This window comes from Bradyrhizobium brasilense (assembly GCF_029714345.1).
Taxonomy (GTDB): Bacteria; Pseudomonadota; Alphaproteobacteria; order Rhizobiales; family Xanthobacteraceae; genus Bradyrhizobium; species Bradyrhizobium australafricanum.
Window position 1 is genome coordinate 6,333,565 of record NZ_CP121669.1, and the last position, 57,671, is coordinate 6,391,235.

Sequence of the window (57,671 nt, forward strand, 5' to 3'; positions counted from 1 at the left end):
GCCGGGCGCGCGGACCATCTCGACCTTGATCTCGGGAAAGCGCTTGTTGAAGGCCTTGATGACCTGCTGCTCGATCTCGGCGAAGTTCGCGGTGTAGTAGACGAGCTTGCCCTCGGACTTGGCCGCCGCGATCAACTCCGCCGAGCCGAACTCCTGCGCCTGTGCCGCAGGCGCCAATGCAAGCGTCGCCACGCTTGCCAAGGCCAGTGTGGTGAAGGTCCGTCTATCCATCGCAATCCTCCCCTTATTCGTTGTTATCCGGTCCGCGCCACGTTGCCCTGGGCTGATCCGCGCGACAGCCAGTTGGCGCCACCGATCAGGACGCCGAGCAGCACGGTCTGCACCAGGCTGAAGGCCGCGGTCTTGCCGATATTGCCGCCCTCGTAATAGTCGAGCAGCAGCACCGACATCACCATGGTGTTGCTGGTGTACAGGAACAACGACGAGCCGAGCTCGCGGATCGCCAGCACGAACAGCAGCGTCATCGACGCCAGCACGCCCGGCCGCGCCAGCGGCAACACGATCGTCCTGATGGTGCCGAGCATGCCCTTGCCGCAAACCCAGGCGGCCTCCTCGAGCTCGCGGTGGATTTGCAGGAACGAGGTCGACAGCGCTTTCACGGTGTCCGGCATGAAGCGCGCAATGAAGGCCAGCGCGAGAATCCAGATCGTGCCGTAGAGCCCACCCGGCACGCCGATCCAGGCCCAGAGATAGGCGACGCCGACCACCAGCCCGGGGATCGCGACCGGCAGGGTCGAGATCAGGTCGATGGCGCCGCGTCCGCTGACGCGGGTGCGATGGATGGTGTAGCCGATCGCAAAGGCGAGCGCGCCGCCGACAACGGCCGTGATGACGCCGACCTCGACCGCATTGTAGATCGAGCGCATCGTCAACGGATTGTCGAAGATGCTCTCGAAATGCGTCAGCGAATATTGCCGCATGTCGAACAGGCTCGCGACGTCGCGGATGAACATGAACTTGCGGAACGCCGCGACGATCAGCGCCAGCGACGGCAGCACCACGACGATGAGGAGGTAGACGATCCCGATCGCGAAGGTGAGCCAGCGCCATGGGCCGAGATCGAGGCTGCGCGGCCGGAACGCCTTGCCCGCGACGGTGGTATAGCTGCGCCCGCTCAGCAATTTCTGCTGCAGATAGACCAGGAGCCCCGTGACCACCATCAGTATGATCGCGACCGCAGCCGCGGTGTTGTAGAGCGGCGGCGACCAGTTGGTGAGCTTGAAGATGTAAGTGGTGAGCACGTTCAGGTTGGTCGGCGCACCGAGCACGGCGGGGATGCCGTAGATGCCGAGCATCACGATGAAGGACAGCAGCATGCCCGAGACGATCGCCGGCATGATCAGCGGGAACGTCACCGTGAACAGGGTCGCGACCGGGCTCGCGCCGGAGATTTCCGCGGCCTCCTCCAGGCTCGGGTCCATGTTGCGCAGCGCCGACGAGGTGAACATGTAGACATAGGGCGCGTAGTAGATGCCGAACACGAACACCAGGCCCCACATCGAATAGAGATCGACGCGCAGGTCGGAGCCCATCCACTTGAACATCGTGTTGATCAAGCCGGTCTTCGGCGAACCGAGAATGGCCCAGGCCACCCCCGCGACCAGCGGCGGCGCGAACAGCGGCAGGATGCTGGCCGCGGCGATGAAGCCCTTGAACGGCGTGTTGGTGCGCACCACGATCCAGGAGAACAGGAGCCCGATCGCGACCGCGATCACCGTGCCGCCACCGCAGGCGATCAGCGTGTTGAGCAGCGCTTCGGCGACGTTCGGATTGGCCAGCACGGCGAGGAAATTGGCGATCGACAAATGGCTCAGGCTGAGACGGATGCCGTCGACCACCGGATTGGTGTCGGTGAGCGCGCCGAGCAGCAGCATGAAGACGGGATAGATGACCAGGAAGGTCAGGATCGTCAGCAATGCCGCGACCCAGAGGCCGGTGAACGCGCGGCGGCGAGTTCCCTCGCTGGCGCTTCGCATGGCTTCGCTGCGCCGGTCGGCCTGTCCGTGCAATGCGCGTTCCCTCTTGCGGCCCGATCTGACGCCGGGCCTGCTTGTATACCAAGGTAGTCGATCGCGACTGTGACGCAAGCTATCCGAAAGTCGCTTCGGCGCGTTTCTGTGACGCACCATGGGAACACGAAATCGATTGATCGCGTTCGCACGCTGCATCCACCGCCGTCGTCCCGGCGAAGGCCGGGACCCATACTCCGCGGCGGATGTCTTGAACGGGACTCGTCGTTCCAACACGCCCGACAAGCAGCATCGGTGGTTATGGGTCCCGGCCTGCGCCGGGACGACGATGCGGGTGGGGCGGAATTCGAGATGTCAAGACAGCCACTCGGTGTCATCACCCGCGCAAGCGAAAGCGGGTGATCCATCACTGACACCTCACTCCAAGGCATGGACGGCCTCCCGAATCGGACCAATCCAGCCAATGTTGATGTGTCAGCTATGTCTCCGAACACCCGTCAGTGATCTGTCCGGGCTGAACATCGAGCCGGGCGATGACAGATCTGGATGGGACGCAGTTGCGTCGCCACAGGCTGCCGGGACGCCGGCCCGGAACGATCCGGGCCGGCGTCGGCATTCTAGGCAAGGTAATTGCCCTCGAGCGCCGGCATGATGTCGAGCACTTCGAAGTAATGGTCCCAGAACTTCGTCTCGCGCAGGTGGTCGCAGAACCACGCCCAGGCCGAGAGGTCATCGGTCTCGCAGATCATGACGTCGGTCGCCCTGGTCGAGAAGGCCTCCGGCTCGAACCAGCGCACCTGCAGCTCCGGACGGCGCCGGAGCAAGGGAATGACCTCCTCGTGCAGGAAGGCGAGGCGCTGCTCGGTCTTCAGATCGAGCCAGTGCCGCGTGGTCTTGACCATGACGAAGATATGAAACCTGTGCGGATCGTCCTCGTGCTCGGGAAGCACGGGAGACGAGGTCGTTTGCAGTGTCACCATTGATCGGTTCTCCTTTCACGGCCATAATGTGAGTAATTGCTCATATTCCACAACTCGCGTTTTGGGAGATGCCCGCCATGCCGCCGAAGCGGCGCATAAAGGCCCGGAAACAGCCGCTTCAGCAGCGTTCGCGGGAAACCGTGGCGGTGATTCTGGAAGCGGCGGCTCGCGTTTTGGAAGCGGGCGGGCTCGAGGGCTACAGCACCAACGCGGTGGCCGAGCGCGGCGGGATCAGCGTCGGCTCGGTGTACCAGTACTTCCCCAACAAGGACGCGCTGACGCTGGCTTTGATCACGAGGTTCGAGGACGCGCTGCTGGCGAAAGTGCGGGATGCAGTCGCGGCATCCGAGGGCAAGAGCCTGACGGCATCGCTCAACCTGATCGTTCGGGCCCAGCTCGAGGCGCATGGCGAGCGGGCCGGGCTCAATCGCATTCTGGAGGCCGAGGAGGATCGCCTGCGCCCGGCGTCATCGGGCACGTCAGCGGCCGGCGAATTGAAGGAGCTGGTCGCCGCCCTGCTGGCTCGGCATCGTCGTGAGATCGCAAGGCCCGTCGACGATGACGCCGTCGAGGATCTGATCGTGATCAGCCGCGCCATGGTCGACCACGCGCTTCAAAACGACCTATCAGAGGCCGCGGCCAGCCGTCGGGTGCTGCGCGCCATCGAAGGATATCTGTTCGGTCCGCGGCGGGACTTCTGACGCTTCCGGCAAGGCCGCTTCGCATACGCATCATGCAATGGCGCGGCTGGGGAACGGGATGCCGGCGTAGTACATGGCGGCCCCGGAGACATTTCAGGCATGCTCGAGAAGACCCCGACCACCGCGGCAACGGCGCCGATCACCGATGGGTTGCCTTGGGAACGCCGCCGCTGGGCGGTGGCCGCGATCTTCACGGCGCTGGCGATGGCCTCGCTCGATACCGCGATCGCCAATATCGCGCTGCCGGCGATCGCGAGCGATCTGCATGTCAGCCCTGCGGAAGTGGTCTGGGTCGTCAACGTCTATCAGATCGCGCTGGTCGCGACGCTGCTGCCGCTCGGCGCGCTCGGCGAGATCATCGGCCACCAGCGAATCTATCTCGGCGGCCTTCTGCTGTTCACATTGGCGTCACTCGGCTGTGCCCTGGCGTGGTCGCTGCCGAGTCTGCTGGTTGCGCGCACCTTGCAGGGGCTCGGCGCCAGCGGCCTGATGAGCGTCAACACCGCGCTGGTGCGCTTCGTCTATCCGAGCCGGATGCACGGCCGCGGCTTCGGCCACAATGCGCTCGTGGTCGCGACCGCCTTTACGCTGGGGCCGACCATCGCCTCCGGAATCCTCGCGCTCGGCCCATGGCCCTGGCTGTTCGCCGTCAACATTCCCTTCGGCGTCGTCGCGTTGCTGATCGGCATGAAGACGCTGCCGACGACGCCGCGCGCCACCCACGCCTTCGATTTCGCCGGCGCGGCGCTGGCCTGCGCCTGTCTCGGCCTCTTCATCATCGGCATCGGCAGCGCCGCGCACAAGGCCGCGCCGGCGCTTGTCATCGCCGAGCTTGTCGGCGCCGTCCTGTTCGGATGGATCCTGACCCGGCGGCATGCCGACCATCCGGCGCCGATGCTGCCGATCGACCTGTTCCGGCGGCCGATCTTCGCGCTGTCGGCCGCGACCGCCGTCTGCTCATTCGCTGTGCAGGGCCTCGCCTTCGTATCGCTGCCGTTCTACTTCGAGGACATATTGCACCGCTCGCAGGTCGAGACCGGCTTCTTCATGACGCCCTGGCCGCTGGTGGTCGCCTTCATGGCGCCGATCGGCGGCCGGCTGTCGGACCGCTATCCGGCCGGCATCCTCGGCGGCATCGGCATGCTGCTGCTCGGGCTTGGCATGGTGCTGCTCGCGACCCTGCCGACCGAGCCCAGCGTCGCCAACATCGTCTGGCGCACGATGATCTGCGGCATCGGCTTCGGCTTCTTCCAGACCCCCAACATGAAGGCGATCATGTCGAGCGCGCCGTCGCATCGCAGTGGCAGCGCCAGCGGCATCGTTGCGACCGCGCGGCTGACCGGGCAGACCACCGGCGCCGCCCTCGCCGCGCTCTGCTTCGCGCTGGCCGACCGCGAGGGCGCCACCGTGGCGCTGGCGCTGGGTGCCGGATTTGCCGCGCTCGGTAGCGTCATGAGCTTCCTGCGTTTGGCGGTCGCTTCACCGCAAAAGTCATGACAGGTATGCGGCGCGCACAGTCCGCGGCCAAACACCACAGCATCAACTTTCTTTCGCGCTGCGAGCGCATTTTCTTGATTTGAACCGTTCCAGTTTCAAGGCCAACATCGCGCTGCAGTCCGGTCGGAGGATCGGACCCTTCAGGGGATCGCGATGGCAAACCTCAAAATTAACGGCAAGACAATCACTGTAGACGTCGAGGACGATACGCCACTGTTGTGGGCTATCAGAGAGAACGTCGGACTGACGGGGACCAAATACGGTTGCGGCATTGCCCAATGCGGCGCCTGCACCGTGCATATCGACGGCGTCGCGATGCGCTCCTGCGGCGTCACGGTGAGCGAAGCGGCCGGCAAGGAGATCACCACGATCGAGGGTCTCGCGGCGGGCGGCGTGATGCACAAGGTGCAGCTCGCCTGGATCGCCGGCGACGTGCCGCAATGCGGCTATTGCCAGAGCGGCATGATCATGGCCGTCGCGGCGCTCTTGAAGGACAATCCGAAGCCGACCGACGACGACATCAACGACGCCATCACCAATATCTGCCGCTGCGGCACCTTCCAGCAGGTGCGCGAGGCGATCCATGCTGCCGCGAACGCATAAGGACGCAGCGATGAACCAGCACGTCATGCCAAAGCTCAATCGCCGCGCCTTCGTGATCGGCACCGCAACCGCCGGCGCCGGCCTCGCGCTCGGCCTTGACCTGCCGTTCGGCGGCCCTGCCGTGGTGCGCGCAGCCGACGGCGCGCCCGAGGTCAATGCCTGGGTCGTGATCCGGCCCGACGACACCGTGGTGATCCGCATCGCCCGCTCCGAGATGGGCCAGGGCACGCTCACCGGCCTCGCCCAGCTCGTCGCCGAAGAACTGGAATGCGACTGGTCGAAGGTCACGACAGAATATCCGACGCCCGGCCAGAGCGTCGCCCGCAAGCGCGCCTGGGGCGACTTCTCGACCGGTGGCAGCCGCGGCATCCGCACCTCGCAGGACTATGTCCGCAAGGGCGGCGCCACCGCGCGCGTGATGCTGATCCAGGCCGCAGCCAACGAGTGGAAGGTGCCGGCCTCGGAGTGCAAGGTCTCTAACGGAGTCATCACCCACACGCCCTCGGGCAAGACGACGACCTACGGCAAGGTCGCGGAAGCCGCGGCCAAGCTCGAGCCGCCGGCCGACGTCAAGCTGAAGGACCCGAAGGACTGGACCATCGCCGGCAAGGGCCTGAAGCGGCTCGACACATCAGACAAGACCACCGGCAAGATGGTCTACGGCATCGACGTCAAGCTGCCGGGCATGCTGAACGCCGCGATCAAGGATTGCCCGGTGTTCGGCGGCAAGGTGAAGAGCTTTGACGAGGCCAAGGTCGCTGGCATGAGGGGCGTCAAGAAGGTGGTGCAGGTCGGCGACAGCGCCGTTGCCGTCGTCGCCGACACCTGGTGGCACGCCAAGACCGCGCTGGATGCGTTGCCGATTGTCTGGGACGAAGGCCCCAACGCCAAGGTCTCCAGCGAGACGATCGCGACATGGCTCGCCGAAGGTCTCGACAATGCGCAGCCGGCCTATGTCGGCAACCAGAATGGCGACGCCAAGGCGGCGATCGCCAGCGCTGCCAAGAAGGTCGAGGCGGTCTACAGCTATCCCTACCAGAACCACGCCACGATGGAGCCGATGAACGCCACCGTGCTCTACACGCCTGACAAATGCGAGGTGTGGTGCGGCACGCAGAATGGCGAGGCGGCCTTCGCCGCGGCGCTCGAGGCCTCCGGCCTGCCGGCGGAGAAGGTCGACGTGCACAAGCTGATGCTCGGCGGCGGCTTCGGCCGGCGCGGCATGACCGACTATGTGCGGCAGGCGGTGGCGATCGCCAAGCAGATGCCGGGCACGCCGATCAAGCTGTTGTGGTCGCGCGAAGAGGACATGCAGCACGGCAAGTATCACCCGATCACGCAGTGCAAGCTGACCGGCGCGTTCGATGCCGACAACAAACTGGTCGCGCTGCATTACCGGCTGTCGGGTCAATCCATCCTGTTCTCGGTGCGCCCGGAAGCATTGCAGAACGGCATGGATCCCGCCGCATTCCAGGGCGTCGCGCAAGCCGGCGAGGCCGCGATCGGCTATTCGGTGCCGAACCTGCTGGTCGAGCATTCGATGCGCAACCCGCACGTTCCACCGGGCTTCTGGCGCGGCGTCAACGTCAATCACAACGCGATCTACATGGAATGCTTCATGGACGAGCTGGCGCTGGCGGTCGGCCAGGACCCGCTCGAATTTCGCCGCAAGCTGATGGGCAAGCACCCCAAGCATCTCGCCGTGCTCAACGCCGTGGCCGAGAAGATCGGCTGGGGCACGCCGGCGCCGCAGGGCGTCTATCGCGGCATCGCGCAGGTGATGGGCTATGGCAGCTATGTTGCCGGTGCCGCCGAGATCTCGGTGACCGACGGCAGCAAGATCAAGGTGCATCGCATCGTCGCCTCCACCGATCCCGGCTATGTCGTCAACCCGGCGCAGGTCGAACGGCAGATCGCGGGCTCCTTCGTCTACGGCCTCAGCGCGCTGTTCTACGGCGGCTGCACCGTGAAGGACGGCCGCATCGAGCAGACCAATTTCGACACCTACAACTCCATGCGCATCAACGAGATGCCGAAGGTGGAGTCGGTGATGGTGCCGAGCGGGGGATTCTGGGGCGGCGTCGGCGAGCCGACCATCGGCGTTGCGGCGCCGGCGGTGCTGAACGCCTATTTCGCCGCGACGGGAAAGCGCATCCGCAGCTTCCCGCTGCGCAACCAGAACATCAGCTTCGCCTGATCAAACCGGAAGCGGCGGCCCGACCGGCCGCCGCCTCCCTTTTTCGGATTCTCATGCATGGCGGTCACGCGTCATCAGACGCGCAGGGATGTGATCCGTGGCGCCGCTGCCGTCGCAGCGGCCGCCCTGGCGCGTCCGGCGCTGGCGCAGGCAGCGCCGCGCATCGCGGTGATCGGCGGCGGCTTCGGCGGCGCGGCCTGCGCGCGGGCGCTGCGGCGGCTCGACACCAAGCTTCAGGTCACGCTGATCGAGCCGAACAGGACTTTCACCGCCTGCCCGTTCAGCAACGAGGTGATCGCAGGTCTGCGCGAGCTTGCCGCACAGCAATTCAGCTACGACAAGGTTGCGGCCGACGGCATCACGATTGCCGCACAGGCGGCGACGAAGGTCGACGCGCAGGCGCGCAGCATCGCGCTCGCTGATGGGACAACGCTGTCCTATGACCGGCTGGTGCTGGCCCCCGGCATCGACATGCGCTTCGACGCCCTCTCCGGCTATGACGAGGCAGCGGCCGAGAAGATGCCGCACGCCTGGAAGGCCGGCGAGCAAACCATGCTGCTGCGCAAGCAGCTTGAAGCCATGGACGATGGCGGCCTCGTCGTGATCGCGGTGCCGGCTGCGCCGCTGCGCTGTCCGCCCGCCCCTTACGAGCGCGCCAGCCTGATCGCGCATTATCTGAAGACGAACAAGCCGAAGTCGAAGATCCTGGTGCTCGACGCCAAGGACAATTACTCGCAGCAGAAGCTGTTCGAGAAGGCCTGGACGGAGCTCTATCCCGGCATGATCGAACGGATCGCGCTGTCGCAGGGCGGACGGGTGACGTCGGTCGATCCGGCGACGAATGAGATCGTCACCGACTTCGGCAACTATACCGCCGCGGTCGCCAATGTGATCCCGCCGCAAAGGGCCGGCCGCATTGCCGCGATCGCGGGCGCCGCGGACCACACAGGCTGGTGCCCGATCGATCCCGTCAGCTTTGCTTCAAAGCTCGTTCCCAACATCCACGTCATCGGTGATGCCGCGATCGCCGGCGGCATTCCGAAATCCGCCTCCGCGGCGACAGCGCAAGGCCGCGCCTGCGCGGCCGCGATCGTGAGCGCGCTTGCCGGCAAGGCGCCGGAGACGCCGCGGCTGGATGGTGCCTGCTACAACACGGTCGCGCCGGGCTACGCCTTCTCGCTGAAGGGCATCTATCAGCCGAAGGAAGATCAGTACGCCGAGGCGGAGATCACCACGAGCCCGGTCGATGCGCCGCACGAGGTGCGCCAGCGCGAGGCAAATCAGGCGCTCGACTGGTTCAAGAGGATCACGGGAGATGCCTTTGGCTAGGCTCGCCCTCACAATGCTTCTCGCCGCGGGACTGCTCGCGGCCTGCCGGCCCGTCGGCGCCGAGGAGCTGCGATCCTACACCGTCGTGGGCGATGCGATTCCGGCCTCGCTGACGGGAACCAGGGGCGATGTCGCGCGCGGCCGCGCGCTGATCGTCGAGCGTTCCTCCACTTGCATCCTCTGCCACAGCGGCCCATTTCCCGAGCAGGCGTTCCAGGGCGACCTCGCGCCGAACCTTGCCGGAAGCGGCAGCCGCTGGTCGGAAGGACAGTTGCGGCTCCGCCTGGTCGATGCGTCGCATCTCAATGCGGCGACGATCATGCCGTCCTACTATCGCGTCGAAGGGCTCGTGCGGGTCGGCACCTCGTGGCGCGGCAAGCCGATCCTGTCGGCGGAGCAGATCGAGGATCTCGTGGCTTACTTGACGACACTGCGGAACTAGGACCAATCAATCGATGGCGAATTCGGACCACACCACACGCCGGACGTTTCTGAGCCTGACTGGCGGCGCCGCCGCGCTGGTGATCGTGCGCCCCGTGGACGCGACGCCGGCAATGCTGTCGGCCGCGATCCGCAAGGTCATCGGCGAGGCCGATGTGCACACGGGCAAGGTCAAGCTCGACATTCCGCCGCTGGTCGAGAATGGCAACACGGTGCCGATGACGGTCAGCGTCACCAGCCCGATGACGGCGGTCGAGTATGTGAAGAGCATCCACATCTTCAACGAGAAGAATCCGCAGCCGAACATCGGCAATTTCTATCTCGGGCCGCGCGCCGGACGCGCCCAGGTGTCGACCCGCATCCGCCTCGCCGACAGCCAGAAGGTCACCGCCATCGCGCGGCTGTCCGACGACACGTTCTGGTCTGCAACCGCCGACGTCGTGGTGACGCTCGCTGCCTGCACCGAGGAGGCGATCTGATGCCGTCGGCCCTGATCAATGTCCCGGCCAAGGCCAAGCGCGGCAGCGTCATCGAGATCAAGACGCTGATGTCGCACATCATGGAGACCGGCTACCGCCACACCGCCTCGGGCAGCGTGGTGCCGCGCGACATCATCACGAGCTTCACTTGCCGCTTCAACGGCGAGGAGGTGTTCCGCGCCGATCTTTATCCTGCGATCGCGGCCAATCCGTTCATCACCTTCTTCACGACTGTGACCGAGAGCGGCAAGTTCGAGTTCGAGTGGATCGGCGACAAGGGATTTTCGGAGACCGCGCAGGCTTCGATCACGGTCGAATGAGGATTGCGGTCTGCATCGCGCTGCTGACGGCGATGGCGGGCGCCGCGCTCGCCGACGAGATCCCGCAAGGCGAACGCCGCTCCGGCTATAGTTTCATGAGTCCGGACACCAAGGCGATGCAGGACGAGGACACCGCCAATCCCGGCATGCTGTCCGTGCTCGACGGCGAGGCCTTGTGGACGCGCAAGGCCGGCACCGCCAACAAGGCCTGCGCCGACTGCCACAACGACGCGCGCGTCAGCATGAAGGGCGTCGCGGCGCACTATCCGGCCTTCGACAAGACGCTAGGCAAGCCGGTCGACCTCGAGGGACGGATCAACCTCTGCCGGACCAACCACCAGCAGGCCTCGCCCTTCGCCTATGAAAGCCGTGAGCTGCTGGCGCTGACCGCCTATGTCGCACGGCAATCGCGCGGCATGCCGATTACGGCCGGCGACGATCCGGAGCTCGCGCCGTTCGTCGAACAGGGCCACGCGCTGTTCATGCAGCGGCAGGGTCAGCTCAATCTCGGTTGCACCAACTGCCACGATGATAACTGGGACAAGAAGCTCGCGGGCAGCACGATCACGCAAGGGCAGCCGACCGGCTATCCGCTATACCGGCTGGAATGGCAGGCGCTCGGATCGTTGCAGCGGCGGCTGCGCGCCTGCATCACCGGCATCCGCGCGCAGGCCTATGACTATGGCTCGCCGGAGCTGGTCGAGCTCGAGCTCTATCTGATGACGCGGGCGCGTGGCATGCCGGTCGAGACGCCGGCGGTCAGGCCTTGACTACACAGCTCCATCCGCGTCATTGCGAGGAGCGGAGCGACGAAGCAATCCATCCCTCCGCGCGCTGGGTAGCAATGGATTGCTTCGCTTCGCTCGCAATGACGGCGAAATGTGCGGGCTTCAGCGCTCGGCGAACGCCTTTTCCACCACGAACTGCGCGGGCTCGCCGTGATTGCCTTCGACGAAGCCGCGGCCGTTCAGCAGCGTGCGGGTGTCGGCGACCAGCGCCGGCGAGCCGCAGATCATGACGCGGTCATGGGCGGCATCGAGCGCCGGCAGGCCGATGTCGGTGAACAGCTTGCCCGAGGTGATGAGGTCGGTGATGCGGCCGCGGTTGCGGAACGGATCGCGCGTCACGGTCGGGTAGTAGATCAGCTGGTCGCGCACCAATTCGCCGATCAGTTCGTCCTGCGGCAGCTTCTCGGTGATCATCTCGCCATAGGCGAGTTCCTTGACGCGGCGGCAACCGTGCAGCAGCACGACCTTCTCGAACCGGTCATAGGTCTCGGGATCCTTGATCACGCTGAGGAACGGCGCGAGGCCGGTGCCGGTGCCGACCAGATAGAGGTTGCGGCCGTCCTCGAGGTTGTCGATGACCAGCGTGCCGGTGGCCTTGCGGCTGACGATGATCTCGTCGCCTTCCTTGAGGTGCTGGAGGCGCGAGGTCAGCGGGCCGTCCGGAACCTTGATCGAGAAGAACTCCAGCGTGTCCTCGTAATTCGCGCTGGCGACGCTGTAGGCTCGCAGCAGCGGCTTCTCGCCGATCTTGAGCCCGATCATGGTGAACTCGCCGTTGCGGAAGCGGAACGACGGATTGCGCGTGGTTTTGAAGGAGAACAGCGTGTCGGTCCAGTGGTGAACGCTGAGGACGCTTTCCTGGTTGAAATTGCTCATCGTCAGTTTCCTTGACGCGCGGGCCGGATTGGCGGCAAAATCATTTGTACACGATCGTTCGTATACAAATGAATAATCCAGCTTGATCCGGCCGTCAAGCCACGGGCACAATGGCCGGCGAAGGCGTTGAACCTAAAGGAAAAACCATGGCGCACGATGCACCCCAGGCGACCGGTCCGAGCAAGCTGGTGATCCGCAATATCGGGCTGTTGCTGTCGGGGGCCCTGGAAAAGCCGATCCTGGATGCCGATACCATCGTCGCCGAGAACGGCAAGATCACCGCGATCGGCCGCCTCAAGGAGGTCGACACCGAAGGCGCCACCACCATCGTCGATGCCAATGGCACGACGGTCGCGCCCGGGCTGATCGACAGCCACGTCCACCCCGTCGCCGGCGACTGGACGCCACGGCAGAACCAGATCAACTGGATCGACAGCTATCTGCATGGCGGCGTCACCACCATGATCTCCGCCGGCGAGGTGCACATGCCCGGGCGTCCGCGCGACGTCGTCGGGCTGAAGGCGATGGCGATCTTCGCACAGCGCGCGTTCTGGACGCTGCGACCGGGCGGCGTGAAGGTGCATGCCGGCGCGCCCGTGATCGAATGCGAGATGGTGGAGGACGACTTCAAGGAGATGGCCGCCGCCGGCGTCAAGCTGCTCGGCGAGGTCGGGCTCGGCGGCGTCAAGGATGGACCGACCGCGCGCAAGATGGTCGGCTGGGCGCGCAAATACGGCATTCAGAGCACGATCCACACCGGCGGCCCGTCGATCCCGGGCTCCGGCCTGATCGACAAGGACGTGGTGCTGGAGGCCGACACCGACGTGGTCGGCCACATCAATGGCGGCCACACCGCCCTGCCCGACGACCAGATCCGCTGCATCTGCGAGGGCTGCAAGCGCGGGCTCGAGCTGGTGCATAACGGCAATGAGCGCTCGGCGCTGTTCACGCTGCGCACCGCGCGCGAGATGGGCGATCTGCACCGCGTCATCCTCGGCACCGACGCGCCCGCCGGCTCCGGCGTGCAGCCGCTCGGCATCTTGCGGATGGTCTCGCTCTTGTCCTCGCTCGGCGAGCTCCCGGCCGAGCTGGCGTTCTGCCTGGCGACCGGCAACACCGCGCGGATGCGCGAGCTCGATTGCGGCCTGATCGAGGTCGGCCGCTCGGCCGATTTCGTGCTGATGGACAAGGCACAGCATTCGCCGGGCAGGAACATCCTGGAGAGCGTTCAGCTCGGCGATCTCCCGGGCATCGGCATGACCATCATCGATGGCATCGTCCGCACCCAGCGCAGCCGCAACACGCCGCCCGCGGGCAAGGTGCCGGAGGTGGTGGCGAAGTGACGTGCACCAAAGCCGTTGCGCGGCGGTGACGGGGTCAACAGCGGTGCAACATATCCGGTGTCGCCCCGGCGCAGGCCGGGACGACACCGAGCATTTGGTGCCACTCGTCAGTCATACATTTACTTGCTCTCAGGGTGATCGTGCTGGATCGCTTGCTCAACCCATTGAGCGGGCTGCCAGATCGCGCGCCCGGCGGCGCGCGGCTTTGCCGCGCCGCCTGCGTAACCGAACCTTGTTTTCACCGGTCACCATTGCGGTGTATCCTGACCGCAAGCGAACCTTAGCCGGCGGCACTCGCAAGAGGCATTTTCGATCCGGATAGTTCTTGCTGCTGCGTGCCGCCATGCCGTGTTGATGTACACCAGGCAATCAGGAGGCAGCCGATGACGATGAGGCCAGATCCTACGTTCCACGCGTCGCCGAAGCTCGCGATGGAAGCGCCGGCCGAGAGCTTTGCCTACACCGTGCTGCTCAGTCCGGATTTTTCAAAGCCGGACGCGCTCGCGGTGATCGACGTCAAGCCCGGCTCTCCGACCTACAGCAAGATCGTCCATACGGTGACGATGCCCAACAAGGGCGACGAGTTCCACCATTTCGGCTGGAACGCCTGCTCATCGGCGCTGTCCCCGCTGGCCGGACACGCCTTCCTCGAGCGTCGCTATCTCATCATCCCCGGCATGCGATCGTCCCGGATCTATATCGTCGACACCAAGCCGGACCCGACGCAAGCGAAGATCCACAAGATCATCGAGCCCGAGGAGATCTTCAAGAAAACCGGCTACTCGCGACCGCACACCATCCACTGCGGGCCGGAAGGCATCTATGTCAGCACGCTCGGCGGGAGCGGCAAGGACGGCACCGACGGCCCGCCCGGCATCTTCATCATGGACTGCGAGACATTCGAGGTGCTCGGCCGGTGGGAGATCGATCGTGGGCCGCAGACCAAGCATTATGACTTCTGGTGGAATCTGCCGCGCGACTACATGGTGAGCAGTGAGTGGGCCTTGCCGCCACAGTTCGAGAACGGCATCGTGCCGGAAGACCTGCTGTCGAACAAATACGGCCATCGGCTGCATTTCTGGGACCTGCGCGCCCGACGCAATGTCCAGACCATCGACCTCGGCGCCAATCATCAGATGGCGCTGGAGGTGCGTCCGGCGCACGATCCGGTTCGCGAACACGGCTTCGTTGGCGTCGTGGTCGATACCACGAACCTCGAGGGTTCGATCTGGACCTGGTGGCGCGAGGGCGGCAAGTTTCACATCGAGAAGACGGTGACGATCCCGCCCGAGCCCGCATCGAAGGACCAGCTGCCGCCGCTGCTGCAGGGTTTCGGCGCCGTACCTCCGCTGGTGACCGATATCGACCTGTCGATGGATGACAAGTTTCTCTACGTCGCCTGCTGGGGCACCGGCGAGATGCGCCAATACGACGTCAGCGATCCGCGCAAGCCGAAGCTCGCCGGGTCGGTCCGCATCGGCGGCATCGTTCATCGCGCGCCTCACCCGAACGGACAGGCTTTTGCCGGCGGGCCGCAGATGGTCGAGATCAGCCGCGACGGCAAGCGGGTGTACTGGACCAATTCGCTCTACTCGACCTGGGACGACCAGTTCTATCCGCAAGGCATTCCTGGCGCCGAGGTGATGGCGAATGCAAGCCCGGGCGGAGGCCTCGAACTGGCGAAGGACTACTGGGTCAGCTTCCCCGACGGCTACCGGGCGCACCAGATCCGGCTCGACGGCGGTGACTGCTCCACCGACTCGTTCTGCTATCCGTCGGTCTAGAGCGCTTTCGAGCGAAGTGGGTACCGGTTCGCGTGAAGAAAACGCGTCAAAATATGAATCCAGAGCCCGTTCCGATTCGATCGGAACGGAAAAGGCCCTGACGTGAGCCCGGCCGACTGGACTCCGGCCTGGCTGTGGCTGGCGGTCATCGCGAGCGGCCTCTACCACGGGATCAACCCAAGCATGGGCTGGCCGCTCGCGGTTTCCGCGGGATTGATGCAGAGGAGTTCGCGCGCGCTGCTGACCGCGCTTGGCCCGCTTGCGATCGGTCATTTGCTGGCGATGCTGCTGGTGATCCTTCCGTTCGCGCTCCTGATCACCCTCGTCGAATGGCAGCGCACGATCCGGATCGGCGCCAGCCTGCTCGTCATCCTGTTTGGTGTCTATCGGCTGATCGACCGGCGCCATCCGCGCGCCCTGGCGCGGATACCGCCGACGCAACTCGCTTTGTGGTCATTCACGGTGGCGATCGCCCACGGCGCGGCGCTGATGCTGGTGCCGATCTATCTGGGGTTGTGCCGCGAGGCTGAAGCCGACCAAGGCCATGCGGCCGCCAACAGCCTGATCGACACCAGCTTCACAATGGCCGTGCTGGTCTCGATCGTCCATGCCGGCGCGATGATCGCCGCTGGCGGATGCCTGGCGTGGCTGGTCTACCGCTACCTCGGCCTCAAATTCGTATCCCGGAGCTGGTTCAACCTGGACACGGTTTGGGCGCTCAGCCTGGTGCTGGTCGGCGCCGTCGCGCTGGCGCTTGGCCTGGAATCGTAGTGCGGACGCAGCACGCTGCCCAATCGGCAAGGTTGTGGAGGTCGTGACACGTGAGGCACGATAGATGACCCGTCATCCTTGTAAGTCAGGAGGCACTGGATCGGATAGAGTGTCCGGTGCGGTAACGGACGGGAGACCGCTTCATCCCAGGGCTTTGAAGCCCGGACCTCAGCGCGGCGCCCCGTCCGTTGTTCCATTGAACCCGAACAGTCGCGAGGGCCGCCTGGCGAGCCCGGTTGCGCAAGGATGGGTGCAGATGGACGCGATCTACGTTGGCATTGATGTGTCGAAGGACCGACTGGACGTGCATGTCCGTCCGAGCGGAGAAGCCTTTGCCGTGGCGCGTGACGGCAAAGGCCTGGAAGAGCTCGTTGCGCGCTTGCAGGCGATCTCGCCGGCGCTGATTGCGGTGGAGGCAACCGGCGGCTTCGAGACGATCGTTGCTGCGGCGCTGGCCGGCGCCCGGCTGCCGCTGGTGGTGGTCAACCCGGCCCAGATCCGGCACTTCGCGCAGGCGGTTGGCCAGCGCGCCAAGACGGACCCGATCGATGCGGCGGTCATCGCGCGGTTTGTCGAGGCGGTGCAGCCGGAGCCGCGTGCGATGCCGGATCAGGAAGCCCGGCTGCTGGCCGAACTGGTCAGCCGCCGACGGCAGATCATCGAGATGATCGTTGCCGAGCGTCAGCGCGAGAAGCGGGCCGAGAACGTCCGCGTCCGCAAGAGCCTTGCCCGCCATATCAAGGTCCTCGAGAAGGAGCTGCCGGAGATCGACAACGACATCGACACGCTGGTGCGCGGCTCGCCAGTCTGGCGCGCCAAGGAGGAGTTGCTGGTCAGCTTTCCTGGCGTGAGCAACACCCTCGCACGGACCTTCCTCGCCGAGGTGCCCGAGCTCGGCACGCTCAATCGGCGTCAGATTGCGAGCCTCGCCGGTCTTGCCCCGTTCACCCGCCAGTCGGGCCGCTGGAAGGGCAAGAGCATGATCGGCGGTGGAAGGGCCAAGCTGCGCGCCGGGCTCTACATGGCCGCCCTGTCGGCCAGCCGATACCATCCGCAGCTCAAGGTCTTCTACCGACGCCTGGTGACCGCTGGAAAGCCCAAGATGGTCGCCCTCATCGCCGTTGCACGCAAAGTCCTCACAACCCTCAACGCCATGCTCAGGGACCAAAAACCATGGCAACCCGCTTGACGAAGAACACAGTCGCTGAGGTGCACGCGCAGCGTGCCTCGAAGGGTGAACGGCCCGGCTAGGTCTGCGCGGCGAAAGCCGGGCCGTCGACCCTTCGAGACGGTCGCTTCGCGACCTCCTCAGGGTGACGGTGTTAGATTTGCGTCAGCGGAGCTTGCCAAGCAGCGCGATCAGCGTCTCGCGCTCCTTGGCGTCCAGCGGCGCCAGCGTTTCCCTGGAGATCACCAGCGCATTGGGTGCGGCCTTGTCGGCCATCTGCTGGCCGGCGCGCGTCAGACTCACCAGCAGGCGGCGGCCATCGTCGGGATCGGGCGCGGTCTCGGTCAGGCCGCGCGCGGTCAGGCGATCGATCACGCCCTTGATGGTCGCAACGTCCATCGAGGTCAGCCGCCCGAGCTGGTTCTGCGAGCAGGCGCCGACCTCGGACAGCTTCGACAGCGCCGCCCACTGTGTCGGCGTCAGATTGATGCCGATCTCGCGGGCGAAGATCACGGCGTGGCGCTGCGACACTTGGCGCAGGATGAAGCCGATCTGCTCGTCCAGCACGTATCCCGGCCTGGTCGCCTTCCCGTTTCGCTTCGGTGCCGCACTCCTTGCCATCGTCCACTCCGCCCTTACAGCGACAGATGCGCGTCCCGGATATCCGGACGCGCATCGAGCTCCGCCATGGTGCCGCCGAAACAGATCCGGCCGCGCTCGATGATATAGGCGCGATCCGAGATCAGCCGGGCGAAATGCAAATTCTGCTCGGAGACGACGATGCTAACGCCCTCTTTCTTCATCGCCAGGATCGCATCGACCATCTGCTCGACGATTTTCGGCGACAGCCCCTCCGAGGGCTCATCGAGCAGCACCAGCGACGGATTGCCCATCAGCGTGCGCGCGATCGTCAGCATCTGCTGCTCGCCGCCGCTCATGCGCCCGCCGGGCCTGCCGCGCATCTCGCCGAGGTTCGGGAACAGCTTGAACAGTTTTTCGCGATCCCATTGCGGCGCGCCCGCCCGCTTCGGCTGCCGGCCGACCTCGAGATTCTCCTCGACCGTCAAATCCGTGAAGATGCGCCGCTCCTCCGGGACATAGCCGAGCCCGCCGCGCACGATCGCGTGCGTCGGCAGATCAGAGACGTCCCGGCCCTCGAACATGACTCGGCCGGAGCGGTTCGCGACCAGGCCGACGATGGAGCGGAACGTGGTCGATTTGCCGGCGCCGTTGCGCCCGAGCAAGGCAACCACTTCGCCCTCGCCGACCTCGAGCGCGATGTCGAACAAGATATGCGCCGGGCCGTAGAAGCTGTTGAGATCCTTCACCGTCAGCTTCATGCCGATGCCCCCTCGCGGTGCCGGGCGTCATAGACGAGGCCCTCGCCGAGATAGATCGCCCGCACCTGGGCATTGCCGCGGACTTCCTCGGGCGAGCCTTCGGCGATCAGGCTGCCGCGGTTCAGCACCAGGATGCGGTCGGCATGCTCGAACACCACGTCCATGTCGTGCTCGGTGAACAGCACGCCGATCGACTGCTCGCGCGCGATCCGAGCCGTCAGCCGCATCAGCTCGACGCGCTCGCGCGGCGCCATGCCGGCGGTCGGCTCGTCCATCAAGAGCAGCTTCGGCTGGTTGGCGAGCGCGATCGCAAGCTCGAGCCTTTTGACGTCGCCATAGGCGAGCTCGCCGCAGGGCCGCTCCGCATAAGCGCCCATGCCGACCAGATCGAGCAGCCGCCCGGCCTCGTCGCGGGCGTGGCGGGCGGTCGAGGCCCACAGGTTGAACAATTGCCCGCCATGCGAGACCAGCGCGACCTGCACGTTTTCGCGTACCGTCATGGTCGGGAATGTCGCCGCGATCTGGAAGGTGCGGCCGACGCCCATGCGCCAGATCACGCGCGGCTTCTTGCCGGTGGTCTCCGCGCCCAGCACGCGAATGCGGCCGCTGTCGGGAATGTTCTGGCCGTTGAGCATGTCGAAGCAGGTGCTTTTTCCCGCGCCGTTCGGCCCGATCAGCGCCAAAATCTCGCCGGCGCGCAGTTCGAAGGAGACGCCGCGCACGGCATGCACGCCGCCATAGGATTTGGTCAGCCCCTCGACCGACAGCAATGTGGGAACCATGCTCATTCGGCGCTCTCGATGCGGGAGGTCAGCAAGGGCGATACCGACGACGAGGATTTGCGCCGGCGATGCATGAAGGCTTCCAGCGTGCCGACGATGCCCTTCGGGAACGCGACCACGATCAGCACCACGAACGCGCCGAGCACGAGTTTTGACCAATCGGTCTGGCTGACCAGCCAGATGTTGAGCGCCTTGTAGACGATGGCGCCGACCACCGCGCCCGACACCGTCTCGACACCGCCGAGCAGCACCATGACCAGCGCATCGACCGACAGCGAGATGCCCATATTGTCGGGGAACACGCTGCCCTTGAGATAGGCGAACAGCGCGCCGGCAAGGCCGGCGACCGTGCCCGCGATGACGAAGGCGGTCCACTGGATGCGCTTGCCGTCGATGCCGATGGCTTCGCTCCGCAGCGGCGAATCACGCGTCGCGCGCAGCGCAAAGCCGAACGGCGAGAACACGATGATGCGGAGGATCATCACCGCGAGCGCGGCGATGCCGAGCGACAGCCAGTAGAAATGCGACGGGCTCGCCGCCCATTTCTCCGGCCAGACCCCGAGGATGCCGTTGTCGCCGCCGGTGACCGACACCCATTGGAACGCGATCGACCAGACGATCTGGGCAAAGGCCAAGGTCAGCATCGCGAAATAGACCCCGGAGAGCTGCACCGCGAAGAAGCCGAATACGGCGGCGCCGAGGAGCCCGAGCAGCGGCCCGAGCAGCAGGCAGGCAATCATCGGCAGGCCCGCCATCTTGGCGAGCAGCGCCACGCCATAGGCGCCGAGGCCGAAATAGGCCGCGTGGCCGAACGAGGCGAGCCCGCCGACCGACATCAGGAAGTGCAGGCTGACCGCGAAGATCACGAAGATCGCGATCTCCGAGCCGACCGTGAGCAAATAATTGCCGGCGACAAACGGCAGCGCGGCGGCAACGATCAGCACGGCGATCGCGGCGAACCGCTCGTTCATGGTCAGCGGCCGCCACGGATTGACGGTGAGACCGGGCGTGCGCCGTGCCGGCGCCTCGGGCTTGCCGAACAACCCCCACGGCCGCACGATCAGCACCACCGCCATCACCAGGAACACCAGGATGATGGAGATCTTCGGGAAGATCAGGATGCCGAAGGCGTTGAGCTCCGAGACCAGCACCGCCGCGACGAAGGCGCCGATGATGCTGCCGAGGCCGCCGATCACGACCACGACGAAGACCTCGACGATGACGCGCAGATCCATCGCGTGGTTGACCGCGTCGCGCGGGATCTGCAGCGCGCCGCCGAGCGCGGCGAGGAAGACGCCGAGCGCGAACACGCTGGTGAACAGCCATTTCTGATTGACGCCGAGCGCAGCCACCATGTCGCGGTCCTGCGTCGCCGCGCGCACCAGCACGCCCCAGCGGGTGCGCTGGAACAACAGCCAGAGCACGCCGAGCACGACCGGCCCGAGCACGATCAGGAACAGATCGTAGCTCGGAATATTCTGGCCGAAGAAATCGATCGCGCCCTTGAAGCCGGGCGCGCGGCGGCCGACCAGATCGTCCGGGCCCCAAATCAGCACCACGAGATCCTCGACCATCAGCGTCAGGCCGAAGGTGGCGAGCAACTGGAACAGCTCCGGCGAATGGTAGATCCGGCGCAGCAGCACCATCTCGACCAGCACGCCGATGGCGGCCACGGCCAGCGCGGCAACGACGATGCCGCCCCAGAACCCGAACGCGCCCGAGAAGCGCTCGGTCAGGGTAAAGGCGACATAGGCGCCGAGCATGTAGAACGCGCCATGCGCGAAATTCACGATCCGCGTCACGCCGAAGATGATCGACAGACCCGAAGCGACCAGGAACAGCGACGCCGCGCTGGCAAGACCGGTCAGGAACTGGACGACGTAGAAGGCCATGGGCGGTCCGCGTTGGAGATCACAAGCGTCACTTTCCTTCACCTCGCCCCGCCTGCGGGGAGAGGTCGAAACTCAAGCGCCAGCTTGAGTTTCGGGTGAGGGGGACTCTCCACGAACACGACTCGTGGAGACAGCCCCTCACCCCAACCCTCTCCCCGTAAGAACGGGGAGAGGGAGAAGAAAAAATCAATCCTTCGGCCGCAGCTTCTCGATCTCGGCATCGCCGGGCAGATAGTCCGCCCCCTTGCGATAGGCGGTGTCGACCATGATGCCCTTGCCGTCCTTCAGCGCGGTCTTGCCGGTGAACGCGCCCAGCGTCGACTGGTGATCGATCTTGCGGAAGGTGATCTCGCCGAACGGCGACGGCATCGAGATGCCTTCCGCCGCCGCGATCAGCTTCTCCGGATCGCTCGAGCCGGCCTTGGCAAGGATCGCCGCCGCCGCCTTGATGGTCTGGTAGCCGACGATCGAGCCGAGCCGCGGATAGTCGTTGTACTTGGCCTGGTAGGCTTTCAGGAACGCGTCGTGCTCGGGCGTCTTGATCGAATACCAGGGATAGCCGGTGACGATCCAACCTTCCGGAGTCTCGTCCTTCAGCGGATCGAGATATTCCGGCTCGCCGGTCAGGAAGCTCACCACCGTGCGGCCCTTGAACAGGCCGCGGGTGTTGCCTTCGCGCACGAGCTTGACGAGGTCGGCGCCGAAGGTGACGTTGAGGATCGCTTCCGGGTTCGCCGCGGCAACCGCCTGCACCACCGGGCCGGCGTCGATCTTGCCCTGCGGCGGCCACTGCTCGTCGACCCACTGGATGTCGGGCCGTTTCGCCGACATCAGCTTCTTGAACACCGCGACCGCCGACTGGCCGTATTCATAGTTCGGCGCGATCGTCGCCCAGCGTTTTGCAGGCAGTTTTGCGGCTTCTTCCACCAGCATTGCCGCCTGCATGTAGTTCGACGGTCGCAGGCGGAACGTATAGCGGTTGCCCTTCGACCAGGTGATGGCGTCGGTCAACGGCTCAGCCGCAAGAAAGAACACCTTCTTCTGGTTGGCGAAGTCTGAGACGGCAAGGCCGATATTGGAAAGGAACGTGCCGGTGAGCATCGCGACGTTCTCGCTCGACACCAGCTCGTTCGCCGCGGTCTGCGCATCCGCCGGCTTGCCGCCGTCGTCCTTGGAAACGACCACGAGCTTCTTGCCGTTGATGCCGCCCGCCGCGTTGATCTCTTCCACCGCAAGCTGCCAGCCCTTGCGATAGGGCTCGGTGAATGCCGGCAGCAAGGAATAGGAGTTGATCTCGCCGATCTTGATTTCGCTCTGCGCCATGGCCTGCGTCGTCATGGCACTCGTCGCCATGGTCGCGACCGCGATCGCCAATCCCGCCCCTACGAAATAACCACGCATCCCGTCCTCCAGTTTTTCTTCAAAGAGATTATCGCAATCCGTCTTCGCCCTTGATCTCGCCGATCGTCAGCCCGCCGACGCGCGGCAGCGGCCGTCCACTGTCGGTCACCGCGACCGCGACCATGATCTCGTTGGCCCGCGGCGCGTCGTTGATCTGCACTTCCATACCGTCGAAATGGCTGCGCACGAAAGCCGCGTCCTTGTGCCCGAGCGGAATATCCAGCGTGGTGCCGGGCCCCGAGCGCTTCTTCGACGACGGGATCAGCGCCGCGCCCTTCGACAGCACCTTGCGCACCGGCGCGCCCATCTTCGGATGCAGGATCGCCGCCGCATGTTCGAGCTCGCCATTCTCGCCGACGGCGGCGGCCTTGCCGTAGCTGTGCGCCTTGGCGCCGTCGATGCCGAGCGCGGCGACGGCCCGTTTCGAGAGCAGTTCGCCGAGTTCCTCGCCAATCGCGATCAACGGCGACAGATCCTCGACATAGCGGCCGGCAAAGGGGTTTTCGATCACGGCGATCGCGGCAGCACGCCTTGTCGGCGGTGCGATGGTCTTGCCCATCTCCAGATGGGTCTCCTCGACCACGGTGACGATCTTGCGAATGACGGCGCTCATCTTGCCTCGCTTCCAGTCATGCCCGCAGCATGTGTTCTATCGTTTGTCCCTGAAACGCGTGCGACGCCGGCGCCCCAATCCCAGTTGCACCGACAAGCCGCGTTTCGCCCAGTAGACGCAATGCCGCGCCCTCGATCAATCTCGACATCAGGAGGTCGCGCGCCCGCGTCGCCCCCACCTCGAGCGCCTGCTCAACCTCGTGTTCCGCCAGCCGCCCGACATCGCGGGTCACCAGCCGCGCGCCGAGGTCGCTGTCGGGCTGCAGCTCGTTCGCCGCAACGCGCAGGATCGCGGGATGACTGGGCAGATCGACCGCATTGGCGATCACCGTCGCCGCGGCATCCGCCTGCGACGCCGTCCGCGCCAGCACGGTGACGGCATCGGCGATACCGAGCGAGAAACTGCGGCCATGGCGGCCGCTGGTCGCGATGCCGCGGACCGGCGTCTCGGCATCGACCGTCATCGTGCGCATCACGCCGTGGCGGTCCGGCCGGTCCATCAGGCCGACGGTGAATTGTTCGCCGTCGGCGAGATGCAGGGCAATGTCGCCGCCGTTGTTGACATAGGCACGGTCGAGCGGCGCGGCCTCAAGCATCGCGCCCAAAATTTCCTCGGCGACCGAGCCCGCGACCGCTGCCATCGGCGTGATGAAGCAATCGGCGGCAAACGGCGCGACTGCCGCATGCATCCGCCGCGCGACCACGCCTCTCAACACGCAACGGTGCGGATCGGCGCCACTGCGCAGCTCGGTGAGTTCCGCGCATAGCTCGTCGAGCAAACCGGTGAAGCGCTCGGCCGCCGCTCGATAGGCGGCGCTGACGTCGTCGTCCCTGCCCTTCGCCTCGATGACCAGATCAATCGGACCGTCCTGCAAATGCAGCCGCTTGCCGTCAGGAAGAAGCGCGATTTGCGGAAGCCTAGTCATGCGCGCCGCCCGGGCATCGGCCGGACCTCAGCGCTGTCCCGCAGTGACGACAGCGGCCGGACATAGTCCATGTGACCGCCCAGCGCCGCATAATCGGACATGCGCATCGTGAATTCAATCGGCGCCACCAGTGCCGGGGTCGGCACATAGCCGAAGGCACCGGCCGGCATCTGCGTGACATCGACCATGTAGGTGATGCCCCCGCCCGGCCAGACATAAACCGGCGCGCCGCCGCTGGTCACCCGCGTCAGCGCGTCCTTCACCGAGCGCGTCAGCCGCACCGGATTGTCGGTGACGCCGGCGCGCAGCGATCCGCCCGCGCCGCCCATGAACAGCACGGTGCACAGCGCCGGCTCGCAATTCTCCTGGATGCGCTCGACCGAGAACTTGAGGTCCGCGGGCATCTCGGTCTCGACCGGCTTCAACGCCTCGTCGAGCACGTAATAAGAAGCATGTTCGCCGGTGGTCGAGACCATCAGCATGGTGAGCCCGGGCCGCGCCTCCTTCGCATTGAAGGGACCGAGGATCGACAGCGGATCGGAGATGTTGGTGCCGCCCCATCCGGTGCCGGGATCGGCGACCTGGAAATAGCGGCCGGGCGTCGAACGCCGCCCCTTCATCTTGATGCCGGTGTCGGCGATGTCGAGCAGCTTGCCGGCCTGGTGCTCGCTGAGCACGCCGGTGATGTGGTCGTCGACCACCACGACCTCGTCGACCTTGCCGTGCCATTGCTTGGCGAACATGCCGATGGTCGCCGAACCGCAGCCGACCCGCATGCGCTCTTCTGCCACACCATTGACGATCGGCGGCCTGCCGGCCTGCACCACGACGGTGGCGCCGCCGTCGATGGTCAGCTCGACCGCCTTGCAGTTGGAGAGATCCATCAGCGTGTCGCAGGTGACGCGGCCCTCCTTCTTGGAGCCGCCGGTCAAATGATGCACCCCGCCGAGCGAGAGCATCTGCGAGCCATATTCGCTGGTCGTGACATGGCCGACCGCCTCGCCGTCCGCGCGCACGGTCGCGGTTTCCGGGCCGAGGTAGCGGTCGGTGTCGATCTTCACCTTGACGCCGCAATACGAGAAAATGCCTTCGGTCACCACGGTGACCATGTCGATGCCGTCGACTTCCGACGACACGATGAAGGGCGCGGGTTTGTAGTCCGGATAGGTGGTTCCGGCGCCGATCGCGGTAACGAAAAGTTCGGGCTCGCGGACGATCTTGCCGTCCCAGTCGCCGCTCACCTGGAACGGAACCAGCTTGCCGCCATGCGACACGGTGCGCTCCAGCACGACGTGCGGATCGACGCGCACCAGCGTGCCGTCATGATTGGCATAGCGGTCGCAGGCGCCGGCCGCGCCCGGCTTGATGTAGCACATCACCGGACAGGCATCGCAGCGGATCTTGTCGCCGGCGGCGACGGTCATTGTGTCAGCCATCGTGACCAAGCCTGGACTTGTGGCGGCGGTCGATCATACTGCGCTTCCGCCTCCCATGCATATCGTTCGTATACGAATGATCCTGCGCGCGAGCCCGGGAGCTGTCAAGCGGCCTTTGCAATCAAACCCTGCCCTTCGCTTGCGCATCCTGTTCATAAAGCGGGCACGCGTTGCAGCGCGGCATGCCGCCGCTTGCACGTTTGTATACAAACGTTATCCTCGTCGGCGATCCGACGCTGGCGTTGCAGCGCAAAACATCAGGGAGAACCGGGGCAATGCGCCTGACCGTGAACGGCAGGAATCATGATGTCGACGCCGCTCCCGACACCGCATTGCTTTACGTGCTGCGCAACGACCTCGAATTGAACGGACCGAAATATGGCTGCGGGCTCGGCGAGTGCGGCGCCTGCGCGGTGCTGATCGACGGCGTCGCTGCGCGTGCCTGCGTGATTCCGATCGAGGGCTGCGCCGGCCGCAACATCGTCACGCTCGAAGGTCTCGGCAGCCGCGAGCACCCCGATCCCGTGCAGGATGCCTTCATCCACGAACAAGCCGCGCAGTGCGGCTATTGCCTCAACGGCATGATCATCACCACCAAGGCCTTGCTGACGCGCAATCCCAATCCGTCCGAGCATGAGGTGCTGGAGGCGCTGCGCTACAATCTCTGCCGTTGCGGCGCGCATATCGAGATCATCCGCGCGGCGATGCGCGCGGCCGGTCACGCGCTCGAGGCGCGCGATTGATGGTCGACGCACGGGCTCCCGAGCAACGCCAGCGCGGCTCGCTGTCGGTCGTCCGCCCCGCGGTGCTGGGCGCGGAAGGCGCGTCCGAGACCTTCATCACCATCACGGCCGACGGCACGGTCAATGCCTATAACGGCCATGTCGACCTCGGCACCGGCATCCGCACCGCGCTCGGACAGATCGTTGCCGAAGAGCTCGACGTCTCCTTTGCCCGCGTCGTCGTGATCCTCGGCGACACCGCCGTTGTGCCGAACCAGGGCCCGACGATCGCGAGCGAGACCATCCAGATCACCGCCGTTCCCCTGCGCAAGGCCGCCGCGCAAGCGCGACATTTTTTGCTCACACGGGCCGCCGAACGATTGGAGCTAGCTGTCGGCGAGCTCACGATCGAGGACGGGCTGATCCGCGGTCACGACAACCGCAGCATCAGCTATGGCGAGCTGATCGGGGACGAGATCATCCGGCTCGATCTCGCCGATGACGTTCCGGTCAAGGCCGTGAGCACCTATTCCGTGGTCGGCAAGTCGGTGCCGCGCATCGACGTGCCGGCGAAGGCCACCGGCGAGCTTGTCTATGTCCACGATGTGCGCGTGCCCGGCATGCTGCACGGCCGTGTCGTGCGCCCGCCTTACGCCGGCGTCGACGCCGGCCCGTTCGTCGGCAACAGCCTGATCGCGGTCGATGAAGCCTCGGTGCGCGATATTCCAGGCCTCGTCGCGGTGGTGCGGATCGGCGATTTCGTCGGCGTCGTTGCCGAGCGCGAGGAGAATGCGATCAAGGCTGCGGCGCAGCTCACGGTGAGCTGGAAGCCGGGGCCGGCACTGACCGATCTCGCCGACGTGGAGAAGGCGCTGCGCGCCAATCCCTCGACGCCGCGCCAGCTGATCGACAAGGGCGACGTCGACGCCGCGATCAAGGCGGCCGCCAAGCCGATGCAGCGGAGCTATCTATGGCCCTACCAGATGCACGGCTCGATCGGCCCGTCCTGCGCGGTCGCCGATTACAGCGAGGGCGCGATCCGGGTCTGGTCCGGCACCCAGAACCCGCACATCCTGCGCGGCGACCTCGCGCTCTTGATCCAGCGGCCGGAATCCGAGATCGACATCGTCAGGATGGAGGCCGCCGGCTGCTACGGCCGCAACTGCGCCGACGACGTCTCCGCCGATGCGCTATTGCTGTCGCGCGCGGTCGGCCGTCCGGTGCGCGTGCAGCTCACCCGCGAGCAGGAGCATGCCTGGGAGCCGAAGGGCACCGCGCAGCTGATGGACGTCAATGGCGGGCTCAACGCCGACGGCAGCGTCGCCGGTTACGATTTTGCCACCCGCTATCCCTCGAACGGCGCGCCGACATTGGCACTGCTGCTCACCGGGCGGATCGCGCCTGACGCCGCGGTGTTCGAGATGGGCGACCGCACCGCGATCCCGCCCTACGACTACGAGAACATGCGTGTCGTCGCCAACGACATGCCGCCGGTCGTGCGCGCGTCCTGGTTTCGCGGCGTCTCGGCGCTGCCGAACACATTTGCGCATGAATCCTACATCGACGAGCTTGCGGCGGAGGCGAAGGTCGATCCGATCGAGTACCGGCTGCGCTATCTGAAGGACCAACGCGCGATCGATCTCGTCAATGCCGTTGCCGAGCGCGCCGGCTGGACGCCGCGCCCGGTGTGGAAAGAGCCGGAGGCGGACGGCGACATCGTGCGCGGCCGCGGCTTTGCCTATGCGCTCTACGTGCACAGCAAGTTTCCCGGTTACGGCGCGGCGTGGTCGGCCTGGATCGCCGACGTCGCCGTCAACAAGGCGACCGGCGATGTCAGCGTGACGCGCGTCGTCGCCGGCCAGGATTCCGGATTGATGATCAATCCGGAGGGCGTGCGGCACCAGATCGAAGGCAACGTGATCCAGTCGACCAGCCGCGCGCTGATGGAGGAAGTGTCCTTCGAGCGCGGCGCGGTGACCGCGCGGGAATGGGGCGCCTACCCCATCATCAAATTCCCCGAGCTGCCGAAGATCGATGTGCTGATGCTGCCGCGGCAGGATCAACCACCGCTCGGCGTCGGCGAGTCCGCCTCGGTGCCGAGCGCCGCCGCGATCGCCAATGCGATCTACGACGCGACCGGCGTCCGCTTCCGCGAATTGCCGTTCACACCGGAACGCATCCTGAAGGGATTGCGCGGCGAGCAACCGGTCGCGCCCGCCCCGCTCCCGCCGCCTGCGCAGACGGCCGACCTCAACAGATGGCAGAATCCCTTTCCAAAGCGCGGCGGCGTGCTCGCCGGCATTGCCGCACTCTGCGCAGCGGCGATCGGCATCGGCGCGGCCGTGCTGCCGTGGCGCGCGATCGCGCCAATCGCGCGGCCCGATGCATCGGTGTATTCCGCCGCGACGATCGCGCGCGGCAAGGAGCTCGCGGCACTCGGTGCCTGCGCCGTCTGCCACACCTCGGAGCACGGCATCTCGAACGCCGGCGGCCGGCCGCTCGAGACGCCGTTCGGCACTATCCATACGACCAATATCACGCCCGACGTCAGCACCGGCATCGGCGCCTGGTCCTATCCCGCTTTCGAGCGCGCGATGCGCGAGGGCATTCATCGCGACGGACACCATCTCTATCCGGCGTTCCCGTACACGCACTTCGCCAGGACCAGCGATGCCGACCTGCAGGCGCTCTATGCCTATCTGATGGCGCAGGCGCCGGTGCGCGCCGAAACGCCGGCCAACGCGCTCGCCTTTCCGTTCAACCTGCGGCCGCTGCTCGCCGGATGGAATGCGCTGTTCCATCGGCCCAACACGTTCCAACCTGATCCCACTAAATCGGAAGTGTGGAATCGCGGCGCCTATCTGATCGAGGGGCTCGGCCATTGCAGCGCCTGTCACTCGCCGCGCAATGCGCTCGGCGCCGAGCGGCAAAGCGCCTATCTCGCCGGCGGCTTCGCCGAGGGCTGGGAGGCGCCGGCGCTGACGTCGCTGTCGAAGGCGCCGATCCCCTGGAGCGAGGACGAGCTCTACGCCTATCTGCGCACCGGCGAGTCCCGCCTGCACGGCGTCGCCGCAGGTCCGATGGCGCCGGTCGTGCAGGAGCTCGCCGCGCTGCCCGACCAGGACATTCGTGCAATGGCGGTCTACCTCGCCTCGTTCAACGACGGCGCCGACCGGCCGGCCCACGATGCCATTGCCGCGAAGCTCGAAGCCGGCACCGTCGTCACCACCGCCGCCTCGGCCGGAGCGCGGATCTATCAAGGCGCCTGCGCGGTCTGCCATGAGGTCGGCGGCCCGCCGCTGTTCGGCAGCCGGCCGTCGCTGGCGCTCAACAGCAATCTGCACAGCGACGCGCCCGACAATCTGATCCAGGTGATCCTGCACGGCATCGCCAAGCCGGCCGTGACCGATCTGGGCTACATGCCGGCGTTCAAGGACAGCATGAGCGACGGCCAGGTCGCCGAGCTCGTCAGCTTCCTGCGGCGGCAATTTGCCCCTGACAAGCCGGCCTGGGCCGATGTCACCGCCGCCGTCGGCCGTATACGGCAGACCATAGCGCGTTGACCTGCCATGTTCCGCCCGATACCCACTGGGCGGGCGGCGCCCGGCAGGCTAAGGTTCCCGCATGACCGTGACAGATATCGCGACCCGGACCTACAACCACGGCTGGCGGCTCGACCCGATCGTGCGCAGCCTGCTGGACACCGATTTCTACAAGCTGTTGATGCAGCAGATGATCCGGGAATGCTATCCGGACACCCGCACGACCTTTTCGGTGATCAACCGCTCGACCCATATCCGGCTCGCCGAGGTCATCGACGAGGCCGAGTTGCGTGCCCAGCTCGACCACGCCCGCACCATCCGCTTCACCAAGAAGGAGCTGATCTGGCTCGCGGGCAACACGTTCTACGGCAAGACCCAGATGTTCTCGCCCGACTTCATCAACTGGCTCTCGAACTTCCGGCTGCCCGAATACGAGCTGCACAAGGTCGACGGCCAGTACGAGCTGCACTTCCACGGGCCTTGGACCCACACCACGATGTGGGAGATTCCGGCGCTCGCGATCCTCAACGAGCTCCGCTCGCGCGCGGCGACCAAGACCTACGGCCGCTTCGCGCTCGACGTGCTCTACGCCCGCGCCAAGGCCAAGCTGTGGGCCAAGGTCGAGCGGCTGCGCAAGCTGGACGGCTTGCGGCTGTCCGATTTCGGCACACGCCGCCGCCATGGCTTCCTCTGGCAGCGCTGGTGCGTCGAGGCGGTGAAGGAAGGCCTCGGCCCCTCCTTCACCGGAACGTCGAACGTGCTGCTCGCGATGGACAACGACCTCGAGGCGATCGGCACCAACGCGCACGAGCTGCCGATGGTCGCCGCCGCCCTCGCCAATGACGACGAGGCGCTGCGCTGGGCGCCGTATCGCATCCTCGACCAATGGCGCCACACCTATGGCGGCAACCTCTTGATCGCGCTGCCCGATGCCTTCGGGACAAAACCGTTCCTGCGCGACGCGCCCGATTGGGTCGCCGACTGGACCGGCTTTCGACCCGACAGCGCGCCGCCGATCACGGCCGGCGAAGAGATCATCAAATGGTGGAAGCAGAAGGGCCGCGATCCCAAGGAGAAGCTGCTGGTGTTCTCCGACGCGATGGATGTCGGCTCGATCGAGGAGACGTTCCACCATTTCAAGGGACGCGTGCGCGTCAGCTTCGGCTGGGGCACCAACCTCACCAACGATTTCGTCGGCTGCGCGCCCGATGGCACCGCCGAGCTCGACCCGATCTCGATCGTCTGCAAGGTGACGTCGGTCGACGGACGCCCGGCCGTAAAACTCTCCGACAATCCGGAGAAGGCGACCGGCATCCCCACAGAGGTCGAGCGCTATTTGCGCGTGTTCGGCAATGTCGGCCGTGTTCGCACCGCAGTTCACGTCTAAACCGGCACAGATATCCCTCCATCGACTGACCTGACGAGTTTCGCATGCCCGCACCCAAGCCGCCTGCCTTCGAAACCCTGAGCCTGCACGCCGGCCAGCGCCCCGATCCCACAACCGGCGCGCGCGCGGTTCCGATCTATCAGACCACGTCCTACGTGTTCCAGGATGCCGATCATGCCGCGGCGCTGTTCAACCTCGAGCGCGCCGGCCACATCTACACCCGCATCTCGAACCCGACGACATCAGTGCTGGAGGAACGGATCGCCGCGCTCGAATGCGGCGTCGGCGCGATCTGCACCGCCAGCGGCATGGCCGCGATGCATCTTGCGATCGCAACCCTGCTCAATGCCGGCGACCACATCGTAGCCTCCGCCTCGCTCTACGGCGGCACCATCAACCTCCTGGCGCACACGCTGCCGCGGTTCGGCATCACCACGACCTTCGTGAAGCCGCGTGCGCTCGACGAATTTCGTGCCGCGATCAAGCCGAACACCCGCCTCGTGATCGGCGAGACCATCGGCAATCCCGGCCTCGAAGTCCTCGATATCCCCGCGGTGGCGCAAATCGCGCATGACGCGAAGATTCCGCTTCTGATCGACAATACCTTCGCGACGCCCTATCTCAGCCAGCCGATCGAGCTCGGCGCCGACATCGCGATGAACTCGGCGACCAAGTGGATGGGCGGCCATGGCATTGCGATCGGCGGCGTGATCGTCGATGGCGGGCGGTTCGACTGGCGCGCCTCCGGCAAATTCCCGCAGCTCACCGAGCCCTATGCCGGCTATCACGGCATCGTCTTCGACGAGCAGTTCGGCAAGGCCGCCTTCATCATGCGGGCGCGCACCGAGGGCCTGCGCGATTTCGGCGCCTGCCTGTCGCCGACCAACGCCTTCCAGCTGCTGCAGGGCATCGAGACGCTCGGCGTCCGCATGGACCGCCACGTCAGCAACACCCATGCGGTGCTGGACGCCCTCGCCGCAAACAAGGCGGTCGACTGGGTGCTGCATCCCTCGCTGGAGACGCATCCGGATTACGCGCTCGCCAAGAAGCTGTTGCCGCGCGGCGCCGGCTCGATCGTCAGCTTCGGCATCAAGGGCGGTCGCGCCGCCGGCAAGAAGTTCATCGAGTCCTTGAAGCTGATCAGCCATCTCGCCAATGTCGGCGACGCCAAGACGCTGGTGATCCATCCCGCCAGCACCACCCACCAGCAGATGGACGCCGAGCAGCTCAAGGCCGCCGGCATCGGCGAGGAGCTGGTGCGGCTGTCGGTCGGCATCGAAACCGCGCAGGACATCATCGACGATCTCGGCCAGGCGCTGCGCGCCTCGCAAAGGACTTAAGCCCATGCAGCTTTCCGTGAACGGATCAGACACCTTCATCGCGACCGGCGGCAGGCCGTTCGATCCGTCGCTGCCGGCGGTGGTGATGATCCACGGCGCCGGCTTCGATTCCTCGACCTGGGCGCTGCATAGCCGCTGGTTCGCCCATCACGGTTTTTCCGTGCTGGCGCCGGACCTGCCGGGCCATGGCCGCTCCGCCGGCAAGCCGCTGAAGAGCATCGCTGAGATGGCCGACTGGATCGCGGCGCTGGTCACGGCGGCCGGCGCATCGAAGGCGCGGCTGATCGGCCATTCGATGGGATCGCTGATCGCGATCGAGACCTCGGCGCGGCATCCCGACAGGGTCTCCGGCCTCGCGCTGATCGGCACCGCCGCGACCATGACGGTCGGCCCCGATCTCCTGAAAGCCGCCGAGGCCAATGATGTCGCCGCGATCGACATGGTCTCGATCTGGGGGCTCGGCTTCAAGGCCGAGCTTGGCGGCAGCCTCGCGCCCGGCCTGTGGATGCACCAGGGCGCGCAGCGGGTGCTGCAGGAGGCGAAGCCGGGCGTGCTGTACAACGACCTCAATGCCTGCAACGCCTACCAGAACGCGCTCACGGCGGCTGCCGCGGTCAAGGTGCCCGCGACCTTCATCCTCGGCGAGCGCGACATGATGACGCCAGCCAAGGCCGGCAAGGCCCTCGCCGCCGCGACGCCGAACGCCCGCACCGTCGTGCTGCCGGGTGCCGGCCACATGATGATGGTCGAGCAGCCCGACGAACTGCTGGCGGCGTTGCGGTAGCGGAGCGGCAGGCTCCTCTTCCCTTCTCCCCTCGTGCCCGCCGTAGCCTTGGCGAAGGCGGATGTGGGAGAAGGTGGCATAGGCGGCCAACGGCCTCCGTTTCTAAGCAACGCCGACGCGCGGCGTCGGCTACGGCGTCGGATGAGGGGTCCTCTCCACAGGTGAGCTCGCGGATCGAGCCCTTCACCCGGCTCCAATGCTTGCGCATTCGAAGTGCCCCTGCCGCCACCACTGCTCGTGAAACTTCGTTCGAAGGTGAGCCGCCCGCGAAATATCGAAAACAACCCCATGCAAAGGAGCAGGGCGGTCGCCGGCGCTCGGACAAGCAACTTGACATGTCGGGCAAATCAGCGATATCTTCTATTATTCCGAATTTCTGAAGCACTCCGCCGTGTACGCGTCCGTCACGATTGCGGCCAAAATTCTCACCCCATGACATTGCAAAGGAGACTCGGCAGGCAAGCACCCGGCCCGTGACCAATGGCGGGTGGTGTTCCGGTGGACTGACGCGCGTACGGCCCTGACGGGAGCGCGAAAGCGGATTGCCGCAAGTCCGAGAGGGGCCGAATGCGGACATCTGGGTCAGCCCGCCGATGGGCCGATAGATTGACTTATCGCAAGGCCGACCAAAGAACCCGGCAGAGAGTGGGCAGACCGCTCGATAAGTCAAAATGACATCCCGGGATAGATCACGTGTTCGACCACAAGCTGAACATCAGCCGATGCCTTATCCGTAGCAAGGCCAGCGGGAGATGATTTCATGTCAGACGCCTTAGCGCCTCGACGCGTACTGGATCCGATGGAACGGATCTCGGAGACCTTGTTCGGTCTGATTATGGCCCTTACCTTCATCTGCTCGCTGAGTATCGCATCGGGTGCCGACATCAACATTCGTACGATGCTGATGGGAGCGCTAGGCTGCAATCTAGCCTGGGGTATCGTTGACGGCGGTCTTTATCTTCTGGCTCGCATCAATGACCGGGGAGACAAGGCTTTGACGCTCCGCGCAATCAGGCAGGCGCCCGATCCCGAAACTGCGCAGCGCATCATCTCAGATGCATTGCCGGCTCAATTGGCGGCGATCCTACCTCTGGACCAATTGGAAGTACTCCGGAAAACTCTGCGGCAATTGCCTGAGCCGTTCCTTGGTCCAAGGCTGACGAAGCGCGACTGGACGGGAGCGCTGGGCCTTTGCTTATTGAGTTTCCTTTCGACCTTCCCGCTGACAATTCCGTTCGTGCTGCTGCGCGACCCCAGATTAGCCTTGCATGTGACCTACGTTGTCGCCATCGTGATGCTGTTCTGCTGTGGTTACGCATTTGGAGTACGTAGCGGGTTGCGGCCTTGGATGGCAGGGCTTTCGATGGTGGCTGTGGGTAGTGCACTGGTTGGCGTCGCGGTAGCTCTTGGAGGGTAAGCGACAGTGCGGCAGCGAAAAGACGCAACGAGTGGTCGCTCGATCACGGGGTTGGTCGCGCTATGGCTTGTGCTTTCGATCAGCGATCTCGCTTACGGCCAAGCCCCAAGCTCAGCCGGAGCAATCGGCCTTGGCAATCGCGGATGGTCGGCGGCCGACACCAACCACACAACGTCTTCGAACGAACTGGAATTCAGCGCCCGCGCGGGACTTGCGTCCGACTACATCTATCGCGGCGTCACATTGTCCGATCATGGGCCTGCGGTCGGCGCTGCCCTGGAAGCAAGATGGGGCCAGCTATACGCCGGCACAACAGTCGCCACCGTCAACTTGCCGACACAACCAGCCGCCGAATTCACCTACGCCGCCGGTATCCGTCCGACGTTCGCAACCATCGATTTCGATTTTGGCGTGACCTATTTCGCTTATCCCGGAGAACGGCTTCCCGGCGAGACCAACGGAATCAATTATTGGGAGACGGTCATCCGCGGCGACCGAAAAATCAGCGAACAAGTCCGCCTCGCCGCGGGCTACGCTTATTCACCGAATGTCTCGAACACCGGCGCCTGGAGCCAATATGTGGCAGGTGGCGTCGGCTATGATGTGCCGAGCCGATTGCTGCCGCACGATGTAACCATATCCTTCACGACCGCTGCCGGTTATTCCTGGTTCGGCAATCAACGCCAGCAACTCGGCGGATTCCCTCTACCTTCCTATCTCAATTGGCAGGCAGGCGTGACCTTCACCCACAAGGCTTTCAACTTCGACCTGCGCTACTACGACACCAATCTGACGAAGGAAAACTGCTTTGTCTTTACAGGCGATCCAAATGCGCAGCCAGGCGGCCGTGTGAATCTCGCTACCAACCCGGATGGCCTGACCTCGAACTGGTGCGGCGCGACGTTTGTTGCCAAGGTCTGGTTTGCGTTGAACTAGGCAGGAACTTTGGGCTAAGGGTTGTTGCTGGAGCCGCCCGATCTCTATCCGCGGAGAGAGACCCCTCACCCCGCTTCGCTACGCGAAGCGACCCTCTCCCACAAAGGGAGAGGGTGCATCACGCGCGACGAGAGCATCACTGCTTCGCGGGCTTCCGCTCGATCGGGTGGATGTCGATCGCGCGCAGGCGGCCGAGGCGGAGCACGTCCATTGACAGGGTGCGCTCGATCCGGCTGTGATCGAGCGCGCGGATCAGGTCGTCGACGCCGTTGATCTCGATGCCGTCGAGCCTGATCACGACGTCGCCCGGCAGCAGCGCCGCGCGCGCGGCCGGGCTGTCCGGCTCGATCTGCATCAAGAGCGCGCCCATCTTGTTCTCGACCCCGGCCAGTACCGCGTGCCGCCGCGGCACCGGCGCGGTCTGCCCGGCGACGCCGATATAGGCGCGGCGGACATAGCCGTGGCGGATGATCTCCGACAGCACGAACTGCGCGGTGTTGCTGGCGACCGCAAAGCAGATGCCCTGCGCGCCATTGATGATCGCGGTGTTGATGCCGATCACCTCGCCCCTCGACGACACCAGGGGTCCGCCGGAATTGCCGGGGTTGAGCGCGGCATCGGTCTGGATCACGTCCTCGATGGTGCGCCCGCTCACCGAGCGGATCGAACGTCCCAGCGCCGACACCACGCCGGCGGTGACCGTCGATTCGAAGCCGAGCGGATTGCCGATCGCGACCACGAGCTGGCCGCGCCGCAGCGTCTTGGAGTTGCCGAGCGACGCGTAAGGCAGATCGCGCGCGCCATCGGCCCGCAGCAGCGCGAGATCGGTGTCGGGATCGACGCCGAGCACATGCGCATCGGTGACGAAGCCCTCGGTGTCGCGCAGGCGGATCTCCTTCGACGATCCGACCACATGGCTGTTGGTCAGCACGAAGCCATCGGGCGAGATCACGATGCCCGAGCCGAGGCCGCCGCGCTCGCGCGCATTGCGCACCTTCGGCCCGGTTTCGACCCGGACCACGGCGGGGCCGACGCGGTCGGTGACGTCGATCACGGCATTGGAATAGGCATCCAGCAAGGCCCGGTCGTTATCCCGGGCAGCATCGGCCGTTCGCGGTGACGGCGTGTCACCGGCGGTATCTGAGGTAATATCCAGCATGGCGAGAGTCCTTTGGTCTCCTCAGATGGTGACCGGCTCCCCGCGCCGCAAGTGGTTACCTGCCCGGTCGGCTAGGGCGCCCGCCGCAGCACCCCGCCGCGCGCTTTGACCGGATCGAGCAGCGACCAGTCGCCCTCCGGCAGCACATGACCTTTGGGGAAAGGCGCGCGCAGCTCGAGGCCGAGCGAGCGCAGCACGCGGTCGTCGCGGTAGTAGCATTGCAGCACCACGCGGACGAGCGTGGCCGCGGCCGCGCCGCCATGGCTACGAAACTCCTGCGCCACCGCATCGCGCCCGGCATCGTCGAGTTCGGCGAGCGGCTTGCCGGCGAGATCGGCCAGATGATCCAGCGCCCGCGCAACCAGCGCGGTGTCGCGGCCGAGCGTTGCGAGCATGTCGGCCTGGATCGCGGCGTCGTCCGCCCCCGGCACCTTGTACTCGTCACTTTCGGGAACGATCATCGCGGCGACGGTGCGCAGATCGGCGCGCTGGGCTACGGTCAGTTCTTTGCTATCAGACATGTCGGTCTCTGACGGTCTCAGTCGAACAGATTGGCGAGGCGCTGCTTCATCTGGTCGGCGATGTAGAGCGCAAGGGCCTGGATGGTGGAGGTCGGGTTCACGCCGCCCGAGGTGACGAAGATGCTGCCGTCGACGATGAAGAGGTTCTTCACGTCGTGCGAGCGGCCCCATTCGTTGACCACGGAGCGCGCCGGATCGGTGCCCATCCGCGCGGTGCCGAGCAGATGCCAGCCGCCCCACGGGATCGGATCGTTGATGCAGATGTCGGTGGCGCCGGCGGCCTCGAGAATCTCCCGGCCGCGCGCCAGCCCATGGTCCATCATCTTCCGGCTGTTCGCGCTGATCGTGTAGTCGATCTTCGGCGCGGGGATGCCGTGGCTGTCCTTCAACACGGGATCGAGCGTGACGCGGTTGTGCTCCTCCGGCAGATCCTCGCAGATCGCCGACACCGCGAGACGATGCCCGTTGAGCTTGCGGAACACGCGGTGATGATCCTTGCCCCAGGGCAGGATGCCCTTCTGCTCGCTCGCGACCGCCTCGAACACCGGCCCGGCGCCGCGGCCGAACTGGATGCCGTAGCCGCGGACGAAGCCGCGCGACAGATCGGTGTCGTAGAACTCCTTGCTCCACAGGCAGGTCGGCGGGGCGCGGTTGCTGTCGGTCGGCTCCTTCACGAAGCCGTAGATCTGCGCATAGGGGTGGAACATCAGGTTCTTGCCGACCAGGCCCGACGAGTTGGCGAGGCCATTCGGGAATTTGCCTGACGCCGAATTGAGCAGCAGCCGCGGCGTGCCGACGCCGTTGCAGGCGATGATGACGACCTCGGCCGGCTGAAACTGCTCGACGCCTTCCTTGTCGTAATAGACGACGCCGGAGGCCATGCCGTGCTCGTTGGTCAGTATCTCGCGCACCCGGCAATGGGTCTTCAGCTCGACCCCGGCGCGGACCGCGTGCGGCCAGTAGGTGATGTCGGTCGAGGCCTTGGCACCCTGCGCGCAGGCCGGCGTGCAGTGGCCGAGATTGATGCAGCGCGCCCTGCCCTCGTAATCCATCGTCGCCACGGTCGTGTCCGACGGCCACCAGTGCCAGCCGAGCTTGTTCATGGCCTTGCCGATCAGCGGGCCGGATAGCCCGAGCGGCTGCTGCGGCATCGGCGGATGGCTCAGCGGCGACAGCGGATCGCCCGACAGGCCCGAGACGCCCATCATCCGATCGTTCTCCTCGAAGAACGGGGTGAGCGCGTCGTAATCGATCGGCCAGTCATCGGCGACGCCGTCGAGCGTCTTCACCTTGAAGTCGGACGGATGCAGCCGCGGCCAGTGCGCGGTGTACATCACCGTCGAGCCGCCGACGGCGTTGAAGTTGACGACCTTGATCGGCGAATTGTCGTCGTTGATCGGATAGTCCTCGGGCCGCTTGCGGACATTCGGGCTCGACGACCACTCGCCGTAGAACTTCGCCTCCCAGTCGCGCCCGGTGCTCGGATATTCGGCCGGATTCATCCAGCCGCCCTGATCGAGGCAGAGGATATGCATCCTGGTATCGGCGAGGCTCCATGCCACCGCGGCGCCGGAGGCGCCGGCGCCGATGATCAGGACGTCAACGGGATCGTTCTTCATTCTTGTTCCTTGAAGTCTCTACTTCTGTCATTGCGAGCGAAGCGAAGCAATCCATGCTTTCCCAAGCGGAAAGGTGGATTGCTTCGTCGCTTCGCTCCTCGCAATGACGGATGGGATTCAATTGACGATTCTCACCGGCAAGCTTCGTATACCGCGGATGAAATTGGAATAGAGCCTTTGTGGCGGGCCCATCAGCTCAAAACGCAGATCGCGCGCCAGAACCTCCTCCCAGAGGATGCGCAGTTGCTGCTCGGCCAGGCGGTCGCCGACGCAGCGGTGGACGCCGGCGCCGAAGGCGAGATGCTGGCGCGGCTTGGCACGGTCGATGATGAATTCATCGGCACGCTCGATCTTGTCCTCGTCGCGGTTGCCGGAGATGTACCACATCACGACCTTGTCGCCCTTGCTGATCCGGCGGCCGGCAAGCTCGACATCATTGCGTGCGGTGCGGCGCATGTGCAGCACCGGCGTGTGGTAGCGGATGGTCTCGGACACCAGGTTCGGGATCAGCTCGCGCCTCGCGCGGACCAGCTCGAACTGCTCCGGGTTCTCGCACAGCGCCATCAGGCCGGCCGACATCGAATTGCGCGTGGTGTCGTTGCCGCCGACGATCAACAGCCCGATCGTGCCGATAAACTCGCGCGGCTCCAGATTCCGCGTCGCGTCCGAATGCGCCAGCATCGAGATCAAATCGAAGGTCGGCGGCGCATCGGCCCGCGCGTCCCACAGCTTGCGGAAATATTCTCCCATCTTGACCAGTTCGGCGGTGCGTTCAGCCTCCGAATGCACCACCGCGTCGGGGGATTCGACGTTGGCGATCGCGACATCCGACCACCAGGTCAGCTTGGCGCGGTCTTCAGGGGGGAAATCGAACAGCGTCGCCAGCATCATGTTGGTGAGGTCGACCGAGACCCGCTCGGCCCAGTCGAAGGTCTCGTTGCGCGGCAGCGCATCGAGCACGGCTGCGGTGCGCTTGCGGATCAGGGCGTCGAAATTGGCGAGGTTCGACGGCGCCACGATCGGCGCCACCGTGCGGCGCTGCGCGGTGTGGCCGGGCGGATCCATGCGGATGAAGCTCGGCCGCTCCTGCCCCTTCGGCTGGTCCGCGACCTGGATACCGCCAAGCTCGGAGGCCGACGAATAGTTCTGGTGATCCAGCTCGACCGCGAAGATGTCGTCGTAGCGCGTCACCGACCAGTAGGGGCCGTAGGCCGACGCCTCGCAATAATGCACGGGATCGTCGCGGCGGAGTTGCGCGAACAACGGCCGCCAGGTGTCATCCTGGTAAAGCCGGGGATTGCTGACGTCTGTCGACGTCGGCCTGCGCAGCGCCTCTCCCATCGCTTCACTCCCGTTAGGTTCCGTCGCCGCTTGGCGGGCGATCGTCGTGTCGGGCCGACGATAGAGGGAATCCCGCGGCCGAGTAAAGCCGCGGGGCGGACAGTCCGCCGCGCGGAATGCGCGCGGGCCGACGCACCCGGCAAATCCCGATAGCTGCCCCGCTGTTCGATGTTTGTCGGCAGCAGGAAGACCGGTTAGCCTTGCCGGCAATCAATCCACCAGGGAGCACCGACAGGTGGCCGAATTGCGCCAGGACAACACCGCCCAGACGGCTGCGCTGGACTACGACGTCATCATCATCGGCGCCGGCCTGTCCGGCATGTACCAGCTCTACCGGCTGCGCGAGCTTGGTCTCAGCGCGCGCGTGTTCGAGGCGGGCACCGGCGTCGGCGGCACCTGGTACTGGAACCGCTATCCCGGCGCGCGTTTCGATTCCGAGAGCTATTCCTACGGCTACTCATTCTCGAAGGAGCTGCTCGAGGAATGGGAGTGGTCGGAGCATTTCGCCGGCCAGCCCGAGACCTTGCGCTACTGCAACCATGTCGCCGACAAGTTCGACCTGCGCCGCGACATCCAGTTCGAGAGCCGCGTCACGTCCGCGATCTACCAGGACGACACGCGAAGCTGGCGGATCACGCTCGAAAGCGGCGCGCAGCATTCCTGCCGCTTCCTGATCACCGCGATCGGTCCGTTGTCGACGCCGACCCTGCCGCGCATCGAGGGCCGCGACGATTTCGGGGGCCAATCGTTCCACACCGCGCGCTGGCCGAAGGAGAAGGTGGATTTCACCGGCAAGCGCGTCGCCGTGATCGGCACCGGCGCGACCGGCATCCAGACCATCCAGACCATCGCCGGCGAGGTCGGGCATCTCACCGTGTTCCAGCGCACCGCCAACTGGGCGGCACCGCTGCACAACGGCAAGATCGACGCCGAGACGCAAGCCAGGATCAAGGCCGGCTATCCCGAGATCTTCGCGCGCTGCAAGGAGACCTTCGCCTGCTTCGTGCATACGCCCGATCCGCGCGGCGCGTTCGAGGTGAGCGCGGCGGAGCGCGAGGCGTTCTATGAGAAGCTCTATGCCGAGCGCGGCTTCGGCATCTGGCAGGGCAACTTCAAGGATATCCTGATCGACCGCAAGGCGAATGCGACGATCAGCGATTTCGTCGCGCGCAAGATCCGTCAGCGCGTGACGAACCAGGCGGTCGCCGAGATGCTGATCCCGAAGAACCACGGCTTCGGCACGCGGCGGCTGCCGCTCGAGACCTTCTATTACGAGGTCTACAACCGCGACAATGTCGAGCTGGTCGACATCAAGGAGACGCCGATCGAGCGGATCACGCCCGAGGGCATCCGGACGACCGACAAGGACTACGCCTTCGACATCATCATCTACGCCACCGGCTTCGATGCCATCACCGGCAGCTTCGACAAGATCGATTTCCGCGGCGCGCACGGTGCGCGGCTGAAGGAGAAATGGACGCACGGCCCGGAAACCTATCTCGGGCTGATGGTCGACGGCTTCCCCAACATGATGATGTTGATGGGCCCGCACACCGCACTCGGCAACATCCCGCGCAGCATCGAATACAGCGTCGACTGGGTCACCGGGCTGATCCGCTTTGCGCAGGAGAGAGACCTGACCTTCCTCGATGCCACGCCCGAAGGCACCGCCGACTGGACCGAGCATGTCAAGGCGCTCGGTGTCGGCCTGCTCTCCAACGAGGTCGATTCCTGGATGACCGGCATCAACCGCAACGTCGAGGGCAAGCAAACCCGCATCGTCGCCCGCTACAGCGGCAGCGCGCCGGCGTATCGCGCGCGATGCGACGAGGTGGCGGCGAAGGGGTATGCGGAGTTGCGGTTGGCGTAGTTCTCTCGGTCGTCCGGTCTAACTCTCTCGGTGACACCAGACGCCTGCGCCATCCACCACTGTCGTCCTGGCGAAAGCCAGGACCCATAACCACCGGATTCGGTGATGAACGAGATCGCGGCCCCAACGTCACACCATGATTGAGATTTGGGGTAATGGGTCCTGGCTTTCGCCAGGACGACATCCCGTAGGATGGGTGGAGCGGAGCGATACCCATCATTTGCGCCGCGGATAGAGAATTGATGGGTTTCGCTTCGCTCTACCCATCCTACACATCCCGCTTTAGTTACCACGCATCGATACACGGCCGCTTGCGGTGGGTCCGCGGCTCGACCTTCGGCACCGAGCGCAGGCCGGCCATGATCCAGTGCCGGGTGTCGGCGGGATCGATCACCTCGTCGATCTCCAGCACCGAGGCGATCGAGACCGCCTTGCCGTTGGCGTAGAGTTCGGCGACCTTGGTCTGGAAATACTTCTCGCGCTCGACCGGGTCCTCGATCGCCTCCATCTCCTTGCGGAAGCCGAGGCGGACATAGCCTTCGAGACCCATGCCGCCGAACTCGCCGGTCGGCCACGCCACCGTGAAGAACGAGGCGTGGAAACCGCCGCCGATCATCGACTGCGCCCCTAAGCCATAGCCCTTGCGCAGCACGATGCCGAACAGCGGCACCGTGATGCTGGCGCCAGTGACGAACATTCGCGCGACATGGCGCACGATCGCGGTCTTCTCGGCCTCGGGCCCGACCATGAAGCCCGGCGTGTCGCAGAGCGAGACGATCGGGATGTCAAAGGCGTCGCACAGCTGCATGAAGCGCGCGGCCTTGTCGCCGGCAGGCGCATCGATCGCGCCGCCGAGATGCTTCGGATTGTTGGCGATCAGGCCGAACGGCTTGCCCTCGATGCGGATGAAGGCCGTGATCATGCCGACGCCGAAATCCCTGCGGATCTCCAGCACCGAGCCCTCGTCGGCGATCAGGTCGATCACGTTACGAATGTCGTAGACCCGCAGGCGATTTTCCGGAATCGCACGGCGCAGCAGCCGCTGGTCCGGCGCCTTCCAGTCCTGCACCGCGCCCTGGAAGTACGACAGATATTTCTGCGCCACCGCGGTCGCCTCGGCCTCGTCCTCGACCAGGATGTCGATCACGCCGTTGGGCGACTGGAACGAGACCGGGCCGACCTCGGCCGGATGGTAGACGCCGAGCCCGCCGCCCTCGATCATCGCCGGACCGCCCATGCCGATCGACGCATTCCTGGTTGCGATGATGACGTCGCAGACGCCGAGCATCGCGGCATTGCCGGCGAAGCAATAGCCGGAGACCACGCCGACCACGGGCACCAGCCCGGAGAGTTTTGCGAACTGCACGAAGGACGGGCCGTCGAGGCCGGTCATGCCGAGCCGGTCGGTATCGCCGGGACGGCCGCCGCCGCCCTCGGCGTAGAACACCAGCGGCATGCGCCACTGCTCGGCGAGGCCGAGCATGCGGTCGATCTTCTTGTGGTTCATATGGCCCTGGGTGCCGGCGAGCACGGTATAGTCGTAGGAGATCACCATGCAGCGCGCGCCATCGGCGCCGAAATCCTTGGCGTTGACGGTGGCGACGCCTGATATCAGGCCGTCGGCCGGGGTGTTCTTGATGAGATCCTCGACCTTGCGGCGGCGGCGCTGCGCCGCGATTGCCAGCGAGCCGTATTCGACGAACGAGCCCTCATCGACCAGCTGCGCGATGTTCTCGCGCGCGGTGCGCTGGTTGGTCTTGCGGCGACGCTCGACCGAGGCCGGGCGGTTCTCGTCCAGCGTGATCGCCTTGCGCGCGATCAGCTCGGCGAGATCAGGCCGGATGTGATCGAGATCGATCGCGGCCTCTTCCGCGGCGTGATGGCCGTCGACCTCGGCAGGCTCGAGGAACAGGATCGGCTCGCCATGCATCAACGTGACGCCGATGCCGCCCGCGATCCTGGTCACCCGGCCGCCAAGCGGCGCCGTGACGAGGTGCTCCATCTTCATCGATTCCAGCACCGCGATCTGCTGGCCGGGCCGAACCAGATCGCCCTCCGCGACCTCGATCGCCACGATCGTGCCCTGCAGCGGCGCGGGCACCGGGAGCGATCCCTCGGGGGCTGCTTCGACAGCAACGCCCTTGGTCGCAGCCGCCTCGCTCACTTCGATCAAGGGTGCGGCGAGATCCTGCGCCGCGCCGACCAGCGCCGCAACATGGGTGTCGATGAAATTGGTGCTGATCTTGTTCCGGCCAAAGCTCTGGTGCGCCAGGATGGCGCCGAGGAACGGGATGTTGGTGGCGACGCCGCCGATCCGGAATTCGCGCAAGGCGCGCGATGCCTTGTGCACCACGTCGGTCCACTTTGGGCTCGGCGAATGCACGATGACTTTTGCCAGCAGCGAATCGAACGCGGCAGAGGTCCGGTAGCCGGAATAGCCGAAGGTATCGACGCGAACGCCGGGCCCGGACGGCAGGTCGAACACGCTGAGCGTGCCGCCGGTCGGCTTGGTCACGCCCTTCTCGTCCATCACTTCCATGTTGACGCGCAGCTGCATGGCATAGCCGCGCGGCAGCGGCACCGTCGCCTGCGCGAGGCCGAGCGAGGCCAGCGTGGCGCCGGCCGCGACCGCGAGCTGCGCGCGCACGAGGTCGACGCCGAGCACCTCCTCGGTGACGGTGTGCTCGACCTGCAGCCGCGGATTGGCCTCGATGAAGGCGAAGGCCCCCTCGCCTTCGCCGGCTTCGTCATCGACCAGGAATTCGAAGGTGCCGAGATTGTCGTAGCGCGCGGCGGTCGCAAGCTGCTTCGCCGCCTCGATGATGCGCGCGCGCATTCCCTCGCTCAGCGACGGGCTCGGCGCCACCTCGATGAGCTTCTGGTTGCGGCGCTGGATGGTACATTCGCGCTCCCAGAGATGGCTGATGACGCCGTGACGGTCGCCGATGATCTGCACCTCGATATGGCGGGCCTTGCGGATCAACCGTTCGACATAGACCGCATCGCTGCCGAACGCCGCCTTGGCCTCCGACTGGCAGCGCGCATAGGCCTCGTCGAGCTTGGCGGCGTCCTCGACCACCCGCATGCCGCGCCCGCCGCCGCCGGCGATCGCCTTGATCATCACGGCGGCGCCGGCGCCGAGCGAGCCGAAGAAGGCCTTTGCCTCGTCGAGACTGGTCGCGCCCGAAGTGCCGGCAATGATCGGGACGCCGCATTTTTTCGCCAGCGCCTTGGCCTTGGCCTTGTCGCCGAACAGATCGAGCGCCTCCGGCGACGGGCCGACGAAGGTGATCTTCTCCTCGGCACAGCGCCGCGCGAGCTGCGTGTTCTCGCTGAGGAAGCCGTAGCCCGGATGCAACGCGTCACAGCCCGCGGCCTTGGCCGCCGCAACCACCGCCTCAATGTCGAGATAGGCCCGCGCGCCGCGGCCGGGGATCTCGCGCGCCTCGTCGGCGGCGCGGACATGCAGCGAGGCCGCATCGTCGGCAGGATAGATCGCGACCGTGGCAAGGCCGCTTTCGCTGGCGGCCCGGGCAATCCGGATCGCGATCTCACCGCGGTTGGCAATCAGCAATTTCTTGAACGACATGATCATTCCACCAAGGTCAACGATCCTTCATGGTCGGATCGAGCACGACACGCAAGGATTCTCCGAGCGCATTGAACGCCAGGGAGACGACGAGAATGGCAAGGCCCGGCGCATACATCTGCTCCGGGGCGATTTCCATGTATTGATAGGCACGCGCCAGCATCGCGCCCCAGCTCGGGTCCGGCGGCTGGATGCCGAGGCCGAGGAACGACAGGCTGGCTTCGGCCAAGAGGGCAGCGGCGAGCAAGAGCGTCACTTGCACGATGACCGGCTGCAGCGTGTTCGGCAGCACGTGCCGCCACAGCACATGCCATGTCGGCGCGCCGAAGCCCCTGGAGGCGTCGACATAAAGCTCCTGCCGCACGATCAGCGTGCGGGCGCGGACGATGCGCGCCAGCGCCGGGAACATCGTGATGCCGACCGCGATCATGCCGTTGGTCAGCCCGATGCCGAGCGCGCCGGTGACCGCGATCGCCAGCACGATGGCGGGGAACGACAGGAAGGTGTCGATGATGCGGCTGATGATGTCGTCGATCCAGCCGCCGAAATAGCCGGCGATCAGGCCGACCGGCAGCCCGATCAGGACCGCAACGCCGACCGCAAGCAGGCTGGCATAGACGGTGGCCGGCGCGCCGTAGATCAAACGGGAGAAGATGTCGCGACCGAGATCGTCGGTGCCGAGCAGATGGGCCGGCCCCGGCGGCGCCAGCATGTTGTTGACGTCCTGCGCGGTCGGCGCATAGGGCGCGATCCAGGGCGCGCCGATCGCGACGACGACGAGCACCACGAGCACCAGGATCGACAGCGCGGCGCGGAGGTCGCCGGCGAGCCAGCGCGCGAATCGCCGCAGCCGCGTCGGCCTCGCCGGTGCCTTCAGGGGAGCGAGCACCACCTCGGTCATTGCTCGATCCTCGGATCGACCGCGGCGCAGAGCAAATCGGTGATCAGGTTCACCGCGATCACAACCACCACCATGGTGAAGACGACGCCCTGCACGATCGGGAAATCGCGCTGGATCGCGCCGCGCACGATCAGGCTGCCCAGGCCGGGAATGGCAAACACCGCCTCGATCACCACGGTCGCCGCCAGCATGCGGTTGACCAAAAGGCTGATGATGGTGAGCAGATTGACGCCGACATTCTTCAGGCCGTGCTGCCAGAGGATGCGGGACATCGACAGCCCCTTGGCATGCAGGGTGCGGACATATTGCGACGACAGCACCTCCAGCAGCGCGCCGCGCAGCTGGCGCGCGACCTCGGCCATGCCGTAGGCCGCGATCGCGATGCCGGGCAGCAGCGCATGCCTGATCGCATCGACCGGCGAGGCGCTGAAGGATTTTGCGCCGGTCGCCGGCAGCCAGTTCAGCTTCAGCGAGAATTCCGCCACCAGGATCATCGCGAGCCAGAAGCCAGGCACCGCGACGCCGAGCGACGCCAGCATGCTGATCAGTTTGTCGATCCAGCCGTTCGGCTTGATCGCGGCCATCACGCCCATCGGGATGCCCGTGACCAACGCCAGCGCCAGCGCGATCACGACGATCAGGAGCGTGTTCGGAAACGCACGCCCGATCGAGTCCGCGACCTTCTCGCCGGTGAGAAGCGATTGCGAGAGATCGCCCTGCGCGACATTGCCGAGCCAGGCGCCATATTGCACCAGGAACGGGCGGTCGAGGCCGTAGATCTTCCTGATCTCGGTGATCCGCGCGTCGGTCGCGTTGTCGCCCGCCAGTGTCACGGCGATGTCGCCGGGCACCAGCTTGAGCAGCGCGAACACCATGAAGGTCGCGAGCAGGATCACGGGCAGCGCCTGCACGAGGCGGCTGCCGATGACCTTGACTGGTGACCGTCGCGCCATGTTTCAGCCTTCCAACCAAACGTCGTCGTATTTCGGCTTGCCGAGCAGGTTCGGCCGGTAGCCCTGCACCTTCTTGTTCATCGCGACCAACTCGAACTGGAACGCCAGCGGCGCGACGAAGGCGTTCTCCATCACCAGCCGCTGCACGGTGGAGAACGCCTTGCGCCTGGTGTCGATGTCCTCCGAGGCGCGCGATTCCTTGATCGCGGCCTCGAGCTCGGCCGGCACCGGCGCGCGGCCGCCATTGTAATAGGCGTCCTTGGTGAACATCAGCGAATAGGTCAGGCTCGGGTCGGGCCGCCCGGTCCACGCCGAGAGCAGCCCGGCGCCCTTCTTCTCCGCACCGAAGAAGGCCGCGGAAGCTTCCGCGATCGGGGCGTTGACGAAGCGCACGCCGATGCCGGCCTTGCGCAGCTGCTCGATCAGGATCTCCTGACGCTGCACCGAATCCTGGTCCGGATAGCCGCCGAGCTCGATCTGGGTACCCTCCTTGAAGCCGGCCTCGGCGAGCAGCTTGCGCGCTCGGTCGGGATCATAGGGATAGAGTTTTGCGACCTCCGCGTCGTATGCCCAGTGCGCCTTCGGCAGGTTCATGTAGGCGGGCTCCGCAAGACCTGCGAGCGCGGCCTTGACGAAGGACTCGCGATCGATCGCGAAGTTCAGCGCCTGGCGGACCTTGAGATTGTCGAACGGCGGCTTGGCCCAGTTGAGGAAGATCTGAAGCACGTACAGCGTCGGGCCATGCACGACCTTGACGCTCGAGGCGCGCTCGATGATCACCTTCTGCCGCGGCGGCAGCTGGTAGATCAGATCGTTCTGCCCGGCGGTGACCGAGCGGGCGCCGGTGGTGAGCTCGGGAATGATCGAGATCTCGATGGCGTCGGGAAGCGGCCGCTCCGGCTTCCAATATTTCTCGTTGCGCTTGACCACGATCTTCTCGCCGTCGGCCCAGCTGACGAACGAATAGGCGCCGGCGCCGACCGGCTTGCGCGTCACGACGCCGCCCTCGGCGGCCTTCAGCGCCGTCGGCGACACCATCATGCCGGCGCGGTCGGAGAGGATGCCGGGGAGCGCGGTATCCGGTGTCTTCAGCTTCAACGTCACCTGCTGCGGGCCGGTGACCTCGACCGCGGCGACCGAGAGCAGATCGGCCTTGATGTTCGACTTCGCATCGCTGCGGTTGCGCTCGAGATTGAACTTGACCGCTTCCGCATCGAGCGGCGTGCCGTCATGGAAGGTGACGCCGGCGCGGATGTTGAGCACCAGCGTGGTGGGGTCGGTGAACTTCCAGCTTTCGGCGAGGCCAGGCTTCGGCTTCAGCGTATCGAACTCCCATTCGGTCAGCGTGTCGTACATCGTGAACAGGAAGGCGTGGTCGGAGCCGGCGCCGCCGGTCGCCGGATCGAGGCTCGACGGATTGGCGGGTGCCGAGATGCGCAAGGTGCCGCCCTTCTTCGGCGCGCCTTCCGCAAACGCGCGGCCGCCGAGTGTGGTGCTTGCCAATGCACCCGAGATCAGCGCCATGGCCTCGCGTCGTGTCGTCATTGTCATGGCGTCGTCTCCGGTTGTGAGTTCGGCGAAAAATTGGGGCGGTCGGCGAAATGGCAGGCGACCCAGTGATCGGGCTTCAGCTCGCGCCACTCCGGCACGCGGTCGGTGCAGAGCGGCTGCGCGTGCGGGCAGCGGGTGCGGAAGCGGCAACCCGAGGGCGGATCGATCGGGCTCGGCACCTCGCCCTGCAAGACGATGCGGCTCTCCTGCAGCATCGTGGACGGCAGCGGCCGCGGCTCGGCCGACAGCAGCGCGATCGTGTAGGGATGCAACGGCCGCTCGGCGACCTCTTCGGTCGGCCCGAGTTCGACGAACTGGCCGAGATACATGACCGCGACGCGCTCGCTGATATGCGAGACCACGGCGAGATCATGGGTGATGAAGACATAGGTCAGCCCGAGGTCGCGCTGCAGATCGGCAAACAGATTGAGCACGTCGCCGCGGATCGACATGTCGAGCGCGGCCACCACCTCGTCGCAGACGATCAGTTTTGGTTTGAGCGTCAGCGCGCGCGCGATCACGACGCGCTGCTTCTGGCCGCCGGACAGCTGGTGCGGGTAGCGCGCGCCGAACTCCTGCGGCAGGCCGACGCGCTCCAGCGCCTCCCGCGCCTGCCGCTCGCGCTCGGCACGGCTGCCGACACCTGCGAGTTCCAGCGGCTCCAGCACCGAGGCCAGAATGGTCATGCGCGGATTCAGCGCGGCGTTCGGGTCCTGGAAGATGATCTGATAGTCGCGGCGATGACTTTGGAATTCCCGGCGCGGCAGCGCCAGCGGATCGATGCCGTCATGCAGGATGGCGCCGGCGCTGGGATTGAGCAGGAACACCAGTGCGCGGCCGATCGTGGTCTTGCCCGATCCGGACTCCCCGATGATGCCGAAGGTCTCGCCACGGCGGACGTCGAAATTGACGCCATCGACCGCCTTCACGGTGGCGCGGCGGTCCGAGGTCTGGAAGCGGACCTGAAGGTCGCGCACCGAGACGATGGCATCGCGGCGGGGCTCGGCAGTGCCTGTGGTCATTGCGTCGCGACCTTCGCAGCCGCCGGCGCGCCGGGCGGATGCAGCGCACCCGGCAGATTGAGCTCGGCAAAGCGCCAGCAGCGCACTCTTCTGCCGCCGCCGGCGTCCTGCAGCTTCTGCTCGGCCTCGCAACCCTTCACCGCATGCGCGCAGCGGGCCCGAAAGCGGCAGCCGTTCGGCATCTCCGCGATCGACGGCACCCGGCCCGGGATCGACGGCAGGCGGCCGTGGCGCGGGCTCAGATGCGGCAGCGAGCGTAACAGTCCCGACGTATAGGGATGCAGCGGCCGCACCAAGGCCTCGTCGACGGTGGCGTCCTCGATCACCTCGCCGGCATACATCGTGATCATCCGCGTGCAGGTCTCGGCGACAACGCCGAGATCGTGGGTGATCAGCATCAGCGCGGTCTTCGAGGTCTCGCTGATGTCGCGCAGCAGCTCGAGAATCTGCGCCTGCACGGTGACGTCGAGCGCGGTGGTCGGCTCGTCCGCGATCAGAAGCTGCGGCCCGCAGATCAAACTCGCGGCGATCATCACACGCTGGCGCATGCCGCCGGACAGCTGGTGCGGATAGTCGTCGATCCGCCGCTCGGGCGAGGCGATGCCGACGCGGCGGAGCATCTCCAGCGTTTTGGCGCGCGCCTCCTCATGGGAAACATCGGTGTGGACGCGCAGAGTCTCGGCGATCTGGTGGCCGACGGTGAAGACCGGGTCGAGCGCGCTCATCGGCTCCTGGAAGATCATCGCGATCCGCTTGCCCCGGATCGCGCGCATCTGCCGCGCGCTGCAGGAGGCGAGATCGACGCCGTCGAACAGGATCTTGCCGTCGAGGCCGGCAAAATTGCCTGGCAACAATCGCAGGATCGACAGGCCGGTGATGGTCTTGCCGCAGCCGCTCTCGCCGACGATGCCGACGCGCTCGCCGGGCGCGATGTCGAAGTCGATGCGGCGCGTCGCCTGCCAGACGCCCTGCGCGGTCTTGAAGCGGATGCCGAGCCCGCGCACGGACAATAGCGGCCGCGCGCCGTCTCGCGCGCCCTCCGCCCTGCGCTGTGCCGGCTGACCTGCCTCCATCAGCCCGCCGCCCGCTTCTTCTCTTTCACCAGCTGCTCCTCCATCAGCATCTCGGTGCCGATGATGCCCTCGCGGGTGAGCTCATCGAGCTCGGCGTCGGAGAGCCCGAGCATGCCGCCTAGAATCTCGCTGTTATGCTCGCCGAGGGTCGGCGGCACCGAGCGAATCGCGAACGGCGCATCGCTCTCGCGAAACGGCATCGACGGCTGCGGATGTCGCCCGATGAACGCACGGTCGACCTGCTGGATGAAGCCGCGGGCGTGGAGCTGCGGATCCTCCAGGAGATCGATCGGCAGCCGCGCCACACCGGAGGCAACGCCGGCAGATTGCAGCGCGGTCATCGCCGCATCGGCATCGCGCGCCGCGGTCCAGGCCGTGATCGCAGCCTCGATCTCGCCCTCGAGGGCGCGGCGGCCCGCGGCCGTCTTGAGTGCCGCGTCCGCTGCCCAATCCTCGCGGCCGAGCAGCCGGGCGAGCTTTGGCCACATCGCGTCGTCGGACGCCGCGACGACGATCCAGTTGTCTTCTCCGGCGCAGCGAAAGCAGCCATGCGGCACGAAATCCGGATGGCGGTTGCCGTATTTGGTCGGCGGCTCGCCACTGGTCGAATGCGCCACGATCCAGGGCGCGGCGAACGGCATCATGCATTCGATCTGGGCGAGATCGATGAATTGCCCCTGCCCCGTCAGTTTGGCGTGGATCAGCGCGGTCAGCACCGCGGCGGCGCCGTTGAGCCCGCCGACGGCGTCGCCGAACGCGGTATGGCTCATGACCGGCGGACCAGCGGGATCGCCGACCACGCTGGGCAGGCCGGAGCCCTGCTCCAGGGTCGAGCCATAGGCGCGACAATCGCGATGCACGCTGCCGGCGCCGAACGCCGACATCGACATCATCACCAGCTTTGGATTGATCTTGCTCAGCACGTCGTAGCCGAGGCCGAGCTTGGGCAGCACCTCGACCGAATAATTGTCGACCACGAGGTCGGCATCGGCGAGCAGGCGCTTGGCCAATTCAAGCCCCTTCGGCCGGGTCAGATCGAGCGTGATGCCGCGCTTGTTGCGATTCATGATGCAGTAGCGCACCGACTTCTCGTACATCTGCTCCAGCACATAGGCCGGTCGGCGGTCGACGCCGCGCCACCAGTCCGGATACTGGGTCGCCTCGATCTTGATGACGTCGGCGCCGAGATCGGCGAGCGTGCGGGTGCAGATCGGCCCGGCCCAGCCCATCGAAAAGTCGACGACGCGGATGCCCTCGAGCGGCAAGCGATCGGTTGCAGCGGGCCTGGGCGCCGGCACGCGCGGCGCAGCCTCGCGCCTCGCCTGCTGCTCGCCGAGATCAGGCACCCGGCCGCCGCGCAGCGGCGGCGTTGCGGTCAGCCGCTGCATCGTGCCGGCGGAAAAGCCGGTCTCGTCGCCGATCGTGATCGGGACGATGGCACCACGTGCGCGCTTCTCCTCGTCGGCGATGAGATCCGCGACCTCCGGCACCGGCACGATTGGAACCCTGCGCTTGAGCCCTTCGGCGAACCACTCCTGCGCGGTGCGCTGCTTCAGCTTCGGCAATATCCTGCCTTCGATCTCGGCGACATGGCGCAGCCGGTCGACGCCCATGACCAGCGTCGGATCGTCGCGCAGCTCGTTGAGCCCGAGCATCTCGCAGAACGCGCGCCATTGCGCCGGGGTTACCGTGGTGACGCCGAGCCAGCCCTGCTTGGTCTCGTAGATTCCGACCGGAAAGGTCGGCCAGAACCGGTTGACGCCGATCCGCCGCATGATGTCGCCGCGCTGGAACGCCTCGAACATGATGTATTCGGTGACGGCGATGGAGGCCTCGAACAGGCTGAGATGGTTTTCCCGCCCGCGCCCATCGTGCATACGCCCGAGCACCGACGATGCGGCGGCGATGAAACCCCACAGCCCGCCCAGAATGCCGATCTGGAAATCCGGCGCATGCATCGGCGGTCCCTGCTCCGGACCGACCAGCTTCACAAGTCCGGTCAGCGCGCGGATCGTGGAGTCCGTCGCCGCGAAATTGGCGTAGGGACCGCGGTCGCCGAACCAGGCGAGATCGAGATGGATCAGACCGGGATTATCCCGCCTGATCGCGTCGAGATCGATCTCGGGACAATCCGCCGCAGCGATGCCGCGGCCATCGAGCAGGATGTCGCAGCCGGCAATCAGGTCCCGCAAGCGTGATGCCGCGTCCGCATCGCGCGTGTCGAGCACGACACTCGACTTGTTGAAGTTGAGAAACGCAAACCACGCGCTCTGGCCATTGGGCGTCAGCGGCGCGGCGCGGCGAAGCGGATCGCCGTGCCGCGGCTCGACCTTCTGCACGTCGGCGCCGAAATCGGCAAACAGCCGCGCGCAATAGCTCGTCGCCGCAGCACTTCCGATCTCGACAATCCGCAGATGCGACAACGCGCCCATCAGGCTTCCTCGCGACACATGACCAGCCGGTGACAGCGGCTGATTCAGTCTTCTTGTTGGGTGAACTTGAAGCCGCGCGACGAGTGTGATGCAAGTGGAATTTTCTTCCGCTTGACGGAATTAGCGAGCGTATGACCGAAGTTGCTGCTCAGCGCGAAGCGAAGATTGTGCAGCTAATTGCAGGTGAGCTGCGCTTCGAACCAGTGTTGCACTGAGTTCGACAATCGCGGCCATGCGCGCAAGACATGCGCGTATGAGGCAGCGCTCGCGCGGGTGATGCCGCGCAGTTCCTGCTCAATGGCGGGAAGATCAACACCGAGGCAACGGCCGGCCTTGGCGACGGTGCGACCATCGACCACAAGCTCTGACATCAGCGACGCATTGCCGCGTGCGAACAAGAGATCGAGCGGATCGGCATCGAGAATCTGATCACGCTCGAGGCGGTCGAGATCGATGCTGACGAAATCGGCCGGCGCACCGACCGCGAGCTCGCCGGTGCCCGGCGCGCCGGTGGCGCGGCGGCCGTTGCGGATCGCGAGCGTGAAGAATTCCTGAGCAGTCCATGTACGCTTGAAGCCGAGGCCGCCGTGCGTCATCTGCACCAGCCGCATCTCGCGCAGCACGTCGTCATCCTCATCGAGCGCGAGGCCATCGACGCCGACGGCAATCCCGCAACCGCAGGCGTGCGCCGCGGCGATCGGCGCGAGCCCCGAGCGCAGATGCAAGTTGGAGGAGAAATTGGTGACGATGCGCGCGCCCGACGCCGCGATCATCTCGAGCTCGTCGGGCCGAGCGTGGATGCAATGCGCGAGCGTCAGCCGCTCGGAGAGGAAGCCGATGTCGCGGAGATAGCGCACGATGCCGCCGGGAAAATGCTGGTCGGCCCAGGCGCGCTGGTAGATGGTCTCGAGCAGATGCATGTGAATGCGGCGGCCGGTCTGCGCAGAGTTCTCCGCGACTGCCTCCAGCAGCGGCTTCGAGCACCACTGCACCCCGGCCGGCCCAAGCTGCACATCAATCTTCGGCCCACCGATCGCAGCCGCGATGGCGTCGGTCAGCTCGATATACGCTTTTGGCGACATCGGGGCCCGCACGAACAGCTGCTCGATCATCTTGCGGTCGTCGGCCGGAAGGTCTGACAGCACCGGTTTGCTGTCGCCATAGACGATCGGGTTCTGGTCGCGCACCGCGATCGCAAAGGCGATGCGGATGCCGACATCGCCGGCGGCGCGCGCGATCGCCCTGGCCTCATCGAGCAACGGCATGGTACCGCTCGGACGGGTGTAGTGCACCATCATCGCCGCGCAGCCGGCCTGCGCAGCGCGGGCAAACGCCGAAGCCGCGGAGAGATAGGGATCGACCGGCGTGCCGACCACCGTGCGCAGGATCCAGCTCTCCAGCGGCATGCCGACCGCCCCGAAGCTCGAGGCGCGCGGGCGGGCGTGGTCGTGGGCGTTGACGAAGGCGGGAAGGATGAGGGAACGCGGGCCTGTCGCCGGGCGCGCGGCTTCGGAAATATCGGTGATGACGCCGCCGTCGTGACGGAGCACGACGTCGTTGCGGATGTCGTGGTCAGAACCGCAGAACAGACGGGTTGCCGTGACGTCCATCGGTCTCTCCGCCGTCATTGCGAGGAGCGGAGCGACGAAGCAATCCATCTATTCCCGTGCCGAAGAATGGATTGCTTCGCTTCGCTCGCAATGACGAGTAAACTTAATTCGCCGTATACACCAGCTCCCGCTCCGCACGCGGCGGCAGGAATTCCCGCGAAAACACTTCGGCCGGGGCCGGCGTGCGGGCGAGCTGGTAGCCTTCGACGATGAAGCCGATGGCGCGGGCCATGCGGTCGTCCCTGACGTCGCCGATGCCGATGTCCTTCATCTCCGGCGAGACGATCAGCTTCTCGAAGGAATATTGCAGCCGGCGTTTCTCGACATCGACATTGATCAGATTGTCATAGTTCAGCGCCGCCTTCATGGCCGCGTTCTGGTCCTTGGCAACCGCGATTGCGCCCTTGTTGATGGCGCGGACGAGGCCGGCGACCGCCTTCGGGTTCGAGGCGATCAGCTTGCGCGAGACCATCACGCCGTTGGAATAGAGGTCGAGCCCGTAATCGCCGAACGAGAACCATTTGAAGTCCTTGTCGGGGTCCTGGCGGTTCAGCACCAAATTGAAATAGCTCGTGATGTTGAACACCAGCGCGGCGTCGATGTCGCCCTTGATCAGCATCGGCTCCTGCAGGTTCGGCGCCATGTTGGAGACCTTGATCTTCTCGCCATCGAGCCCGTTCTTGTGCACGAACACCGGCAACAGCCGCGTGGTCGGCGTGCCCTGCGCGCCGCCGAGCGTGTGGCCCTCGAAATCCTTGATCGACTTGATGCCGCTCGAGTTCTTGGCGACGATCGCGAATGGCGGCTGGTTCCACATCATGTAGACCATGACCGGCGCATCCTGCGGCTTGGTCGCGGCGTTCTGGATGATCGCATTGACGTCGCCGAAGCCGGCGTCATAGGCGCCCGACATGATGCGCGTCACGGTCGCGCCGGAGCCCTCGCCCTGGTCGATCACGACGTTGAGGCCTTCCTCTTTGAAGTAGCCGTTGTCCTTGGCGTAGAAGAATGCGGCGTCCGAGCCTTGCGTCTTCCAGCCCAGCGTGAACTTGATGGTGGTTTCCTCGGCGCGCGCGGGAGCGGCGATCAGGGCCAATCCCAACAGCGCGGCGCTTACTTTTCTCAGCATCGAGATCTCCTTAAGCTTCATTGCTTGACGGTTGACGAAGTGTCTCAAGTGGCGATGACATTGTCCTTGCGTGTCGCCCAGCCGGTGACCTGGCCCTCGATCAGCGAGAACAGGACGTAGAGCGCGACGCCGAGACCGGCGAGCACGAACAGCCCGGCGAACACCAGCGGCACGTTGAAATTGGAGGACGCCGTCATCATGACGTTGCCGATGCCGCGGTTCGAGGCGACGGTTTCCGACAGCACCGCGCCGACGAAGGCGTAGGAGACCGCGACCTTCAGCGAGGCGAAGAAGAACGGCATCGTCCTCGGCAGGCCGACATTCCAGAGGATGTCGAATTTGCTGGCGCCGAGCGCCTTCAGCACGTCCTCGAGCTCGGGTTCGGTGGTGGCAAGACCGGTGGCGATATTGACGACGATCGGGAAGAAGCAGATCGACAACGAGGTCAACACCGCCGGCACGGTGCCGGAGCCGAACCACAGCACGAAGATCGGCACCACGGCGACCTTCGGGATCGACGAGAAGCCGACCAGCAGCGGATAACAGGTGTCGTAGGCGGTTTTTGACACCCCGATCACGGCACCGAGCGCGACGCCGAGCGCCACGCCGAGCACGAAGCCGATCATGGTGGTGACCAGGGTCTGCACGATGTGCGGCCACAGGATCGGGAATTTCTCGAACAGCGTGACGAAGATCTGCGACGGCCGCGGCAACACGAGGTCCGACATCCCCGTCATCAGGCAGAACAATTCCCAGGCGACGAAGAACAGCACGATCAGGGCGGCGGACCAGGCCTTCTGCCTGATATCTGACACGGACATGGTCAGGCTCCTTCTCGCGCCGCGGTGCGCGCATCGACGATGAAGGCGCGGAGCTTCTGGTTGAGCGCGACGAAGTCGGGCTCGAAGGTCATCGCGACGGTACGCGGACGGGCGAAATCGACCCTTGAGTCGTCGAGGATGCGGCCGGGCCGCGCGCTCATCACGCAGATGCGGCTGGCGAGGAAGCCGGCCTCGCGCAGATCATGGGTGACCAGCAGCACGGTCGGCCTGTGGGTCATCCAGAGCTGCTGGAGGATTCCCCACAGCTCCTCGCGGGTGAACTGGTCGAGCGCGC

General features: G+C 65.7%; 48 protein-coding genes (2 of these 48 only partly in view). 21 read left to right on the forward strand and 27 right to left on the reverse strand.

All coding sequences use genetic code 11. The features are described 5' to 3' along the window. The 3 genes from QA635_RS29620 to QA635_RS29630 all read right to left on the reverse strand — a co-directional run. Positions 1–231, reverse strand: the 5' end (the start) of a protein-coding gene (locus QA635_RS29620) for an ABC transporter substrate-binding protein (RefSeq protein WP_229162364.1). Its footprint begins 795 nt before the window's first position; 231 of the gene's 1,026 nt are visible here — the first part of the coding sequence; the start codon lies at positions 229–231; its stop codon lies off the left edge, out of view. Between the two features lie 23 nt (positions 232–254). After that, positions 255–1,997 (reverse strand): ABC transporter permease, encoded by a 1,743-nt coding sequence (locus QA635_RS29625; protein WP_283063042.1) that lies wholly within the window; start codon positions 1,995–1,997, stop codon positions 255–257. A 611-nt stretch (positions 1,998–2,608) separates the two neighbouring features. Continuing rightward, positions 2,609–2,971 (reverse strand): darcynin family protein, encoded by a 363-nt coding sequence (locus tag QA635_RS29630; protein WP_283063043.1) that lies wholly within the window; start codon positions 2,969–2,971, stop codon positions 2,609–2,611. 77 nt (positions 2,972–3,048) lie between these two features. Here QA635_RS29630 and QA635_RS29635 point away from each other — a divergent pair, with 77 nt between their 5' ends. From QA635_RS29635 to soxA, 9 genes are all read left to right on the forward strand, one after another. Further along, positions 3,049–3,672: a TetR/AcrR family transcriptional regulator gene (locus QA635_RS29635; RefSeq protein ID WP_283063044.1), complete on the forward strand. Its 624-nt coding sequence runs from the start codon at positions 3,049–3,051 to the stop codon at positions 3,670–3,672. A 99-nt stretch (positions 3,673–3,771) separates the two neighbouring features. Beyond that, complete coding sequence (locus QA635_RS29640) at positions 3,772–5,169, forward strand: MFS transporter (protein ID WP_283063045.1); 1,398 nt, start codon at positions 3,772–3,774, stop codon at positions 5,167–5,169. 153 nt (positions 5,170–5,322) lie between these two features. Then, complete coding sequence (locus QA635_RS29645; protein ID WP_283063046.1) at positions 5,323–5,772, forward strand: (2Fe-2S)-binding protein; 450 nt, start codon at positions 5,323–5,325, stop codon at positions 5,770–5,772. 10 nt (positions 5,773–5,782) lie between these two features. Beyond that, positions 5,783–7,969 carry a xanthine dehydrogenase family protein molybdopterin-binding subunit gene (locus tag QA635_RS29650; protein ID WP_283063047.1) on the forward strand — a complete coding sequence of 729 codons (2,187 nt, stop codon included), beginning with the start codon at positions 5,783–5,785 and terminating at the stop codon, positions 7,967–7,969. Between the two features lie 57 nt (positions 7,970–8,026). Beyond that, positions 8,027–9,298 carry an FAD-dependent oxidoreductase gene (locus QA635_RS29655; protein ID WP_283063048.1) on the forward strand — a complete coding sequence of 424 codons (1,272 nt, stop codon included), beginning with the start codon at positions 8,027–8,029 and terminating at the stop codon, positions 9,296–9,298. A 13-nt stretch (positions 9,299–9,311) separates the two neighbouring features. Further along, positions 9,312–9,740 (forward strand): sulfur oxidation c-type cytochrome SoxX, encoded by a 429-nt coding sequence (soxX, locus tag QA635_RS29660; protein WP_283071889.1) that lies wholly within the window; start codon positions 9,312–9,314, stop codon positions 9,738–9,740. 13 nt (positions 9,741–9,753) lie between these two features. Then, positions 9,754–10,218: a SoxY-related AACIE arm protein gene (locus QA635_RS29665; protein ID WP_283063050.1), complete on the forward strand. Its 465-nt coding sequence runs from the start codon at positions 9,754–9,756 to the stop codon at positions 10,216–10,218. Beyond that, positions 10,218–10,538, forward strand: a complete 321-nt coding sequence (soxZ, locus tag QA635_RS29670; RefSeq protein ID WP_038383936.1) for a thiosulfate oxidation carrier complex protein SoxZ — start codon at positions 10,218–10,220, stop codon at positions 10,536–10,538. Before QA635_RS29665 ends, soxZ begins: the two co-directional genes overlap by 1 nt. Further along, positions 10,535–11,308 carry a sulfur oxidation c-type cytochrome SoxA gene (gene soxA, locus QA635_RS29675; protein WP_283063051.1) on the forward strand — a complete coding sequence of 258 codons (774 nt, stop codon included), beginning with the start codon at positions 10,535–10,537 and terminating at the stop codon, positions 11,306–11,308. Before soxZ ends, soxA begins: the two co-directional genes overlap by 4 nt. A 120-nt stretch (positions 11,309–11,428) precedes the next feature. Here the strand turns inward: soxA and QA635_RS29680 are convergent, their stop codons facing one another. Further along, positions 11,429–12,202 (reverse strand): ferredoxin--NADP reductase, encoded by a 774-nt coding sequence (locus QA635_RS29680; RefSeq protein WP_092082629.1) that lies wholly within the window; start codon positions 12,200–12,202, stop codon positions 11,429–11,431. Positions 12,203–12,348: 146 nt separating this feature from the next. Here QA635_RS29680 and QA635_RS29685 point away from each other — a divergent pair, with 146 nt between their 5' ends. The 4 genes from QA635_RS29685 to QA635_RS29700 all read left to right on the forward strand — a co-directional run bounded on the left by QA635_RS29685 (position 12,349) and on the right by QA635_RS29700 (position 17,289). Next, positions 12,349–13,545 (forward strand): amidohydrolase family protein, encoded by a 1,197-nt coding sequence (locus QA635_RS29685; protein ID WP_283063052.1) that lies wholly within the window; start codon positions 12,349–12,351, stop codon positions 13,543–13,545. Between the two features lie 383 nt (positions 13,546–13,928). Further along, a complete protein-coding gene (locus tag QA635_RS29690; protein ID WP_076827078.1) occupies positions 13,929–15,329 on the forward strand; it encodes a selenium-binding protein SBP56-related protein in 1,401 nt (466 codons plus the stop codon). 102 nt (positions 15,330–15,431) lie between these two features. Further along, a complete protein-coding gene (locus tag QA635_RS29695) occupies positions 15,432–16,100 on the forward strand; it encodes a hypothetical protein (protein ID WP_283063053.1) in 669 nt (222 codons plus the stop codon). Positions 16,101–16,356: 256 nt separating this feature from the next. Continuing rightward, entirely contained in the window at positions 16,357–17,289 is a 933-nt protein-coding gene (locus tag QA635_RS29700; protein ID WP_283062735.1) for an IS110 family RNA-guided transposase, read from the forward strand. 144 nt (positions 17,290–17,433) lie between these two features. Here the strand turns inward: QA635_RS29700 and QA635_RS29705 are convergent, their stop codons facing one another. The 8 genes from QA635_RS29705 to QA635_RS29740 all read right to left on the reverse strand — a co-directional run bounded on the left by QA635_RS29705 (position 17,434) and on the right by QA635_RS29740 (position 25,657). Continuing rightward, positions 17,434–17,889: a MarR family winged helix-turn-helix transcriptional regulator gene (locus QA635_RS29705; protein WP_225163277.1), complete on the reverse strand. Its 456-nt coding sequence runs from the start codon at positions 17,887–17,889 to the stop codon at positions 17,434–17,436. Between the two features lie 14 nt (positions 17,890–17,903). Then, a complete protein-coding gene (locus QA635_RS29710) occupies positions 17,904–18,608 on the reverse strand; it encodes an ABC transporter ATP-binding protein (protein WP_057017556.1) in 705 nt (234 codons plus the stop codon). Continuing rightward, a complete protein-coding gene (locus tag QA635_RS29715) occupies positions 18,605–19,396 on the reverse strand; it encodes an ABC transporter ATP-binding protein (protein ID WP_016842451.1) in 792 nt (263 codons plus the stop codon). The genes QA635_RS29710 and QA635_RS29715 overlap by 4 nt, the downstream gene beginning before the upstream one ends. Then, on the reverse strand, positions 19,393–21,282 hold the full coding sequence (locus QA635_RS29720) for an ABC transporter permease (RefSeq protein ID WP_283063056.1): 1,890 nt from the start codon (positions 21,280–21,282) through the stop codon (positions 19,393–19,395). The genes QA635_RS29715 and QA635_RS29720 overlap by 4 nt, the downstream gene beginning before the upstream one ends. A 186-nt stretch (positions 21,283–21,468) precedes the next feature. After that, complete coding sequence (locus QA635_RS29725; protein WP_283063057.1) at positions 21,469–22,683, reverse strand: ABC transporter substrate-binding protein; 1,215 nt, start codon at positions 22,681–22,683, stop codon at positions 21,469–21,471. Between the two features lie 28 nt (positions 22,684–22,711). Next, on the reverse strand, positions 22,712–23,296 hold the full coding sequence (locus tag QA635_RS29730; RefSeq protein WP_283063059.1) for an amino acid synthesis family protein: 585 nt from the start codon (positions 23,294–23,296) through the stop codon (positions 22,712–22,714). Between the two features lie 16 nt (positions 23,297–23,312). After that, positions 23,313–24,221, reverse strand: coding sequence for a UPF0280 family protein (locus QA635_RS29735; RefSeq protein WP_283063060.1), 909 nt, complete (start codon positions 24,219–24,221; stop codon positions 23,313–23,315). Further along, the gene (locus QA635_RS29740; protein ID WP_283063062.1) at positions 24,218–25,657 is read right to left on the reverse strand and encodes a 6-hydroxynicotinate reductase; all 1,440 of its coding nucleotides are present in this window, start codon (positions 25,655–25,657) and stop codon (positions 24,218–24,220) included. The genes QA635_RS29735 and QA635_RS29740 overlap by 4 nt, the downstream gene beginning before the upstream one ends. A 275-nt stretch (positions 25,658–25,932) precedes the next feature. On the opposite strand from QA635_RS29740, the gene QA635_RS29745 reads away from it, so the two are divergent. The 7 genes from QA635_RS29745 (at position 25,933) to QA635_RS29775 (ending at position 35,785) form a co-directional block, all read left to right on the forward strand. Continuing rightward, positions 25,933–26,400 carry a (2Fe-2S)-binding protein gene (locus QA635_RS29745; RefSeq protein ID WP_076827089.1) on the forward strand — a complete coding sequence of 156 codons (468 nt, stop codon included), beginning with the start codon at positions 25,933–25,935 and terminating at the stop codon, positions 26,398–26,400. Further along, positions 26,400–29,942: a molybdopterin cofactor-binding domain-containing protein gene (locus tag QA635_RS29750; RefSeq protein WP_283063063.1), complete on the forward strand. Its 3,543-nt coding sequence runs from the start codon at positions 26,400–26,402 to the stop codon at positions 29,940–29,942. The genes QA635_RS29745 and QA635_RS29750 overlap by 1 nt, the downstream gene beginning before the upstream one ends. A gap of 61 nt (positions 29,943–30,003) precedes the next feature. Beyond that, positions 30,004–31,308, forward strand: coding sequence for a nicotinate phosphoribosyltransferase (pncB, locus tag QA635_RS29755; protein ID WP_092082610.1), 1,305 nt, complete (start codon positions 30,004–30,006; stop codon positions 31,306–31,308). A gap of 44 nt (positions 31,309–31,352) precedes the next feature. Continuing rightward, positions 31,353–32,648: an O-acetylhomoserine aminocarboxypropyltransferase gene (locus tag QA635_RS29760; RefSeq protein WP_283063064.1), complete on the forward strand. Its 1,296-nt coding sequence runs from the start codon at positions 31,353–31,355 to the stop codon at positions 32,646–32,648. A 4-nt stretch (positions 32,649–32,652) separates the two neighbouring features. Next, complete coding sequence (locus tag QA635_RS29765; RefSeq protein WP_283063065.1) at positions 32,653–33,432, forward strand: alpha/beta fold hydrolase; 780 nt, start codon at positions 32,653–32,655, stop codon at positions 33,430–33,432. Between the two features lie 760 nt (positions 33,433–34,192). Next, complete coding sequence (locus QA635_RS29770; RefSeq protein WP_283063067.1) at positions 34,193–34,849, forward strand: VIT1/CCC1 transporter family protein; 657 nt, start codon at positions 34,193–34,195, stop codon at positions 34,847–34,849. A gap of 6 nt (positions 34,850–34,855) precedes the next feature. Continuing rightward, the gene (locus tag QA635_RS29775) at positions 34,856–35,785 is read left to right on the forward strand and encodes a TorF family putative porin (protein ID WP_283063069.1); all 930 of its coding nucleotides are present in this window, start codon (positions 34,856–34,858) and stop codon (positions 35,783–35,785) included. A 136-nt stretch (positions 35,786–35,921) separates the two neighbouring features. On the opposite strand, the gene QA635_RS29780 is transcribed toward QA635_RS29775, so the two are convergent. The 4 genes from QA635_RS29780 to QA635_RS29795 all read right to left on the reverse strand — a co-directional run bounded on the left by QA635_RS29780 (position 35,922) and on the right by QA635_RS29795 (position 40,425). Continuing rightward, on the reverse strand, positions 35,922–36,944 hold the full coding sequence (locus QA635_RS29780) for a S1C family serine protease (RefSeq protein WP_283063070.1): 1,023 nt from the start codon (positions 36,942–36,944) through the stop codon (positions 35,922–35,924). A 71-nt stretch (positions 36,945–37,015) separates the two neighbouring features. Then, a complete protein-coding gene (locus QA635_RS29785; RefSeq protein ID WP_283063072.1) occupies positions 37,016–37,465 on the reverse strand; it encodes a hypothetical protein in 450 nt (149 codons plus the stop codon). A 17-nt stretch (positions 37,466–37,482) separates the two neighbouring features. Continuing rightward, positions 37,483–39,084: a GMC family oxidoreductase gene (locus QA635_RS29790; protein ID WP_283063073.1), complete on the reverse strand. Its 1,602-nt coding sequence runs from the start codon at positions 39,082–39,084 to the stop codon at positions 37,483–37,485. A gap of 117 nt (positions 39,085–39,201) precedes the next feature. Beyond that, the gene (locus QA635_RS29795) at positions 39,202–40,425 is read right to left on the reverse strand and encodes a cytochrome P450 (protein WP_283063074.1); all 1,224 of its coding nucleotides are present in this window, start codon (positions 40,423–40,425) and stop codon (positions 39,202–39,204) included. Positions 40,426–40,660: 235 nt separating this feature from the next. On the opposite strand from QA635_RS29795, the gene QA635_RS29800 reads away from it, so the two are divergent. Beyond that, the gene (locus QA635_RS29800) at positions 40,661–42,295 is read left to right on the forward strand and encodes a flavin-containing monooxygenase (RefSeq protein WP_283063075.1); all 1,635 of its coding nucleotides are present in this window, start codon (positions 40,661–40,663) and stop codon (positions 42,293–42,295) included. Positions 42,296–42,581: 286 nt separating this feature from the next. On the opposite strand, the gene QA635_RS29805 is transcribed toward QA635_RS29800, so the two are convergent. The 11 genes from QA635_RS29805 to QA635_RS29855 form a co-directional block, all read right to left on the reverse strand. Continuing rightward, entirely contained in the window at positions 42,582–45,884 is a 3,303-nt protein-coding gene (locus QA635_RS29805; protein ID WP_283063076.1) for a carboxyl transferase domain-containing protein, read from the reverse strand. 16 nt (positions 45,885–45,900) lie between these two features. Next, entirely contained in the window at positions 45,901–46,785 is an 885-nt protein-coding gene (locus QA635_RS29810) for an ABC transporter permease (RefSeq protein WP_283063077.1), read from the reverse strand. After that, positions 46,782–47,738, reverse strand: a complete 957-nt coding sequence (locus QA635_RS29815; RefSeq protein WP_283063078.1) for an ABC transporter permease — start codon at positions 47,736–47,738, stop codon at positions 46,782–46,784. Before QA635_RS29815 ends, QA635_RS29810 begins: the two co-directional genes overlap by 4 nt. A gap of 3 nt (positions 47,739–47,741) precedes the next feature. Further along, positions 47,742–49,289: an ABC transporter substrate-binding protein gene (locus QA635_RS29820; protein WP_283063079.1), complete on the reverse strand. Its 1,548-nt coding sequence runs from the start codon at positions 49,287–49,289 to the stop codon at positions 47,742–47,744. Beyond that, positions 49,286–50,311, reverse strand: a complete 1,026-nt coding sequence (locus QA635_RS29825; protein ID WP_283063080.1) for an ABC transporter ATP-binding protein — start codon at positions 50,309–50,311, stop codon at positions 49,286–49,288. Before QA635_RS29825 ends, QA635_RS29820 begins: the two co-directional genes overlap by 4 nt. Next, a complete protein-coding gene (locus QA635_RS29830; RefSeq protein ID WP_028343666.1) occupies positions 50,308–51,384 on the reverse strand; it encodes an ABC transporter ATP-binding protein in 1,077 nt (358 codons plus the stop codon). The genes QA635_RS29825 and QA635_RS29830 overlap by 4 nt, the downstream gene beginning before the upstream one ends. Further along, positions 51,384–53,816, reverse strand: coding sequence for a CaiB/BaiF CoA transferase family protein (locus QA635_RS29835; protein WP_283063081.1), 2,433 nt, complete (start codon positions 53,814–53,816; stop codon positions 51,384–51,386). Before QA635_RS29835 ends, QA635_RS29830 begins: the two co-directional genes overlap by 1 nt. 173 nt (positions 53,817–53,989) lie before the next feature. Further along, complete coding sequence (locus QA635_RS29840; protein ID WP_283063082.1) at positions 53,990–55,426, reverse strand: amidohydrolase family protein; 1,437 nt, start codon at positions 55,424–55,426, stop codon at positions 53,990–53,992. 103 nt (positions 55,427–55,529) lie between these two features. Then, positions 55,530–56,555 carry an ABC transporter substrate-binding protein gene (locus tag QA635_RS29845; protein WP_283063083.1) on the reverse strand — a complete coding sequence of 342 codons (1,026 nt, stop codon included), beginning with the start codon at positions 56,553–56,555 and terminating at the stop codon, positions 55,530–55,532. 44 nt (positions 56,556–56,599) lie between these two features. Next, a complete protein-coding gene (locus QA635_RS29850) occupies positions 56,600–57,376 on the reverse strand; it encodes an ABC transporter permease (RefSeq protein WP_050425957.1) in 777 nt (258 codons plus the stop codon). A 2-nt stretch (positions 57,377–57,378) separates the two neighbouring features. Then, positions 57,379–57,671: the 3' portion of an ABC transporter ATP-binding protein gene (locus QA635_RS29855; protein WP_283063085.1), read on the reverse strand. It continues 562 nt past the right edge of the window; the window shows 293 of its 855 coding nt (coding positions 563–855); its start codon lies off the right edge, out of view — the gene reads right to left on this strand; it ends in the stop codon at positions 57,379–57,381.

Bases quoted from the DNA above. Each gene is read 5' to 3' on its own strand.
- QA635_RS29625 (WP_283063042.1), bottom strand. From the start codon at position 1,997: ATGCGAAGCGCCAGCGAGGGAACTCGCCGCCGCGCGTTCACCGGCCTC.
- QA635_RS29630 (WP_283063043.1), bottom strand. From the start codon at position 2,971: ATGGTGACACTGCAAACGACCTCGTCTCCCGTGCTTCCCGAGCACGAG.
- QA635_RS29635 (WP_283063044.1), top strand. From the start codon at position 3,049: ATGCCGCCGAAGCGGCGCATAAAGGCCCGGAAACAGCCGCTTCAGCAG.
- QA635_RS29640 (WP_283063045.1), top strand. From the start codon at position 3,772: ATGCTCGAGAAGACCCCGACCACCGCGGCAACGGCGCCGATCACCGAT.
- QA635_RS29645 (WP_283063046.1), top strand. From the start codon at position 5,323: ATGGCAAACCTCAAAATTAACGGCAAGACAATCACTGTAGACGTCGAG.
- QA635_RS29650 (WP_283063047.1), top strand. From the start codon at position 5,783: ATGAACCAGCACGTCATGCCAAAGCTCAATCGCCGCGCCTTCGTGATC.
- QA635_RS29655 (WP_283063048.1), top strand. From the start codon at position 8,027: ATGGCGGTCACGCGTCATCAGACGCGCAGGGATGTGATCCGTGGCGCC.
- soxX (WP_283071889.1), top strand. From the start codon at position 9,312: ATGCTTCTCGCCGCGGGACTGCTCGCGGCCTGCCGGCCCGTCGGCGCC.
- QA635_RS29665 (WP_283063050.1), top strand. From the start codon at position 9,754: ATGGCGAATTCGGACCACACCACACGCCGGACGTTTCTGAGCCTGACT.
- soxZ (WP_038383936.1), top strand. From the start codon at position 10,218: ATGCCGTCGGCCCTGATCAATGTCCCGGCCAAGGCCAAGCGCGGCAGC.
- soxA (WP_283063051.1), top strand. From the start codon at position 10,535: ATGAGGATTGCGGTCTGCATCGCGCTGCTGACGGCGATGGCGGGCGCC.
- QA635_RS29680 (WP_092082629.1), bottom strand. From the start codon at position 12,202: ATGAGCAATTTCAACCAGGAAAGCGTCCTCAGCGTTCACCACTGGACC.
- QA635_RS29685 (WP_283063052.1), top strand. From the start codon at position 12,349: ATGGCGCACGATGCACCCCAGGCGACCGGTCCGAGCAAGCTGGTGATC.
- QA635_RS29690 (WP_076827078.1), top strand. From the start codon at position 13,929: ATGACGATGAGGCCAGATCCTACGTTCCACGCGTCGCCGAAGCTCGCG.
- QA635_RS29700 (WP_283062735.1), top strand. From the start codon at position 16,357: ATGGACGCGATCTACGTTGGCATTGATGTGTCGAAGGACCGACTGGAC.
- QA635_RS29705 (WP_225163277.1), bottom strand. From the start codon at position 17,889: ATGGCAAGGAGTGCGGCACCGAAGCGAAACGGGAAGGCGACCAGGCCG.
- QA635_RS29710 (WP_057017556.1), bottom strand. From the start codon at position 18,608: ATGAAGCTGACGGTGAAGGATCTCAACAGCTTCTACGGCCCGGCGCAT.
- QA635_RS29715 (WP_016842451.1), bottom strand. From the start codon at position 19,396: ATGAGCATGGTTCCCACATTGCTGTCGGTCGAGGGGCTGACCAAATCC.
- QA635_RS29720 (WP_283063056.1), bottom strand. From the start codon at position 21,282: ATGGCCTTCTACGTCGTCCAGTTCCTGACCGGTCTTGCCAGCGCGGCG.
- QA635_RS29725 (WP_283063057.1), bottom strand. From the start codon at position 22,683: ATGCGTGGTTATTTCGTAGGGGCGGGATTGGCGATCGCGGTCGCGACC.
- QA635_RS29730 (WP_283063059.1), bottom strand. From the start codon at position 23,296: ATGAGCGCCGTCATTCGCAAGATCGTCACCGTGGTCGAGGAGACCCAT.
- QA635_RS29735 (WP_283063060.1), bottom strand. From the start codon at position 24,221: ATGACTAGGCTTCCGCAAATCGCGCTTCTTCCTGACGGCAAGCGGCTG.
- QA635_RS29740 (WP_283063062.1), bottom strand. From the start codon at position 25,657: ATGGCTGACACAATGACCGTCGCCGCCGGCGACAAGATCCGCTGCGAT.
- QA635_RS29745 (WP_076827089.1), top strand. From the start codon at position 25,933: ATGCGCCTGACCGTGAACGGCAGGAATCATGATGTCGACGCCGCTCCC.
- QA635_RS29750 (WP_283063063.1), top strand. From the start codon at position 26,400: ATGGTCGACGCACGGGCTCCCGAGCAACGCCAGCGCGGCTCGCTGTCG.
- pncB (WP_092082610.1), top strand. From the start codon at position 30,004: ATGACCGTGACAGATATCGCGACCCGGACCTACAACCACGGCTGGCGG.
- QA635_RS29760 (WP_283063064.1), top strand. From the start codon at position 31,353: ATGCCCGCACCCAAGCCGCCTGCCTTCGAAACCCTGAGCCTGCACGCC.
- QA635_RS29765 (WP_283063065.1), top strand. From the start codon at position 32,653: ATGCAGCTTTCCGTGAACGGATCAGACACCTTCATCGCGACCGGCGGC.
- QA635_RS29770 (WP_283063067.1), top strand. From the start codon at position 34,193: ATGTCAGACGCCTTAGCGCCTCGACGCGTACTGGATCCGATGGAACGG.
- QA635_RS29780 (WP_283063070.1), bottom strand. From the start codon at position 36,944: ATGCTGGATATTACCTCAGATACCGCCGGTGACACGCCGTCACCGCGA.
- QA635_RS29785 (WP_283063072.1), bottom strand. From the start codon at position 37,465: ATGTCTGATAGCAAAGAACTGACCGTAGCCCAGCGCGCCGATCTGCGC.
- QA635_RS29790 (WP_283063073.1), bottom strand. From the start codon at position 39,084: ATGAAGAACGATCCCGTTGACGTCCTGATCATCGGCGCCGGCGCCTCC.
- QA635_RS29795 (WP_283063074.1), bottom strand. From the start codon at position 40,425: ATGGGAGAGGCGCTGCGCAGGCCGACGTCGACAGACGTCAGCAATCCC.
- QA635_RS29805 (WP_283063076.1), bottom strand. From the start codon at position 45,884: ATGTCGTTCAAGAAATTGCTGATTGCCAACCGCGGTGAGATCGCGATC.
- QA635_RS29810 (WP_283063077.1), bottom strand. From the start codon at position 46,785: ATGACCGAGGTGGTGCTCGCTCCCCTGAAGGCACCGGCGAGGCCGACG.
- QA635_RS29815 (WP_283063078.1), bottom strand. From the start codon at position 47,738: ATGGCGCGACGGTCACCAGTCAAGGTCATCGGCAGCCGCCTCGTGCAG.
- QA635_RS29820 (WP_283063079.1), bottom strand. From the start codon at position 49,289: ATGACAATGACGACACGACGCGAGGCCATGGCGCTGATCTCGGGTGCA.
- QA635_RS29825 (WP_283063080.1), bottom strand. From the start codon at position 50,311: ATGACCACAGGCACTGCCGAGCCCCGCCGCGATGCCATCGTCTCGGTG.
- QA635_RS29830 (WP_028343666.1), bottom strand. From the start codon at position 51,384: ATGGAGGCAGGTCAGCCGGCACAGCGCAGGGCGGAGGGCGCGCGAGAC.
- QA635_RS29835 (WP_283063081.1), bottom strand. From the start codon at position 53,816: ATGGGCGCGTTGTCGCATCTGCGGATTGTCGAGATCGGAAGTGCTGCG.
- QA635_RS29840 (WP_283063082.1), bottom strand. From the start codon at position 55,426: ATGGACGTCACGGCAACCCGTCTGTTCTGCGGTTCTGACCACGACATC.
- QA635_RS29845 (WP_283063083.1), bottom strand. From the start codon at position 56,555: ATGCTGAGAAAAGTAAGCGCCGCGCTGTTGGGATTGGCCCTGATCGCC.
- QA635_RS29850 (WP_050425957.1), bottom strand. From the start codon at position 57,376: ATGTCCGTGTCAGATATCAGGCAGAAGGCCTGGTCCGCCGCCCTGATC.